Source organism: Pseudomonas sp. LS_2 (assembly GCF_042709235.1).
Taxonomy (GTDB): Bacteria; Pseudomonadota; Gammaproteobacteria; order Pseudomonadales; family Pseudomonadaceae; genus Aquipseudomonas.
The window spans coordinates 115,344-171,618 of the sequence record NZ_JAVAYC010000002.1 but is presented as its reverse complement, the minus strand read 5'-3'; the positions used below and the strand labels follow the sequence as shown (position 1 = coordinate 171,618).

56 protein-coding genes (2 of these 56 only partly in view) are annotated in these 56,275 nt (G+C 64.6%); 15 read left to right on the top strand and 41 right to left on the bottom strand.

Going from position 1 to position 56,275, the window contains the following annotated elements:
* On the top strand, positions 1-117 hold the end of the coding sequence (locus RAC97_RS02565; protein ID WP_375098156.1) for an energy transducer TonB. 507 nt of this gene lie to the left of the window's left edge; only the last 117 of its 624 coding nucleotides appear in the window; its start codon lies off the left edge, out of view; its stop codon occupies positions 115-117.
* Here RAC97_RS02565 and RAC97_RS02560 read toward each other — a convergent pair.
* The 7 genes from RAC97_RS02560 to ppc form a co-directional block, all read right to left on the bottom strand.
* A complete protein-coding gene (locus tag RAC97_RS02560) occupies positions 114-800 on the bottom strand; it encodes an extensin family protein (RefSeq protein ID WP_375098155.1) in 687 nt (228 codons plus the stop codon). The genes RAC97_RS02565 and RAC97_RS02560 overlap by 4 nt on opposite strands.
* 6 nt (positions 801-806) lie before the next feature.
* A complete protein-coding gene (locus RAC97_RS02555) occupies positions 807-1,637 on the bottom strand; it encodes an oxaloacetate decarboxylase (RefSeq protein ID WP_375098337.1) in 831 nt (276 codons plus the stop codon).
* A 28-nt stretch (positions 1,638-1,665) separates the two neighbouring features.
* The gene (locus RAC97_RS02550) at positions 1,666-2,535 is read right to left on the bottom strand and encodes a DUF72 domain-containing protein (protein WP_375098154.1); all 870 of its coding nucleotides are present in this window, start codon (positions 2,533-2,535) and stop codon (positions 1,666-1,668) included.
* Between the two features lie 3 nt (positions 2,536-2,538).
* Positions 2,539-2,826 carry a hypothetical protein gene (locus tag RAC97_RS02545; protein WP_375098153.1) on the bottom strand — a complete coding sequence of 96 codons (288 nt, stop codon included), beginning with the start codon at positions 2,824-2,826 and terminating at the stop codon, positions 2,539-2,541.
* 175 nt (positions 2,827-3,001) lie between these two features.
* On the bottom strand, positions 3,002-3,673 hold the full coding sequence (gene tsaB / locus RAC97_RS02540; protein ID WP_375098152.1) for a tRNA (adenosine(37)-N6)-threonylcarbamoyltransferase complex dimerization subunit type 1 TsaB: 672 nt from the start codon (positions 3,671-3,673) through the stop codon (positions 3,002-3,004).
* A gap of 87 nt (positions 3,674-3,760) precedes the next feature.
* On the bottom strand, positions 3,761-4,411 hold the full coding sequence (gene adk / locus RAC97_RS02535; protein WP_375098151.1) for an adenylate kinase: 651 nt from the start codon (positions 4,409-4,411) through the stop codon (positions 3,761-3,763).
* Between the two features lie 259 nt (positions 4,412-4,670).
* Positions 4,671-7,298 (bottom strand): phosphoenolpyruvate carboxylase, encoded by a 2,628-nt coding sequence (ppc, locus tag RAC97_RS02530; RefSeq protein WP_375098150.1) that lies wholly within the window; start codon positions 7,296-7,298, stop codon positions 4,671-4,673.
* 157 nt (positions 7,299-7,455) lie between these two features.
* Here ppc and RAC97_RS02525 point away from each other — a divergent pair, with 157 nt between their 5' ends.
* The 3 genes from RAC97_RS02525 to RAC97_RS02515 all read left to right on the top strand — a co-directional run bounded on the left by RAC97_RS02525 (position 7,456) and on the right by RAC97_RS02515 (position 9,301).
* Complete coding sequence (locus tag RAC97_RS02525; protein ID WP_375098149.1) at positions 7,456-7,800, top strand: pilin assembly protein; 345 nt, start codon at positions 7,456-7,458, stop codon at positions 7,798-7,800.
* Between the two features lie 247 nt (positions 7,801-8,047).
* Positions 8,048-8,461 (top strand): DUF4398 domain-containing protein, encoded by a 414-nt coding sequence (locus RAC97_RS02520; protein WP_375098148.1) that lies wholly within the window; start codon positions 8,048-8,050, stop codon positions 8,459-8,461.
* A gap of 51 nt (positions 8,462-8,512) precedes the next feature.
* Entirely contained in the window at positions 8,513-9,301 is a 789-nt protein-coding gene (locus tag RAC97_RS02515; protein WP_375098147.1) for an OmpA family protein, read from the top strand.
* 143 nt (positions 9,302-9,444) lie between these two features.
* On the opposite strand, the gene RAC97_RS02510 is transcribed toward RAC97_RS02515, so the two are convergent.
* The 15 genes from RAC97_RS02510 to RAC97_RS02440 all read right to left on the bottom strand — a co-directional run bounded on the left by RAC97_RS02510 (position 9,445) and on the right by RAC97_RS02440 (position 25,748).
* Positions 9,445-9,771, bottom strand: a complete 327-nt coding sequence (locus RAC97_RS02510; RefSeq protein WP_375098146.1) for a hypothetical protein — start codon at positions 9,769-9,771, stop codon at positions 9,445-9,447.
* Positions 9,768-10,682 (bottom strand): alpha/beta hydrolase, encoded by a 915-nt coding sequence (locus RAC97_RS02505; RefSeq protein ID WP_375098145.1) that lies wholly within the window; start codon positions 10,680-10,682, stop codon positions 9,768-9,770. The genes RAC97_RS02510 and RAC97_RS02505 overlap by 4 nt, the downstream gene beginning before the upstream one ends.
* Positions 10,654-11,931 (bottom strand): flavohemoglobin expression-modulating QEGLA motif protein, encoded by a 1,278-nt coding sequence (locus RAC97_RS02500; RefSeq protein ID WP_375098144.1) that lies wholly within the window; start codon positions 11,929-11,931, stop codon positions 10,654-10,656. The genes RAC97_RS02505 and RAC97_RS02500 overlap by 29 nt, the downstream gene beginning before the upstream one ends.
* 149 nt (positions 11,932-12,080) lie before the next feature.
* Positions 12,081-12,629, bottom strand: coding sequence for a hypothetical protein (locus RAC97_RS02495; protein ID WP_375098143.1), 549 nt, complete (start codon positions 12,627-12,629; stop codon positions 12,081-12,083).
* A gap of 29 nt (positions 12,630-12,658) precedes the next feature.
* Entirely contained in the window at positions 12,659-13,375 is a 717-nt protein-coding gene (locus RAC97_RS02490; RefSeq protein ID WP_375098142.1) for a TetR/AcrR family transcriptional regulator, read from the bottom strand.
* Positions 13,376-13,571: 196 nt separating this feature from the next.
* Positions 13,572-15,074 carry a lysine--tRNA ligase gene (gene lysS, locus RAC97_RS02485; RefSeq protein WP_375098141.1) on the bottom strand — a complete coding sequence of 501 codons (1,503 nt, stop codon included), beginning with the start codon at positions 15,072-15,074 and terminating at the stop codon, positions 13,572-13,574.
* Between the two features lie 93 nt (positions 15,075-15,167).
* Positions 15,168-16,263 (bottom strand): peptide chain release factor 2 gene (gene prfB / locus RAC97_RS02480; protein ID WP_375098140.1). Its coding sequence is split into 2 segments (ribosomal slippage): positions 15,168-16,190 and positions 16,192-16,263, totalling 1,095 coding nucleotides; the frame shifts between segments, so codons are not numbered across the junction.
* Positions 16,264-16,461: 198 nt separating this feature from the next.
* On the bottom strand, positions 16,462-17,466 hold the full coding sequence (locus tag RAC97_RS02475; RefSeq protein ID WP_375098139.1) for a diguanylate cyclase: 1,005 nt from the start codon (positions 17,464-17,466) through the stop codon (positions 16,462-16,464).
* A 51-nt stretch (positions 17,467-17,517) separates the two neighbouring features.
* On the bottom strand, positions 17,518-18,528 hold the full coding sequence (locus tag RAC97_RS02470; protein ID WP_375098138.1) for a chemotaxis response regulator protein-glutamate methylesterase: 1,011 nt from the start codon (positions 18,526-18,528) through the stop codon (positions 17,518-17,520).
* Positions 18,525-20,807 carry a hybrid sensor histidine kinase/response regulator gene (locus tag RAC97_RS02465; RefSeq protein ID WP_375098137.1) on the bottom strand — a complete coding sequence of 761 codons (2,283 nt, stop codon included), beginning with the start codon at positions 20,805-20,807 and terminating at the stop codon, positions 18,525-18,527. The genes RAC97_RS02470 and RAC97_RS02465 overlap by 4 nt, the downstream gene beginning before the upstream one ends.
* Positions 20,804-21,469 carry a chemotaxis protein CheW gene (locus tag RAC97_RS02460; RefSeq protein WP_375098136.1) on the bottom strand — a complete coding sequence of 222 codons (666 nt, stop codon included), beginning with the start codon at positions 21,467-21,469 and terminating at the stop codon, positions 20,804-20,806. Before RAC97_RS02460 ends, RAC97_RS02465 begins: the two co-directional genes overlap by 4 nt.
* Entirely contained in the window at positions 21,466-22,719 is a 1,254-nt protein-coding gene (locus RAC97_RS02455; protein WP_375098135.1) for a CheR family methyltransferase, read from the bottom strand. The genes RAC97_RS02460 and RAC97_RS02455 overlap by 4 nt, the downstream gene beginning before the upstream one ends.
* Positions 22,716-23,237 carry a chemotaxis protein CheW gene (locus RAC97_RS02450; RefSeq protein ID WP_375098134.1) on the bottom strand — a complete coding sequence of 174 codons (522 nt, stop codon included), beginning with the start codon at positions 23,235-23,237 and terminating at the stop codon, positions 22,716-22,718. Before RAC97_RS02450 ends, RAC97_RS02455 begins: the two co-directional genes overlap by 4 nt.
* A 5-nt stretch (positions 23,238-23,242) precedes the next feature.
* Entirely contained in the window at positions 23,243-24,865 is a 1,623-nt protein-coding gene (locus RAC97_RS02445; protein WP_375098133.1) for a methyl-accepting chemotaxis protein, read from the bottom strand.
* 157 nt (positions 24,866-25,022) lie between these two features.
* The gene (locus tag RAC97_RS02440) at positions 25,023-25,748 is read right to left on the bottom strand and encodes a tellurite resistance TerB family protein (protein WP_375098132.1); all 726 of its coding nucleotides are present in this window, start codon (positions 25,746-25,748) and stop codon (positions 25,023-25,025) included.
* A 190-nt stretch (positions 25,749-25,938) separates the two neighbouring features.
* Between RAC97_RS02440 and RAC97_RS02435 the strand changes: the two genes are divergently transcribed.
* Both RAC97_RS02435 and RAC97_RS02430 read left to right on the top strand, forming a co-directional pair.
* Entirely contained in the window at positions 25,939-26,193 is a 255-nt protein-coding gene (locus RAC97_RS02435; RefSeq protein WP_375098131.1) for a type II toxin-antitoxin system HicA family toxin, read from the top strand.
* Positions 26,190-26,522 carry a type II toxin-antitoxin system HicB family antitoxin gene (locus RAC97_RS02430; RefSeq protein ID WP_375098130.1) on the top strand — a complete coding sequence of 111 codons (333 nt, stop codon included), beginning with the start codon at positions 26,190-26,192 and terminating at the stop codon, positions 26,520-26,522. Before RAC97_RS02435 ends, RAC97_RS02430 begins: the two co-directional genes overlap by 4 nt.
* A gap of 47 nt (positions 26,523-26,569) precedes the next feature.
* On the opposite strand, the gene RAC97_RS02425 is transcribed toward RAC97_RS02430, so the two are convergent.
* From RAC97_RS02425 to RAC97_RS02415, 3 genes are all read right to left on the bottom strand, one after another.
* Positions 26,570-27,676: an NADH:flavin oxidoreductase/NADH oxidase gene (locus RAC97_RS02425; protein WP_375098129.1), complete on the bottom strand. Its 1,107-nt coding sequence runs from the start codon at positions 27,674-27,676 to the stop codon at positions 26,570-26,572.
* Positions 27,677-27,849: 173 nt separating this feature from the next.
* Complete coding sequence (recJ, locus tag RAC97_RS02420; RefSeq protein WP_375098128.1) at positions 27,850-29,559, bottom strand: single-stranded-DNA-specific exonuclease RecJ; 1,710 nt, start codon at positions 29,557-29,559, stop codon at positions 27,850-27,852.
* Between the two features lie 9 nt (positions 29,560-29,568).
* A complete protein-coding gene (locus RAC97_RS02415) occupies positions 29,569-30,111 on the bottom strand; it encodes a YaeQ family protein (protein WP_375098127.1) in 543 nt (180 codons plus the stop codon).
* Between the two features lie 152 nt (positions 30,112-30,263).
* Here RAC97_RS02415 and RAC97_RS02410 point away from each other — a divergent pair, with 152 nt between their 5' ends.
* Complete coding sequence (locus tag RAC97_RS02410; protein ID WP_375098126.1) at positions 30,264-31,463, top strand: CaiB/BaiF CoA transferase family protein; 1,200 nt, start codon at positions 30,264-30,266, stop codon at positions 31,461-31,463.
* A gap of 14 nt (positions 31,464-31,477) precedes the next feature.
* Complete coding sequence (locus RAC97_RS02405) at positions 31,478-32,359, top strand: TIGR02285 family protein (RefSeq protein WP_375098125.1); 882 nt, start codon at positions 31,478-31,480, stop codon at positions 32,357-32,359.
* A 130-nt stretch (positions 32,360-32,489) separates the two neighbouring features.
* Here the strand turns inward: RAC97_RS02405 and RAC97_RS02400 are convergent, their stop codons facing one another.
* The 12 genes from RAC97_RS02400 to ffh form a co-directional block, all read right to left on the bottom strand.
* The gene (locus tag RAC97_RS02400) at positions 32,490-32,771 is read right to left on the bottom strand and encodes a DUF3509 domain-containing protein (RefSeq protein WP_375098124.1); all 282 of its coding nucleotides are present in this window, start codon (positions 32,769-32,771) and stop codon (positions 32,490-32,492) included.
* Between the two features lie 73 nt (positions 32,772-32,844).
* Positions 32,845-33,282: a response regulator gene (locus RAC97_RS02395; RefSeq protein WP_375098123.1), complete on the bottom strand. Its 438-nt coding sequence runs from the start codon at positions 33,280-33,282 to the stop codon at positions 32,845-32,847.
* 171 nt (positions 33,283-33,453) lie between these two features.
* Positions 33,454-34,863, bottom strand: a complete 1,410-nt coding sequence (gene thrC / locus RAC97_RS02390; protein ID WP_375098122.1) for a threonine synthase — start codon at positions 34,861-34,863, stop codon at positions 33,454-33,456.
* Positions 34,864-34,915: 52 nt separating this feature from the next.
* Positions 34,916-36,220 carry a homoserine dehydrogenase gene (locus RAC97_RS02385; protein ID WP_375098121.1) on the bottom strand — a complete coding sequence of 435 codons (1,305 nt, stop codon included), beginning with the start codon at positions 36,218-36,220 and terminating at the stop codon, positions 34,916-34,918.
* Positions 36,221-36,300: 80 nt separating this feature from the next.
* A complete protein-coding gene (locus RAC97_RS02380) occupies positions 36,301-37,050 on the bottom strand; it encodes a DsbC family protein (RefSeq protein ID WP_375098120.1) in 750 nt (249 codons plus the stop codon).
* A 153-nt stretch (positions 37,051-37,203) separates the two neighbouring features.
* Entirely contained in the window at positions 37,204-38,100 is an 897-nt protein-coding gene (gene xerD / locus RAC97_RS02375) for a site-specific tyrosine recombinase XerD (RefSeq protein ID WP_375098119.1), read from the bottom strand.
* Positions 38,101-38,258: 158 nt separating this feature from the next.
* Entirely contained in the window at positions 38,259-38,666 is a 408-nt protein-coding gene (locus tag RAC97_RS02370; RefSeq protein ID WP_375098118.1) for an acyl-CoA thioesterase, read from the bottom strand.
* Between the two features lie 101 nt (positions 38,667-38,767).
* Complete coding sequence (gene rplS, locus RAC97_RS02365; RefSeq protein ID WP_011535315.1) at positions 38,768-39,118, bottom strand: 50S ribosomal protein L19; 351 nt, start codon at positions 39,116-39,118, stop codon at positions 38,768-38,770.
* A gap of 43 nt (positions 39,119-39,161) precedes the next feature.
* A complete protein-coding gene (trmD, locus tag RAC97_RS02360; RefSeq protein WP_375098117.1) occupies positions 39,162-39,914 on the bottom strand; it encodes a tRNA (guanosine(37)-N1)-methyltransferase TrmD in 753 nt (250 codons plus the stop codon).
* 3 nt (positions 39,915-39,917) lie between these two features.
* Positions 39,918-40,454: a ribosome maturation factor RimM gene (rimM, locus tag RAC97_RS02355; protein ID WP_375098116.1), complete on the bottom strand. Its 537-nt coding sequence runs from the start codon at positions 40,452-40,454 to the stop codon at positions 39,918-39,920.
* A gap of 5 nt (positions 40,455-40,459) precedes the next feature.
* Complete coding sequence (gene rpsP, locus RAC97_RS02350) at positions 40,460-40,711, bottom strand: 30S ribosomal protein S16 (protein ID WP_003252142.1); 252 nt, start codon at positions 40,709-40,711, stop codon at positions 40,460-40,462.
* 235 nt (positions 40,712-40,946) lie between these two features.
* The gene (gene ffh / locus RAC97_RS02345) at positions 40,947-42,323 is read right to left on the bottom strand and encodes a signal recognition particle protein (protein ID WP_375098115.1); all 1,377 of its coding nucleotides are present in this window, start codon (positions 42,321-42,323) and stop codon (positions 40,947-40,949) included.
* Between the two features lie 208 nt (positions 42,324-42,531).
* Between ffh and RAC97_RS02340 the strand changes: the two genes are divergently transcribed.
* The 3 genes from RAC97_RS02340 (at position 42,532) to RAC97_RS02330 (ending at position 46,221) form a co-directional block, all read left to right on the top strand.
* Positions 42,532-43,341 (top strand): inner membrane protein YpjD, encoded by an 810-nt coding sequence (locus RAC97_RS02340; RefSeq protein ID WP_375098114.1) that lies wholly within the window; start codon positions 42,532-42,534, stop codon positions 43,339-43,341.
* Between the two features lie 9 nt (positions 43,342-43,350).
* Positions 43,351-44,568, top strand: a complete 1,218-nt coding sequence (locus RAC97_RS02335) for a transporter associated domain-containing protein (RefSeq protein WP_375098113.1) — start codon at positions 43,351-43,353, stop codon at positions 44,566-44,568.
* 348 nt (positions 44,569-44,916) lie between these two features.
* A complete protein-coding gene (locus tag RAC97_RS02330; RefSeq protein ID WP_375098112.1) occupies positions 44,917-46,221 on the top strand; it encodes an MFS transporter in 1,305 nt (434 codons plus the stop codon).
* Between the two features lie 98 nt (positions 46,222-46,319).
* Here RAC97_RS02330 and purT read toward each other — a convergent pair whose 3' ends face one another.
* The 4 genes from purT to RAC97_RS02310 all read right to left on the bottom strand — a co-directional run bounded on the left by purT (position 46,320) and on the right by RAC97_RS02310 (position 49,004).
* The gene (purT, locus tag RAC97_RS02325; RefSeq protein ID WP_375098111.1) at positions 46,320-47,501 is read right to left on the bottom strand and encodes a formate-dependent phosphoribosylglycinamide formyltransferase; all 1,182 of its coding nucleotides are present in this window, start codon (positions 47,499-47,501) and stop codon (positions 46,320-46,322) included.
* A 143-nt stretch (positions 47,502-47,644) separates the two neighbouring features.
* Positions 47,645-47,842, bottom strand: a complete 198-nt coding sequence (locus tag RAC97_RS02320) for a DUF1289 domain-containing protein (RefSeq protein WP_375098110.1) — start codon at positions 47,840-47,842, stop codon at positions 47,645-47,647.
* On the bottom strand, positions 47,835-48,359 hold the full coding sequence (locus RAC97_RS02315; protein ID WP_375098109.1) for a gamma carbonic anhydrase family protein: 525 nt from the start codon (positions 48,357-48,359) through the stop codon (positions 47,835-47,837). The genes RAC97_RS02320 and RAC97_RS02315 overlap by 8 nt, the downstream gene beginning before the upstream one ends.
* 45 nt (positions 48,360-48,404) lie before the next feature.
* Positions 48,405-49,004 carry a CoA pyrophosphatase gene (locus RAC97_RS02310; protein WP_375098107.1) on the bottom strand — a complete coding sequence of 200 codons (600 nt, stop codon included), beginning with the start codon at positions 49,002-49,004 and terminating at the stop codon, positions 48,405-48,407.
* Between the two features lie 139 nt (positions 49,005-49,143).
* On the opposite strand from RAC97_RS02310, the gene RAC97_RS02305 reads away from it, so the two are divergent.
* From RAC97_RS02305 to RAC97_RS02290, 4 genes are all read left to right on the top strand, one after another.
* Entirely contained in the window at positions 49,144-49,698 is a 555-nt protein-coding gene (locus tag RAC97_RS02305) for an NUDIX hydrolase (protein WP_375098106.1), read from the top strand.
* 19 nt (positions 49,699-49,717) lie between these two features.
* A complete protein-coding gene (locus tag RAC97_RS02300; RefSeq protein WP_375098105.1) occupies positions 49,718-50,275 on the top strand; it encodes a murein L,D-transpeptidase family protein in 558 nt (185 codons plus the stop codon).
* Between the two features lie 158 nt (positions 50,276-50,433).
* Entirely contained in the window at positions 50,434-52,125 is a 1,692-nt protein-coding gene (locus tag RAC97_RS02295) for a ShlB/FhaC/HecB family hemolysin secretion/activation protein (RefSeq protein WP_375098104.1), read from the top strand.
* Between the two features lie 25 nt (positions 52,126-52,150).
* Positions 52,151-56,275 carry the 5' portion of a hemagglutinin repeat-containing protein gene (locus RAC97_RS02290; RefSeq protein WP_375098103.1) on the top strand. Its footprint extends 408 nt past the window's final position, so the window shows 4,125 of its 4,533 coding nt (coding positions 1-4,125); the start codon lies at positions 52,151-52,153; its stop codon lies beyond the right edge, outside the window.

Below are 56,275 nucleotides of genomic sequence, written 5' to 3'. Positions count from 1 at the left end.
GACAAGGCGCCGGAACCCTTCGACGAGGCCACCCTGGCCAAGCAGCAGAACGACCTGGAATTCGACATGCACTGGGCACGCCCGGTGGTGCTGAACAACGTGCGCGTGCACGCCTAACGGCAGACCTGCCAGCGCCCCATATCCAGATGGAAGTGATTGTGGTGGGCAGCGTTGTAGTCCGGCCCCAGCACCGTACTGAAGCTGTCACAAGCCGCCTGCCGGACCTGCCTTAGGAACACCGCCTTCTGCCCTTCGCCCTGCCAGTCGCGCGCCAGCACGATGCGTTCGCCGTTGGCCAGGCGAAACCCGCTGATATCCAGCGCGTTGGCAGTAGCGTGCTGACTGAGCCGACCCTCCTTGCGGCTGTAGACATTGCGACAGGCGAAGCTGCCCAGGTGCTCGACCTGCGCGACCGGTTGGCCGAACACCTGCTGCGCCGCCGGTTGCAGGCCGTGCTTCTCGAACAGGGCATAGGCCACCGCAAGCGGGCAGGTGGCCAGGAAGCTGCTGGACAGCCGCGTCTGCCCACCCTCGATACGCCACACATTCCGTAGCGGGCACTGCGCACTTGCCGGGCTGTCGGCCTGTTGCCGATAGCGCAGCGTCGAGGTTTCGAGTGCCTGGCGGCATAAATGGGGGTTATCACGCAAACGCGAGAGCTTGAAGGGCGTAAGTACATTGGGGGGCTGCTGTACGTCCAGCACCGCCCAAGGGTTCCACGCAGGCGCCGGACGCCAGCCCACGTACCAGGCCGCGCCTGCCGCGAGCAGCAGGCATGCCAGCAGCAACAGGCTACGCATGCGGCATCAGCGACGGAACAGGTCGTTGAGCTCGGCGAACGGCAGGGCCTGTTCGCCATAGCTGAAGGTGCCCTGCTCGCGAATCTCCAGCGCGGCCCGCCGGAGTGCACCCAGGGCCGCCCGTGCCAGCGACGAGCCTACGCTGATACGGCGTACGCCCAGGTCCTGCAACTGGTTCACACCCAAAGGCACACCTGCCATCCCCATCAGCACGTTGACCGGCTTGGGGGCCAGTGCCTGCACCACGGCGCGAACCTCATCGACACTGCGCAGCCCTGGCGCGTACAGCACATCCGCGCCAGCCTCGGCGTAGGCCTGCAAACGCTGGATGGTGGCGTCCAGGTCCAGCCGACCGTTGAGCAGGTTTTCGGCCCGTGCACATACCGTGAAGGGAAACGGCAAGCTCCGCGCCGCCTGCACTGCCGCACGCACACGCTCCACGGACAGTCCGAAATCGTAGATGGGACTGTCGGCGCGGCCACTGGCATCTTCGATAGAGCCCCCCACCAGGCCCACTTCGGCACCGCGCAGGATGGCTTGCGCACAGTCTTCAGGCCGATCGCCGAAACCGTTTTCCAGGTCTGCAGCGACTGGCAGCGGCGTGGCATCGACGATGGTCCGGGCGTTGTCGAGGGTCTCGTCCAAGGTCAGCGCCCCCTCGGCATCTGGCCGCCCCAGGCTGAACGCCAGCCCGGCACTGGTGGTGGCCAGCGCCTCGAAGCCCAGGCTGGCCAGCAACCGCGCAGAGCCGGCATCCCACGGGTTGGCGATGACGAACGCGCCATCACGCTCATGCAGCGCCTTGAAGGCTTCGGCTCGCAGGGTTTGCACATCCATGGTCACAACCTCCGGCAGGTAGGTGTCGTCAGAGTAGGCCCAGTTGTTCGACCTCAGGTGCACGCGGCAATTCCACCAGCGGCGCCAGGCCGGGCAGGCGCTCGCTCAGGCGCTGGTGAAAACGCTGGGCAAGGGCGGCGGCGCGGTAGTTGTCTGCCGTGTGCAGGAAGATGTACGGCTGGCGCCCCTCCTCGATCCAGTCGGCGATCTTGTCCACCCAGGGGGTGAGGAAGGGTTCGTTGGCTTCAAGCTCGGGATGGCCGATGAAACGCACCTGCGGATGCAGGCTGAACGCAGCGGGACGTGGCGGCACCCGCGGTTTCTTGGCCTGGGCGTGCAGCACGCCTGGGTCGCGTGAGGTGCAACTGAACAAGGCACGTGGGTCCAGGCAGATGCGCTCTACACCTCGGCCATGCAGCAAGCGGTTGAGCAGGCGCTCCTCCTCGCCCTTGGCGAAGAAGGCATCGTTGCGCACCTCGACCGCCACGGGCACGTTGATCTGATCGAGAAAATGGGCCAGCTCGGCCAAGCGCGCAGGGCCGAACGTGGCGGGCAACTGCAACCAGTAGGGTGACACCCGCTCGCCCAGCGGCGCGAGCAGGCGCGTGAAGTCCAGCGCCGAGTCCAGTTGCTCGCGCAAATCGCCAGCGTGGCTGACGTCACCCGGAAACTTGGCAGTGAAGCGGAAATACGTCGGCATCAGCTGCGCCCAGCGTTCGACCGTGCTGGGCGCGGGGCGTGCGTAGAAGGTGGTGTTGCCCTCCACGGCATTGAACACCTGGCTGTACAAGCCCAGGAAATCAGCGGTGCGGGCATCGGCGGGGTAAAGGTAGTCGCGCCAGGCGTTTTCGCTCCAGGACGGACAACCGAGGAAATAAGGCAGTGGTGATGGGGTCATCCATCAAATGTACAGGTCGAGCCCCAGTACTTCCATGTCCCATTCGGTGAAGGTGGCAGTGGACAGGTAGCTGGCCAGTGCGGTGGCGGTGCGCCGGTCGCGGGCACGGGGGAAGATCATGTCCTGCTGGCGTGCGGGAAGGCCGCCGCCGCGACGGTTTACCTTGGCCTGGATAGGCTCGGCTTCATCCTCGACCACTTCGGCATCGTCGATGACCTCGTCACGCACCTGCGCCTTGCGCGGCGTGCGCTTGACCGGGTAGGACTGCGAGGAGAAACCGTCGATACGCATGATGGATGAGCTCAGGAGTAATGATGGCAATTTAGCAGCATCAGGATTCCATCACCAATGCTCGACTGATAACTGGACCACAGTTCCCGCAAAAGGTTTTATCGTGAACGGCAATAGCCGACGAACTGCACGTTTTAGCTAGTAGTTTAGTGATTTTTCGCCCCTACATCGGGCTTCAAGGACGCGCCTTGGGCGTGGCGACATTGTCGCGCAGGTACACAGGCTGGGCCAGCTCGGCAGCCACGGCCTCGCCACGTGCCCAGGAGAACCTGGCAAGGCTCAACACATCCAGGGCGTTGGGCAACGCCGCTGCATCGCAGGCATCCACCTTCGCCGCCAGGCGCTCGGCATAGCCCCAGCCGGTGCCGGCCCCGAACCACTGGCCGCCTTCAGGCAGCACCACGCGCTCAGGCGCCACCACGACCTCCTGGCCAACCAGGCGCATTTCACCCGCGTTTGCCTGGTAGCACCCCCAGTACACCTCATCCATGCGCGCATCGACAGCGGCAGCCACCTGTTGTACGCCATGCTGGCGCAGCGCACCTTGGGCCAGTGCGGCCAGGTTGGACACCGGCACCACTGGGCGTTCGAGGGCGAACGCCAGGCCCTGCACCACACCGATGGCGATGCGCACGCCCGTAAAAGCGCCCGGGCCGCGGCCAAAGGCGATGGCATCCAGAGCGTTCAGGGGCACACCGGAATCGCCCAGCAGTTGCTTGATCATCGGCAGCAGCTTTTGCGCGTGCAGGCGTGGAATCACCTCGTAGTGGCTGGTCACCTTGCCATCATGCAGCAGGGCGACGGAACAGGCTTCGGTGGCGGTATCCAGGGCCAGCAGGGTGGTCATCGAACAGGTATCCAGGCAAAAGGAGAAAGAGCGGCAGTATAAACGACAACGGCCCGCAAGCGGGCCGTCGTGCTACACAAGGGTGGATCAGCTCAGGGCTGCCAGGACCTTGGCGGTGATGGCTTCGACCGAGCCGACGCCTTCGATGTGGCTGTACTTGGGCTTGCCGTTCTGCACGGCGGACAGCTTCTGGTAGAAGTCGACCAGAGGCTTGGTCTGGCTGTGGTAGACCGACAGGCGGTGACGCACGGTTTCTTCCTTGTCGTCGTCGCGCTGGATCAGCTCTTCGCCAGTGACATCGTCCTTGCCTTCCACTTTCGGCGGGTTGTACTGAATGTGGTAGGTGCGGCCCGAGGCCAGGTGGACGCGGCGGCCAGCCATGCGGCCAACGATCTCTTCGTCGTCCACGGCGATCTCCACCACGTTGTCGATCTCGACACCGGCGGCGACCATGGCTTCGGCTTGCGGGATGGTGCGCGGGAAACCGTCGAACAGGCAGCCGTTGGCGCAGTCGGGTTGAGCGATACGCTCCTTGACCAGGCCAATGATGAGGTCGTCGGAAACCAGCTGGCCGGCATCCATGACTTTCTTCAGTTCCAGGCCCAGCGGGGTACCAGCCTTGACCGCCGCACGCAGCATGTCACCGGTGGAGATCTGTGGAATGCCGAACTTCTCGGTGATGAACTTTGCCTGAGTACCTTTACCGGCCCCGGGAGCTCCCAGCAGAATTACGCGCATCTCGTGCTCCTCATAATTTTTTTATGCAAATCAGTGGATTCGGCGCACAGGGCCAAGTCCGGAAAATCGGTTCAGACCGAAAAATCGGTCAAAAGGCTGCTCAAGATACACAGCGCCCGGCAGCCAGACAAGCGTTCGAAACCGGCGGTAAAGCACTGTTCCCGAACGCTGACCGTGCAGGTTGCGCCCAGCGCAACCCAGCCCACCGCCGAACCTGGCCAGCCCCCGGGCAACACCCCGACCCTGGCGCCCTGCCCCCTCAGCCGGTGTTGCGCAAACCAGCGGCGATGCCCGCCACGGTCACCAGCAGGGCCTGCTGCAATGGGCTATCCAGAGCGGCTTCGCGGCTGCGCGAGCGGGCCAGCAACTCGGCCTGCAAGCGGTGCAGCGGGTCCAGGTAGGTGTTGCGCAAGCGAATGAATTCCAGGGTTTCAGGACTGTGCGCCAGTAGCACCGGTTGTCCCGTCAGGCCCAGCACCACCTGGCATGACTGCGACAATAGGTCGCGCAGCTGCGCACCCAGTGGCAGCAGTGGCGGTTGCACTAGACGTTCGTCGTAGGCCTTGGCAATTTCGCCGTCAGCCTTGGCCAGGACCATCTCCAGCATGTCGATGCGGGTGCGGAAGAACGGCCATTGTTCGCGCATCTGCCCCAGCAACTCGCCCTGGCCACGGGCCAGGGCATTGCCCAGCGCCGTCTCCCAGCCCAGCCAGGCGGGCAGCATCAGGCGGGTCTGGGTCCACCCGAAGATCCACGGAATCGCCCGTAGGCTCTCGATACCGCCGGCGCGACGCTTGGCCGGGCGACTGCCCAGTGGCAGGCGGCCAAGTTCCTGCTCAGGGGTGGACTCACGGAAGTACTCGACGAAATCCGGGTGCTCGCGCACCACGCCGCGGTAGGCCTTCAGGCCATCGGCGGCCAGCTGGTCCATGAGTTCGCGCCAAGCCGGTTGCGGTGGCGGCGGCGGCAACAGGGTCGCCTCCAGCACGGCGGCCAGATAAAGGTTGAGGTTCTGTTCGGCGATGCCTGGCAAGCCGAACTTGAAGCGAATCATCTCGCCCTGCTCGGTGGTGCGGAACCTGCCGGCCACCGAGCCCGGCGGCTGCGACAGGATCGCCGCATGCGCCGGGCCACCACCACGCCCCACGGTGCCACCACGACCATGGAACAGCAGCAACTCGACCTGGTGCTCAGTGCAGATACGCACCAGGTTCTCCTGCGCGCGGTACTGCGCCCACGCCGCTGCCGTGGTGCCTGCATCCTTGGCCGAGTCGGAATAGCCGATCATCACTTCCTGCGGCCCATGCAGGCTGGCGCGGTAGCCTGGCAGACCCAGCAGGCGCTCCATCACCGGGCCTGCGTTGTCCAGGTCGGCGAGAGTCTCGAACAGCGGCACGACGCGCATCGGCCGAGTGAGGCCGGCTTCCTTGAGCAGCAACTGCACTGCCAGCACGTCGGACGCGGCGCCGGCCATGGAGATCACGTAGGAGCCCAGCGAGGCACCCGGCGCTGCAACGATCTCACGGCAAGTGGCAAGCACCTCGGCGGTGTCGGCCTGGGGCTTGAAATGCCCGGGCAACAGCGGACGGCGATTCTTCAGTTCAGCTTGCAGGAAGCTAATGCGCTGTTCCTCATCCCAGTCGGCGTAGCGACCAAGGCCCAGGTAGTCGGTGATTTCCGACAGCGCATCGCGGTGCCGGGCTGCGTCCTGGCGCACGTCCAGTCGGACCAGGAACAGGCCAAAGGTCACCGCCCGGCGCAAGGTGTCGAGCAGCGGGCCATCGGCGATCACGCCCATCCCGCATTCGTGCAGCGACTGGTAGCAAAGCTCCAGCGGCTCGATCAGCTCGCGGTTGTCCACCAGCACCTCGGCGCTGGCAGGCTGGGTACTCGCCAGCGAGGCATGGGCCCAGGCGCGGGTAGCACGCAGCCGCTCACGTACCTGCTTGAGCAGGGCGCGGTAGGGCTCGGCGCTGTCGCCCACTTTTGCGCGCACAGCAGCGCTGGCCTGCTGCATCGACAGCTCCGCCGCCAGGTAGTCGATATCGCGCAGGAACAGGTCGGCGGCCATCCAGCGTGCCAGCAGCAGCACTTCGCGGGTCACTGCGGCGGTGACGTTGGGGTTGCCGTCGCGGTCGCCGCCCATCCACGAGGCGAAGCGCACGGGCGCGGCCTCCAGCGGCAGGTGCAGGCCGGTGGCCTCGGACAAGGCCTGGTCGACCTTGCGCAGGTGGCTGGGAATGGCGTGCCAGAGAGAATGCTCGATCACTGCGAAGCCCCATTTGGCTTCGTCCACCGGGGTTGGCCGGGTGCGGCGGATTTCCTCGGTGTGCCAGGCCTCGGCGATCAGTCGGCGCAGCCGTTCGCGTATCTGCTGGCGCTCGGCCGGGGTGAGGTCGCGGTGGTCCTGGGCCGCCAGTTGCGCGGCAATGGCGTCGTATTTCTGGATCAACGTGCGCCGCGCCACCTCGGTGGGGTGCGCGGTGAGCACCAACTGGATGTCCAGCCGCGCCAACTGTCGGGCCAGCGCATCAGCCTTGTGCCCGGCTTGCTTGAGACGTGCGAGCAGTTCAGGCAGCGCGCGGTCCTCGAACGGGGCGGGCTGCCCGGCATCGCGGCGGTGAATGAGCTGGTACTGCTCGGCGATGTTGGCCAGGTTGAGGAACTGGTTGAAGGCCCGCGCCACCGGCAGCAGGTCGTCTTCGGCGAGGTCCGCCAGGGTGGTGCTGAGTTGCTCGGCCGCTCCTTGGCGGTCGGCCTTGGCACTGTGTCGAATGTCCTCGATCTTCTGCAGGAACGCCTCGCCGTGCTGCTGGCGAATGGTTTCACCCAGCAGTTCACCCAGCAGGTGGACATCTTCACGCAAGCGCACATCGATATCGGTCATTGCCTCTCCCTTATGGCGCGGACCACCCGCGCAGCCGCCCAGGTAACGCACCAAGAGTGCCTACAGGCAGGCCCGCAAGGCAAGCTGGGATCGGCGGATGCAACTAAAGTGAATTGAGGCCATCCCACTTTCATGTCCTGGCATCGAAGAGGTCACCATGAAAATCCGCGAGCTCGCCCAGCATTGGGAACAGAACGCCTCAGGGGCGCTGAGCAACACCGGCCACGTCCTGCACCTGGAACTGGAAGCCGAAGCACGCCTGGCCGCGCTGGTGGAGATGTTCCCCAGGCGCACGCCCGAGGAACTGCTGGGCGAGCTGGTGGGCGCCGCGCTCGAGGAGCTGGAGGCCAGCTTTCCCTACGTCAAGGGCCAGCAGGTGATCGCTACCGACGAGGAAGGCGACCCGTTGTACGAGGACATCGGCGCGACGCCACGCTTCCTGGCCCTCTCCCGCCGCCATCTGCATGCCTTGAGCAACGCCAAGGGCAAGCGCGAAAACTGACTGCAGTGCCCCGTCGATGTCCCACGGCGAGGCAGTATTTGTAAAAAATGGCTGACCAATCGTTCACAAATCTTCACATGTCGCCGGCGAGTTTTTTCTGAACTATCGCGAAACCGTCCAAGTCACAGCCAATAGCCATCACGCAAAAACCCTGCACTCATGGCCTTTGGCGCAACGGCTTAAGCCGTGGGGTTGCCAGGGATTTAGCGATGGACTGCTACGGACACAGTAATTCAGGAGAAATCCAATGGAGTTGACCACCATGAAGACCCGCATCTCGAAACCCTCATCCTCTCACCTGCGCGGGCTCAAGCTGGCCGCCTTGGCTCTGGGCAGCAGCCTGGTACTGGCTGGCTGCGCTGGCAACCCGCCCACGGAGCAGTACGCCGTTACCCAATCGGCCGTGAATTCCGCTGTCAGCGCGGGAGGCACCGAGTTTGCCGCCGTGGAAATGAAAGCAGCCCAGGACAAGTTCAAGCAGGCGGAAATCGCCATGCATGACAAGAACTACGAAGAAGCCAAGCGCCTGGCCCAACAGGCCGAATGGGACGCTCGTCTGGCCGAACGCAAGGCTCAGGCAGCCAAGGCCCAGAAGGCCGTGCAGGATGCCCAGCAAGGTATCCAGGACGTGCGTGAAGAAGGCCTGCGCAGCGCCCAATAAGGCCCTGTCACGCCCTCTATCGCCTTCGTTATCGATCAAAGGATGAACACTATGCGCAACTACGTAATGATTCCCGCCCTGCTGGCCCTGAGCGTCGGCCTCACCGCTTGCTCCCACGACCCGAACCCGAACCTCGAGGCGGCCCGCACCAACTTCTCGTCGCTGCAAAGCGACCCGCAGGCGAGCAAGATCGCGGCCCTTGAGACCAAGGACGCACAGGACTGGTTGAACAAGGCCGACAAAGCCTATATGGATCGCGAAGACACCAAGCAGGTCGACCAACTGGCCTACCTGACCAACCAGCGTGTCGAAGTGGCCAAGCAGACCATCGCCCTGCGCACTGCCGAGAACGAGATCAAGAATGCCGCCGCCCAGCGCGCCCAGGCCAAGCTTGACGCTCGCGATGCGCAAATCAAGAAACTGCAGGACAGCCTGAACGCCAAGCAGACCGACCGCGGCACCCTGGTGACCTTTGGTGACGTGCTGTTCGACTTCAACAAGGCCGAGCTCAAGAGCAGCGCCTACCCGAACGTGACCAAGCTGGCGCAGTTCCTCCAGGAGAACCCGGAGCGCAAGGTGATCGTCGAGGGCTACACCGACAGCGTAGGTTCGGCCAGCTACAACCAGTCTCTGTCCGAGCGCCGCGCCGGTGCGGTGCGCATGGCGCTGGTACGTGCAGGCGTAGACCCAGCGCGCATCGTTGCCCAGGGTTACGGCAAAGAGTTCCCGGTAGCGGACAACTCCAGCAACTCGGGCCGTGCGCAGAACCGTCGCGTGGAGGTGACCATCTCCAACGACAACCAGCCGGTGGCACCGCGTTCGGTGAGCCAGGTGCAGTAAGGCCTACAGGCTGAACGAAGAACCCCGCCTTGATGGCGGGGTTTTTCATGGGCACGGGATTTGGCCCAAGCGTGCGCATGCGTTCAGTCAGCACCGCCCTTTGTAGGCGCGGCGCTGACCCACCACGGCAGTACACCCTAGGGTCATCGCTCCTGCTGCGGCGTCTCCTGCCCCATACAGCGGATGGCACGCTTGCGGTTGTCCACCAGCACGCCGGTCAGGCCTTTTTGCTGGATATCGAACAGCACCAGCACGCCATCGATGCACTGCGCCACCTGTGGTGCAGGCTCCAGCGATACCTTGTAGTCCTCGCCGGGGATGGTCTTGAGCATGGTGTAGTCCTGCAGCAACAGGGCGTCCTGGGGCTTGGCGAAATGCAGGTAGCCGTAGTACCACAGCACGCCCACCGTCACGAAGATGCTGCCGATGCCGGTCAGGATCAGCGGGATGGCGTTACGTTCTTCACTCATTGCGCATTCTTCTCTTCAGGATAGTTCGGCACCTCGCCCAGGCGGCGCAGGCCATTGAAATGGTTGGGGTCGTCGAGGAAGCGCAACATCACCTGGCGCCAGGTGGCATCGGCGAAGGTCTGCACATGCCCGCCGCGGGTCAGTTGCAGCACCCGTGGCGGTGGTGCGTGCTGGTACAGGCGGATGCCGTTGTCCATTGGCACCAGGTTGTCGTCGATGCTGTGGAAGAACAGCTTGGGCGGGCTGCTCAGGCGTTCGATCGAGTGGATCGGGCTGTCGCCGTCGGGCACCAGCCAGGACAGCGGCACTTGCAGGGGCCAGGTCAGCCACGAAGTGCTCAGGGCGAAGCGGCCAACCTCGCGGTAGCTGGCCGGCACGCCATCGAACACCAGGGCGCTGAAGCGCTGGCGCTGCTCGGGGTGGGCCGCCAGGTAATGAATGGCCATCGCCCCACCCAGGCTCTGGCCCAGCAGCACCTGGGGCTTGCCGCGCACCTCCGGGGCCTGGTCGAGCCATTGCATGGCCGCCTCGATGTCCTGGTAAACCGCCGGCAACGTCGGTTTGCCCTGGGACAAACCATAGCCGCGATAGTCGACCATCAGAACCTGGTAACCGGCCTCGGGCAGCCAGTAACTCGCGCCCAGATGCCAGGCCAGGTTGCCGCCGTTGCCATGCAGATGCAGCACGGTCCCCTTGACCGCGCCCCCCTCCTTGGCCGGTAGCCACCAGCCATGCAGGCGCGTGCCGTCGCGGGCGGTCAGGGTCAGGTCGCGGTAGGCCAGCTTGGCTTTCTCGGGGGTGAAGGGCTGGCCTGGCTCCGGATAGAACAACAGGCTGCTGCATCCGCCCAGGAGCAACAGCCCGAGGGCCAGGGCAAGGGCTTTAGAGAATATTCGCGTAGTCGGCTTCAATACGGTCCAGGCTCAGGTGATTGAGGAAGTTGGAGAAGCACATCCAGGCCGACAACGCGTTGAGGTCGCGGAATTGCTCGGGCAGGTACTTGGGCGGCGCCACCAAGCCCTCTTCGACCAGTTGGCGCAGGGTGCGCATGTCCTCGAGGGTGGTCTTGCCGCAGAACAGCAACGGAATCTGTTCAAGCTTGCCCTTCTTCACAGCCAACTGAATGTAGTTGTAAACCATGATGAAACCCTTGAGGTAGGACAAGTCCTTGGTAAACGGCAGCCCATTGGGCACCGAGCCGCGGAATACCCGGCTGGCATTGCCATAGCTTTCCGCCATCTCGAAGCCCTGGCCGCGGAAGAACTCGTAGACCTGAATGAAATCTGCCCCCTCCTCGACCATGTGGATGGCGCGGGTACGGTTGGTCAGCTTGCGCAGGCGGCTGGGGTAGGAGGCGAAGGCGATCACCTCCATGAGAATGGCCAGGCCTTCCTGGGTCACCGTCGACGACGGCGGGCCCTTGGCCAGGAAGGTGCAGATCGGCTGGTTCTGGCCATTGAGCGTGGTACCGACGTGCACCAGCCCTTCATGCACTTCGAGTGCGCGTACGTCGCGGCTGTTGAACATGGCGTCGGCGCGCACCTTGATGTAGTCGGCACCGGCGGCAGCATCGGCGACGATGCCATCGGACTCGAACACGCGGATGGTTTCCTCGGCCTCGCCGAATACCTTGTTCAGGCGGCGCTGGAGAATCTCCACGGCCTCCTTGGCGGTGAGGTTCTTGGCTTCGTCCTTGAGGTCACCGCGTCCATCGATGTTGTTCAGGTAGTCCGAGAGCATCAGGCCAAGGTCGGCCAAGGTCGGGTCGCCCGCGTGGAAGGCATCGGAAGCGGCGCCGTAGAGCTCCTGGGAGATCAGGCCGAAATCCTCGGTGCCGCGTGCTTCGAGCATGCGCACCACCATGCGGTATTCCTTGCACATGCGCCGCATGATCTGTCCAACCGGATTGAACTGGCCGAGCTGGCGGGTGATGTCGCGCTCGATGTTCTGGAACTCGGCCTTCACCGCGGCGGAGTCGAACGACAGCGGCCGGCCTTGGTAATAGGCACGGTCCACGGCGGGTGGCTCCTTGCCCTTGGACTTGAGGAAGCCCTGGCGGATGCTGTCGTCCCATTTCACCGCATCGAGTACGCGGATGGGGGTTTGCGCGGCGACGATGCGGTCGGACAGTGCGCGTATGGTCTGCTGGTATTCGTCCACCGGGGCTCCTTGACTGGACCTGAATGACTTGCGGTGTCTGTACCGGCCTATTCGCAGGCAAGCCCGCTCCTACAGGTTCGGCGCCGTTCTCAGGTACAGCGCTGAGCCTGTGGCAGCGGGCTTGCCTGGAAAGCAGCCGACGCGGTTGATCATTTACCCGCGCGCTGGAAGCGCGCCACCTCGACGAACAGGTCGGAGTTGGCCGGGTCGTCCAGGTAGGCCAGGACCCGCTCGGCAGGGCTGTCGATCAACACCCCAGGGCCGTTGTCCTCGGCCACCTCGGTGCTGCGACCGCTCAGTTCCTTGCTGTCCACCGCCTGCTGTACTTGCTCGACGTCCAGGTTGTAGACCACCAGTTCCTTGCCCTCGACCACCTCGAAGCCGCCGATCAGGAATTTCCCGCCCAGGCGCTTGGGCACTCCGGCCGAGAGGTACCAGCGGTTGCCATGCCGGGCGACGGTAAAGGTGTATTCCTCGGGCGCCTTGCCCTGGGTTCGCGCCACGGCCTTGTAGGTATTGCCGCCCGCGCGACTGATCGCCAGTTTCAAGGGCTGGCCCCAGGCGTCCTTGCTGGTCCACTGGCCCAGCAGCGCCTTGGGTGCCTGCTGGTTGCCGGCCAGCGGCTCGTCGAAGGTCACCAGGCAGCCGCCGAGCGACAGCAACGACAAGGTCAACAACAGCACACGCCAGGCTTTCATCAGGTTCTCCTTGAAAATTCGGTCGCGCCTCACTCCGCGGCCAGCACCAAGTGCAGGTACCGGGTAAGAATAGCGAGCATCTGCCCATCGGCCTGTGTATTCGCCTCTTTGAGCAGCCCTTGATATTCCATCTGCTCGATGATGGCCGTCAACACCAGGGCGTCCTGCTCCGGCTGGCGCGAGCCAACCACATGCAGCATCTGCCGCGCACCATGCAGCAGGATCTGCTCATGGGCCCGCACCAGCCCGGCCAGGCGCGGGCAGAGCAGCGCCTCCTGGCGGAAGGCCTGCTCGGCCATCAGGAAGTCGCGGCGGTTGTGCAACTGGCGCATGACATAGTCGGCGGTCATGCGCGCCACCTCGTCCGCCAGCCGCGCCCGCGACTGCGGGCTGCCGTCGCCTTGGGCCAGAAGCTGGCGCAGCACGCCCTCGGTGGTGGTCCACAGCTTGGCCATGTACGCGGCGCTGCGCTCGACGTACTGGGCGAAGGTGTCGGCGAGCAGGTCTTCGATGTCCTTGAAATAGTAAGTGGTCGCCGACAGCGGCACACCCGCTTCGGCAGCCACCGCGCGGTGACGCACGCCACGTACGCCATCACGCACGACGATGCGCATGGCAGCGTCGAGGATCTGCTGGCGCCGCTGCTCGCTGCCCTGGCGGCTGGTCTTGCGGCCTTGGTACTGCACGTTCTCGGCAACGGCGTTGGCCACGCCGGCGGCGCCTTGCTGGGCGTTTGCGGGGTTCACGGAAGGCACCTCATAGTTCAAGTGGTCTACAGCCTGTATGGCCCATTCGCGGGTAAACCCGCTCCCACAGGTACGGCGTCGCCCTGAAGGGCAGCGATGAGCTTGTGGGAGCGGGTTTACCCGCGAACAGAGTGCGACTGGCACTCTACACCCGGGCAAGAAAAAGCCGCCTCGAAAGGCGGCTTGTTCAAATGACTCAGGCCTGTGGGCGCATGTGCGGGAACAGGATTACATCGCGGATCGACGGCGAGTTGGTCAGCAGCATCACCAGGCGGTCGATACCGATGCCTTCACCGGCAGTCGGCGGCATGCCGTACTCCAGGGCGCGAACGAAGTCGGCGTCGTAGTGCATGGCTTCGTCGTCACCGGCGTCCTTCTCGGCCACCTGGGCCAGGAAGCGCTCGGCCTGGTCTTCGGCATCGTTGAGCTCGGAGTAGGCGTTGGCGATTTCGCGACCACCGATGAACAACTCGAAGCGGTCGGTGACCGCCGGGTTGTCGTCGTTGCGGCGCGCCAGCGGCGACACTTCGAACGGGTACTCGGTAATGAAGTGCGGCTGCTCCAGCTTGTGCTCGACCAGCTCCTCGAAAATCATCACCTGCAACTTGCCCAGGCCTTCGTGGCCCAGCACCTTGGCACCGGCCTTCTTGGCGATGTCGCGGGCGCGGTCGACGTCCTGCAGGTCGGCAGCGGTCAGCTCGGGGTTGTACTTGAGGATCGAGTCGAACACCGACAGGCGCGCGAACGGCTCGCCGAAGTGGAACACCTTGTCGCCATACGGCACGTCGGTGCTGCCCAATACCAGCTGCGCCAGCTCGCGGAACAGTTCCTCGGTGAGGTCCATGTTGTCGCGGTAGTCGGCGTAGGCCTGGTAGAACTCGAGCATGGTGAACTCGGGGTTGTGCCGGGTCGAGACGCCTTCGTTACGGAAGTTGCGGTTGATCTCGAATACCTTTTCAAACCCGCCGACCACCAGCCGCTTGAGGTACAGCTCCGGCGCGATACGCAGGAACATGGCCATGTCCAGGGCGTTGTGGTGGGTTTCGAACGGCTTGGCCGCAGCGCCGCCAGGGATGGTCTGCAGCATCGGCGTCTCGACTTCGAGGAAGTCGCGCTCGCTGAGGAACTTGCGAATGTGCGAGATCACCTGGGAACGCACACGGAAGGTGTGGCGGGTCTCCTCGTTGACCATCAGGTCGACGTAGCGCTGGCGGTAACGCTGCTCGGTGTCGGTCAGGCCGTGGTGCTTGTCGGGCAGCGGGCGCAGCGACTTGGTCAGCAGGCGCACGCGGGTCATCTCGACATACAGGTCGCCCTTGCCGGAGCGGGCCAGGGTGCCTTCGGCGCTGATGATGTCGCCCAGGTCCCAGGTCTTTACCGCCTCAAGGGTCTCTTGCGCCAGGGTCTTGCGGTTGACATAGACCTGGATGCGCCCGGTCATGTCCTGGATGACCATGAACGAGCCGCGATTGAGCATGATGCGACCGGCGACCTTGACCGGAATCGCTGCAGCTTCCAGCTCTTCCTTGGTCTTGTCCGCGTACTGTTTCTGCAGGTCGTTGCAGTAGCTGTCGCGGCGGAAGTCGTTGGGGAAGGCGTTGCCCTTGGCACGCTCGGCGGCAAGTTTTTCCTTGCGCAGGGCGATCAGGGCGTTTTCTTCCTGTTGCAGGTCTTGCGGTTGGGTGTTGAGGTCGCTCATGTCGTCAGTGTTTCCATCAGGTGTTCGTTGCCCCTGTCGGGCAGGGCACGCGATACCGGCTGGCGGCCAGGTATCGCGGCGGTGGTGTACGGGTTACAGCCCCTGCTTGAGGCTCGCTTCCAGGTACTGGTCGAGGTCGCCGTCCAGCACCTTCTGGCAGTCGCTGCGCTCGACGCCGGTACGCAGGTCCTTGATACGCGAGTCGTCGAGCACGTAGGAACGGATCTGGTGGCCCCAGCCGATGTCCGACTTGCTGTCTTCCAGCGCCTGGGAAGCGGCGTTGCGCTTCTGCATTTCCAGTTCGTACAACTTGGCCCGCAGCATCTTCATGGCGGTGTCCTTGTTGGCGTGCTGGGAGCGCTCGTTCTGGCAGGCGACCACGGTATTGGTCGGCACGTGGGTGATACGCACCGCCGAGTCCGTGGTGTTGACGTGCTGGCCACCCGCGCCGGAGGAGCGGTAGGTGTCGATGCGCAGGTCGGACGGGTTGATCTCGATCTCGACCTTGTCGTCGATTTCCGGGGAGACGAACACTGCCGAGAACGACGTGTGGCGACGGGCGCCGGAGTCGAACGGGCTCTTGCGCACCAGGCGGTGCACGCCGATCTCGGTGCGCAACCAGCCGAAGGCGTACTCGCCCTTGATGTGCACGGTGGCGCCTTTGATACCGGCGACTTCACCTTCGGACAGCTCGATGATGGTGGCGTCGAAACCGCGCTTGTCGGCCCAGCGCAGGTACATGCGCAGCAGGATGTTGGCCCAGTCCTGGGCCTCGGTGCCGCCGGAGCCGGCCTGGATGTCCAGGTAGGCGTTGTTCATGTCCATCTCGCCGCTGAACATGCGACGGAACTCAAGCTCGGCCAGGCGCTCTTCGAGGCCTTGCAGCTCGGTCACTACGTCTTCCACGGCGCCTTCGTCGTTTTCCTCGACGGCCATGTCGAGCAGGTCCTGGCAGTCGGCCAGGCCACCGGACATCTTGTCCAGCGTCTCGACCACCTGCGCCAGCATGGCGCGCTCACGGCCAAGGCCCTGGGCGTACTCGGGTTTGTTCCAGACGGCCGGGTCTTCCAGCTCGCGGTTGACTTCGATCAGGCGGTCAGCTTTTTGATCGTAGTCAAAGATACCCCCGAATGGACTGGGAACGCTCGGTGAGGTCCTTGATGGTGTTCAGGATCGGTTGGATTTCCATGGCGGGCAGCTCTCGTGCGAATTCGGTGAAAAGCCCGCGAGTATAGCGCAGTCTCGCGCTCGACGGCAGGGCCGTCGAGCAGGGGTTGCAGGGGTAGGTTTGCGTCGCTCTTTTCGCGGGCAACCCGCCCCTACAGCGGCAGCTTCGAGCCTGCAGGAGCCTGCCTGCACGCGACAAAGGCGACGCGCTACCCGAGCCTCAGGCCACCCCGACCTGGTTGCGTCCACTGTGCTTGGCCTGGTAGAGACCTTTGTCCGCCGCCGAGATCAACTGGCGGCTGTGGCTGCCGACTGCGGGGGTCTGGGTCGCCAGGCCGATACTGACGGTCAGGCGAGAATCGTCCTGCGGCGCGGTGTGCGGGATATTCAGCGCCAGCACTGCCTGGCGCAACTTCTCGGCGATCAACCGCGCGCCGCCCGGCGAGGTGTTGGGCAGCACCAGGGCGAATTCCTCGCCACCGTAGCGTGCCGGAAGATCGCTGGGGCGCGAGCACGAGCCGCGGATGGCCTCGGCCACCTGGCGCAGGGCCTCGTCACCGGCCAAATGGCCGAAGCCATCGTTGTAGGCCTTGAAATAGTCGACATCGATCATCAGCAGCGACAATTGCTGCTGCTCGCGCATGGCGCGGCGCCACTCGAGCTCCAGGTACTCGTCGAAATGGCGACGGTTGGACAGCCCGGTGAGGCCGTCGGAGTTCATCAGCCGCTGCAGCATCAGGTTGGTGTCCAGCAACTGTTGCTGGCTCACGCGCAAGGCGCGGTAGGCCTCGTCGCGTTGCAGCAGGGTCTGGTAGGAGCGCGAGTGGTAGCGGATGCGCGCCACCAGCTCGATGGTGTCCGGCAGCTTGACCAGGTAGTCGTTGGCCCCGGCGGCGAAGGCGGCGCTCTTGACCAACGGGTCTTCCTTGGTCGACAGCACGATGATCGGGATGTCCTGGGTGGCCGGGTTGTTGCGGTACTCGCGCACCAGTGTCAGGCCATCCAGCCCAGGCATGATCAGATCCTGGAGGATCACCGTGGGTTTGATGCGCATGGCCTGGGCTACCGCCTGGTGCGGGTCGGCGCAGAAGTGGAAGTCGATGTTTTCCTCATGGGCCAGCCCACGCCGTACCGCCTCGCCGATCATCGCCTGGTCGTCGACCAGGAGGACCATCGCCGCGCCTTCGTTGATGGTCGTTATACCTTCGCTCGGTAACTCATTCATTGCTGTTCACCCGGTCACTGCCGGCACGGCGGCGTGACTCAATACATAACGTCATTTCGAAAATATCTCCACCAATCGTCCGGCAATCCTGTCCAGCGACCGGATCTCGGTGGCCGCATCGATCGCCGCGGCCGCCTTGGGCATGCCATACACGGCACTGCTCTGCTGGTCCTGGGCGATGGTAAGAAAACCGCGTTGACGCATCTGCTTGAGGCCCTGGGCACCGTCGCGCCCCATGCCGGTGAGCAGTACGCCCACGGCATCGCCACCCCAGAAACGCGCCACGCTTTCGAAGAACACGTCGATAGAGGGTCGGTAGATCTCGTTGACCGGCTCCGCGGTATAGGCCAGCTGGCCGCCCTGGAGCAAGCGAATATGATGGTTGGTACCCGCCAGCAGTACCTGCCCCGGCTGCGGCGGCTCGCCTTCGTGGGCCAGGCGCACCGGCAAGCCGGAAACACCACTTAGCCACTCGGCCATGCCGGCGGCGAATACCTGGTCGACATGCTGCACCAGCACGATGGCTGCCGGAAACTGCCGGGGCAGCCCCTTGAGCAGCACCTCCAGCGCCGCCGGCCCACCTGCCGATGAGCCGATCGCCACCAGGCCACGTCGCTGCACGTCGCCGCGCAGGGGCGCGGCGACCGTTCGTGGTGCGCTGGCCCGCTGGCCGATCAGCCAGCCGATATTGAGGATCTTGCGCAGCAGCGGCGCCGCTGCCTCGCGGGCATCCCCGGCGCCCAGGGCCGGGGTGTCCACCACGTCCAGGGCGCCATGGCCCATGGCCTCGAACACCCGATGCACGTTCTGCTTGCGGTCTACCGTGACGATGACGATGGCGCAAGGCGTCTCGGCCATGATCCGCCGGGTCGCCTCCACGCCATCCATCACCGGCATGATCAAGTCCATCAGGATAAGGTCCGGGGTCTGCTCGGCGCACTGGCGCACCGCTTCGGCGCCATTGTCGGCAACCCAGATCACTTCGTGCGCAGGCTCGAATGCCAGCGCACGGCGCAAGGCCTCGACGGCCATGGGCATATCGTTGACGATGGCGATCTTCATCCTTGTGCCCCCCCGATCAACTCGACCACGGCTTCCAGCAGCGCATCGTCATGGAAGCTCGCCTTGGCCAAATAATAGTCGGCGCCAGCGTCCAGTCCACGCCGGCGATCTTCCTCGCGGTCCTTGTACGACACCACCATCACCGGCAACGATTGCAAGCGGTGGTCGCGGCGCACCAGGGTCACCAACTCGATGCCATCCATGCGCGGCATGTCGATGTCGGTGATCAGCAGGTCGAAGTCTTCGCTGCGCAAGGCGTTCCAGCCATCCATGCCATCGACCGCCACCGCCACGTCATAGCCGCGGTTGCCCAGCAACTTGCGTTGCAGCTCGCGCACGGTGAGCGAGTCGTCGACCACCAGCACGCGCTTGCGGGCAATGCCCTGGCCGGCCTTGGCACCGCGCTCGATGCGCTCCAGGCGGCCGGTGCTGAGCAGCTTGTCCACCGAACGCAGCAGGTCTTCGACATCGATGATCAGCACCACCGAGCCGTCGTCGAGCAAAGCACCGGAGGAAATGTCCTGGACCTTGCCCAGGCGCGCATCGAGGGGCATCACCACCAGCACCCGCTCGCCGATCAGCCGCTCCACCGCCACGCCATAAAGCTGCTCGCGCTCGCGGATCACCACCACCCGCAAACTGCCTTCGTCGCCCTGCCCGGCAGGCCGGTTGAGCAACTGACTGGCCGCGACCAGGCCGATGTGTCGGCCCTCGTGCCAGAAATGCTGGCGCCCCTCGAGCTGCACGATCGCTTCGGCCGGTACTTCGAGCGTGCGCTCGATATGCGCCAAGGGGAACGCGTAGGCTTCGCCACCGACTTCCACCACCAGGCTACGCACCACCGACAGGGTCAAAGGCACTTCCAAATGGAAACGGCAGCCCTGGCCCGCCACCTGGGTCAGCTCGATCGACCCGCGCAGCTCACGGACCATATGCTGCACCGCATCCAGGCCGACACCGCGCCCGGACACCTCGGTCACCTGCTGGCGCAGGCTGAAGCCTGGTAGGAACAGGAAGGTCAGCAGCTCCGCCTCGCTCATCTGCGCCACGGTCTCGGCCGGCGACAGCCCGCGCTCGACAATACTGCGGCGCAGGCGCTCCAGGTCGATACCGGCACCGTCATCGGACAGTTCCAGCACCAGCAGGCCGGCCTGGTGAGAAGCGCGTAGACGCAATGTGCCATCAGCCGGCTTGCCCGCCAGCAGGCGCCGCTCGGGCAACTCGATGCCATGGTCGACGGCATTGCGCAGCAGGTGGGTCAAAGGCGCCTCGAGCTTTTCCAGCACGTCGCGGTCGACCTGGGTCTTCTCGCCTTCGATCACCAGGCTCACCTGTTTCCCCAATGAACGCCCCAGATCGCGCACCATGCGACTTTGCCCGGTAAGCACATCGGCGAACGGGCGCATGCGACAGGCCAGCGCGGTGTCGTAGAGCAGTTGCGCACGCTGGCTGGCCTGCCAGCCGAACTCATCGAGGTCGGCGGCTTGCTGCTGGAGAATCTGCTGGGTTTCGGCCAGCAGCCGCTGGGTCTGAGCCAGGGCCTCGAGTACCTCGGGGCTCTGGCCGCTGCCTTCGAGCTGGGTCTTGAGGCCGTCGAGCGCGCGCATGCCCTGGCCATGCATGCGCTTGAGGCGTTGCAAAGTGGCCAGGTAGGGCTTGAGCCGTTGGGTCTCGACCAGCGACTTGCTCGACAGGTCGAGCAGGCTGTTCAGGCGATCGGCAGTGACCCGCAATACCCGCTCGCCCCCTTCCCCGCCGCGTTTGCCGCTTTTGCGCGACGGTGCAGGCTCGGGCTCGACTTCAGGCTCGGTGACGGGTGGCAGGGGCGTCGTTACAGGAGGTGGTGGCGTAGCGGGCACGCTAGCCTTAGGCGTTGCCACGGGCGGCGCCGAGGGGTCGAGCAAGGCGGCCATCTGCACCAGGAACGCAGGTACCGCCGCTTCCCCTGCCGGGTCACCGGGCGTTGCGATGCGCATCAAGAGGTCGGTGCCCTGCAACAACGCATCGATATGCTCCGGACGCAGCAACAGGCGGCGCTCCTGGGCGGCAACCAGGCAATCTTCCATGACGTGGGCCACGCTGACCCCAGCGTCGATACCGACAATTCGCGCAGCGCCCTTGAGCGAGTGCGCAGCACGCATGCAGGCTTCCAGCTGGTCGGCCTGGGTCGGGTCACGTTCCAGCGCCAGCAGGCCTGCGCTCAACACCTGGGTCTGCGCCTCGGCCTCCAGGCTGAACAGCTCGAGCAACGATGCGTCGCGCATTTGCTCTGGGGTCATGACAGGCTCCGCTTCACGGCAGACAGTAGATGTTCAGGGTCGAGCACACGCACGCTGCGGCCTCGCCACTGCAAGGCGGCCAAGGTGAAGGGGGCGGCTTCACCGGTGTTTTCCAGGCGCGCCGGATCGAGCCGGTGGATGCCGTCCACCTCGTCCACCGGCATCACCACCGGCCCGCCTTGCGCGGCGAGAATCAACATGCGCGGCATCACCCGCCCGGTACGCGCCTGGACAGGTTCGCCAGCCATGCCCAGCAGGTCGCCAAGAGAGAGGCAAGGCACCAAGGCGCCGCGCACATTGGCCACACCTTGCAGCACGCGCGAGCGCTGGTGCGGCAGCGAATGCACGGCCTGCAACGGGGCGATCTCGGCCAGGCAGGCCGTGGCCAGGGCCAGCCATTCCTCGCCGAGGCGAAACAGCAGCATCGAGCGTCCTCTGGCATCCTGCTCCGGCGCGGCCGGCTCGTCGCGCTCGTCCTGCACCAGGGCATAGCGATCCAGCAGGCGCGTCGCGGCTGCGGCGTAGACCTCGCAGTTGCGGCAATGGATATGCTGTTCGAGCAAGGGGCAGGTCTTGTCGCCATGCACGCCGATACGGTTCCAGCAATCGTCGATGGTGTCATCGTGCTGGGCAATCAATTGCATCGGGTTTGCGCCACTCATCGTTCAGACTCCCTGCCGACCCGCACTGCCCGCGCCTGCAAGCGACGAGCCCCTGCCTCGTCGCCCTGGGACGCCAGCAGCGCGGCCAGTTGCACCAGGGTTTCACCGTGCTGGGGCTCCAGGTAGAGGGCCTTGCGGTAATGGCTGAGCGCTGCCTGGGCATCGCCTGCGGTGTCGCTGAGCAACCCCAGCCAGTAGTACACCTGCGCCTTGGGCTCGAATTGGCGCAGGTAGCGCTCGCAGCTGGCCCGCGCCTGGTCGCTGGCACCGGCATTGGCCTGCTCGGCGATGGTCGCCAGCAAGGCATCGGCACTTTCACGTTCTACGGATGGCTTCGCGACGACTGGTCGCGGGGCAGCACTGCGGGGCATGGCCGACACCGGCCGCGGCGCCGGGGCAAGCTGCGGCGTGATGCGCGGTGCAGGCACAGCCGCGCTAGGCGCTGGGCTGGCCTGCGGGCTGTGGCGCACATAGGCGAACGACTGGGCGATGCCCAATGGCCGCATGCCCAGGCGCGCCAGCAGGCTGCCTTCGGCAGGGCCTATGAACAGTACACCTTGGGCGTGGGTCAGGTGCTTGAGCATCTCGAACACCCGCTGCTGGGTGGGCACATCGAAATAGATCAGCAGGTTGCGACAGAACACGAAGTCGTACCAGCCATCCTGGCGGCGCAGGGCCGGGTCGAGCACGTTGCCGACCTGCAGATGCACCTGCGCGCGCACTCGGCTGTCCAGCCGATGGCAATCGCCTTCCTCACTGAAATGCCGCTCGCGGAACGCCAGGTCGCTGCCACGGAACGAGTTGCGTCCATACAGCGCCTGCGCGCCACGGGCCACGGAGTTGGGGCTGATGTCCATGCCGTCGACGCGGAACGAGCCAGGCGCCATGCCACTGTCGAGCAACGCCATGGCGATCGAATAGGGTTCCTCGCCGGTCGAGCACGGCAGGCTGAGGATACGCAGCGGGCGTGTGCCGGCCAGCTCGGCCAGGCGCTTGTGGGCCAGCCCCACCAAGGCGGTGAATGACTCCGGGTAGCGGAAGAACCAGGTCTCGGGGACCACCACCGCCTCGATCAGCGCCTGCTGCTCATCGTGGGATTGCTGCAGGCGCAGCCAATAGTCGCCCAGGTCTTGCGCGCCCAGGGCAGTGCAGCGTTGACGCAAGGCGCGCTCGATCATCGGCGCGCCGACCGAGTCGACATCCAGGCCGATGCGCTCTTGCAAGAACCGGTAGAAGCGCTGCTCGCTCATGCTGGCACCTGCCCATGCTCTTCAGGAAACAACAGGCTGCGCACGGCATCGCTCAGCAGGTCGTCCACCTGGATACGCTGCACCAGCCCCTGCGCGTCCTGGCGCACAGGGCCCAGGTAGCGGGCCTCGGCGTTGTCCAGGCCATAGGGTTGGAACTCCTGGGGGGCGCAGCGCAGGGTGTTGGTCGCCTGTTCGAGGATCAGGCCCAGTTGAAGGTCTGGCCGCTGCGGGTCGCCGCGATAGTGCACCAGTACCAGCCGGGTACTGGTGCGTTGCGCAGCCGTGGCGCCGAAGCTCAGCGCCGACACGTCGATCACCGGCACCAGCGCACCACGGTGCCCCAGCACCCCAGCCACCCAGGCGGGTGCCTGGGCGATGGGCTTGAGCCTGCGCAGTGCCAGCACCTCGATCACCTCGCGCACATCCAGCGCAAAGCGCTGCCCGCCGATGTGGAACAGCAGGTAGAGCACGCCTTGCGCCTCGCCCAGGCACTGACCACGCAGTTGCAGGTCGCTCATCGGTGTCAGACTTTGAACCGCGAAACCCCGCCACGCAGGCCGGCGGCCACCTGGCTGAGCTCATCGATGGCGAAGCTGGCCTGGCGCAGCGACTCGACCGTCTGGGTGCTGGCATCGCTGAGCTGGGCCAGGGCCTGGTTGATCTGCTCGGCGCCGGTGGCCTGGGCCTGCATGCCTTCGTTGACCATCAGCACGCGCGGCGCCAGGGCCTGCACCTGGTGAATGATCTGGCTGAGCTGCTCGCCCACCTGCTGCACTTCGAACATGCCCCGGCGCACTTCCTCGGAGAACTTGTCCATGCCCATGACCCCGGCCGACACCGCAGACTGGATCTCGCGCACCATCTGCTCGATATCGTAGGTGGCCACGGCGGTCTGGTCGGCCAGGCGGCGCACTTCAGTGGCCACCACGGCAAAGCCGCGACCATATTCGCCGGCCTTTTCCGCCTCGATGGCGGCGTTGAGCGAGAGCAGGTTGGTCTGGTCGGCGACCTTGACGATGGTCACCACCACCTGGTTGATGTTGCCAGCCTTCTCGTTGAGGATACCCAGCTTGGCGTTGACCAGGTCGGCGGCACCCATCACCTGGTGCATGGTTTCTTCCATGCGCGCCAAGCCCTGCTGGCCGGAGCCGGCCAGGCTCGAGGCCTGGTCGGCGGCGCTGGTCACTTCGGTCATGGTACGCACCAGGTCGCGAGAGGTCGCCGCGATCTCCCGCGAGGTGGCGCCGATTTCGGTGGTGGTAGCGGCGGTTTCGGTGGCGGTCGCCTGTTGCTGCTTGGAGGTGGCGGCGATCTCGGTGACCGAGGTGGTCACCTGCACGGACGAGCGCTGGGCCTGGGACACCAGGTTGGCCAGGGCTTCGCCCATTTCGTTGAAGCCGCTTTCGATGGCGCCGAACTCGTCCTTGCGGTCCAGGCTCAGGCGCGCACTGAGGTCGCCCGAGCGCAGTTTGTTCAGCGCATTGACGACGCGTTGCACGGGCGCGGTGATCGCCCGCATGAGCAACAGCCCACATACGCCGGCAGCGATGATCGCCAGCAGCAGCGAGACGATCATGCTGCCCTTGGCCGTGGCCACCGCAGCGACGATGTCGCGCGAAGCGGAGTTGGCCACTTCGGTATTGCGGTCGATCAGCGTGTTGAGGTGCTTGCGACCGGCCATCCAGGCCGGGTTGAGCACCTCATTGATGAGACGCTCGGCCTCGGCGTAGTTCTGGGCGCGATAGGCATCGAGCACTTGCTCGACCAGCTTGAGGTAATCAGCCTCCATGCGCACGAACACATCGAACGCGGCTTGGTCCTGCGGATCCTGGATGGTGCCCTGGTAGTTGGCCATCTGCGCCTTGAGCCGTTCATTGAAGCTCTTGAACAGCTCGGCATCGGCAGAAGTGAACTCGCGATGGTCGGAAAGCCCTACCAGTTGCTGGCTGGCCACGTAGCTGTCGACCCACGCACTGCGGATCATCGAGCTGTAGTAGATCCCGGGAATGCTGTCTTTCCCCACCGCTTCCTCGCTCGCCTCGATCGATACCAGGCGCGAGTAGGCAGCGACGATCATCAACAGCATGATGGCGATGATCACGGCGAAACTTGCCAGGATCCGTTGGCGCAACGTCCAGTTCTTCACAATCAGCCCTCGGAAATTCACTACAAGTAGGAAAAATCGCCGAAGTATAGCGTAGGTGCCCTGCAGGATCGTGGCTGAATTGGGGGGAATTTGGACATCCATGAAAGATGGAGCGGCCAATGCCGCCCCATCGGCTGGGAAGGGTTACGCCAGACGCTTACGCCTGGGCCGCGAGCCGCACCTGGTTCTCCAGTTCCTGGCGCAGCGCAGGGTCCAGGCGCAACTGGCGGGACAGCTCATCGAGGTAGGCGCGCTCCATGAAGTTCTCCTGGTCGACCATCATCACACTGGCCAGGTACATCTCGGCGGCCATCTCCGGCGTCTGTGCGGCACGGGCGACCTCGGCCGGGTCCAGCGGCTTGTTCAGCTCGGCGTGCAACCAGCCTTGCAACTCACGGTCGCTGTCCAGGCGCACGAACTCGCCTTCAATCAATTCGCGCTCACGTTCGTCGATATGACCATCGGACTTGGCTGCCGCCACCAGCGCCCGCAGCACTGCCTGGCTGTGCTGTTCGGCCTGGGCCGGTGGCAGGCGGTCGAGGGTCTGCGGCTCTTGCCCGCCGCCCACGCCCTGGCGTGCCTGCCAGTTGCCATAGGCTTTGTAGGCAAGCACGCCGAGCGCCGCCAGGCCGCCATAGGTCAAGACCTTGCCGCCATACTTGCGGGCGCTCTTGTTGCCCAGCAACAACCCCATCGCCCCTGCGGCCAACGCACCGCCACCGGCGCCCGACAGCAGGCCTCCGAGGCCGGAACCCCCAGCCTTGCCCCCGCCAAGCAGGTCGCCAAGGCCTGATGCCTTGCCCGAGCCGCCCTTACCCTGCTGCTTTTGCAGCATTTCCTGGCCGGAGCGGAGCAATTGATCGAGCAGACCACGGGTGTTCATCTGGGATACCTCCAAAGGGGGAAACAAAAATCCAGATTAGGCCCGCTGGCTGAATTCTCGCTTAACGTATTTGCTTCCGGATGTTGCTTCATTGCCATCTTTGATTATTGGATGCATCCCGCAAACGAAAACGACGCTTCCTACGCGAGCACACTTGTTGGCAGTACAACCGGTATCATATTTTGATACCATGAATACCTATCAACGATCGACCTTGCTGGCGCTTTTCAAGAAGCCACCACCCAAGACCCTGGAGTGGGCTCGCCTGGAGTCACTGCTGATAGCGATCGGCTGCAAAGTGGTTGAAGGTAGAGGGTCGCGGGTTCGTTTCGAACTCAATGGCACGGTGGCAACATTCCACCGCCCCCACCCAGACCGACACGCCAAGCCTTATCAGTTGCGCGATGCTCGCCAATTCCTCGAGCTGGCCGGAGTAAAACCGTGAATGTCATGACCTACCGAGGCTACGCCGCCCGTATCGAATACAGCGACGAAGACCAACTGCTGATCGGCCATGTGGCTGGCATCCGAGATGTCATCGGCTTTCATGGCGAGTCGATCCGCGAACTGCGCGAGGCCTTCGAGGAGGCCGTGGATGATTATCTGGAAGCCTGCGAGCGTTTGGGGCGCGCGCCGCAAAAAGCCTACTCGGGCAAACTCAGCCTGCGCCTCGAACCCGGCCTGCACGCCAATGTGGCCGCCAAGGCAGAGTTGGCGCACAAAAGCATCAATCAATGGGTTAGCGATCTACTCAGCCAAGCCACTTCACGCTGAGCACCGATCGCCCGTGCCATCCACAGTGGTGCCACGGGCATTGGCGCTCAGTCACGCAGATCCGACTCGCGTATCGGATTGGCCCGACTGGTCGCGCGCTGGTATTGCGCCGGCCAGGTGGCCTTGTTGCCGCCCAAGTCGTCGTCGGCGTGCAGTGGCCAGTAAGGGTCGCGCAGCAACTCGCGGGCGAGGAAGATGAGGTCGGCCTGGCCGGTGCGCAGGATGTGCTCGGCCTGGGCCGGTTCGGTAATCATGCCCACGGTGCCGGTGGCGATCTCCGACTCCTTGCGTACCCGCTCGGCGAAGCGGGTCTGGTAGCCCGGGCCAGTGGGGATTTCCGCGTGCATCGACGTGCCGCCGGACGATACATCGATCAGGTCAACGCCCAGGCCTTTGAGGCGCCGCGCCAGTTCCACGGTCTCGTCGGGGTTCCAGCCGTCCTCGACCCAGTCGGTGGCCGACACCCGCACGATCAGCGGCAGCTCGTCCGGCCACACCTCACGCACCGCTTGGGTCACTTCCAGGGTCAGGCGAATACGGTTGTCGAAGCTGCTGCCATAGCGATCGCGTCGCTGGTTGCTCAAGGGCGAGAGGAACTGGTGCAGCAAATAGCCGTGGGCGGCATGCACCTCGACCACCTTGAAACCTGCCTTCAGCGCTCGCCCCGCCGCATCGGCAAAGGCCTGGACGATACCGGCGATATCCTGCTCGCTCAACTCGCTGGGCACGCAGTGCTCAGGGTCGAAGGCGATCTTCGACGGCCCCACCGGCTGCCATCCACCCTCCTCGACCTTCACGCTGCCATGCTTGCCCAGCCACGGGCGATAGGTGCTGGCCTTGCGCCCAGCGTGGGCCAGCTGGATGCCGGGCACGGCGCCCTGGGCAGTAATGAAACGGGTGATGCGTTGCAGCGGCGCGATCTGCGCATCGTTCCACAGGCCGAGGTCTTCGGCGGTGATGCGCCCGTCCGGGGTAACCGCGGTGGCTTCGGTGATGACCAGCCCGGCACCACCGACGGCGCGGCTGCCCAGGTGCACCAGGTGCCAGTCGTTGGCCAGGCCATCGACGCTGGAATACTGGCACATGGGGGAAACGGCGATGCGGTTGGGCAGGGTCAGCTGACGCAGGGTGTAAGGCTCAAGCAGCAGGCTCATGGCGGGACCTCCCAGGGACTCCAATGGTCATCCGGCCCGGGCACTCATGCGCGATCCTGGCCCGGTACCGGTCTCATGAGACTAGACCAGATTACCCGGGGAAAAGGTTCATCCGGGCCAGGGATTCGCTGCAAACGCCGCAGCAATGAGGCCGCCACTGGCAGTACCGCCCGTCAGCGCGGCTCCATATGGGCGATCATCAGCTGCACGCTTTCATTGCCGCGGAATTCGTTGACATCCAGCTTGTAGGCCAGCTCCACCCAACGCACGGTCGGGTTCGGCCACGCTTCGCGATCGACGCTGAAAGCGATGCCATCGAGCCTGACCGACCCGCACTCGCTCTTGAGCACCACCTTCAGGTGGCGCTCGCCGACCACCCGCTGCTCCACCAACTGGAACACACCATGGAACAGCGGCTCGGGGAAATGCTGGCCCCATGGCCCGGCGTGGCGCAGGGCGCGCGCCAGGTCCAGGTGGAACTCTTCCACCGCAAGGGTGCCATCGGACAGCAGGCGCCCGGTCAGGTCGTCCTCGCGCAGTTGGCGGCGCACCTCTTTATCGAAGGCTTCGGCGAATGCAGGGAAGTGCTCTGCGGGCAACGACAGGCCGGCGGCCATCGCGTGCCCGCCGAACTTGCTGATCAACTGCGGGTGGCGCGCGGCGACGGCATCCAGCGCATCGCGAATATGAAAGCCCGGCACCGAACGCGCCGAGCCCTTGAGCATGCCCTCGCCGGCATCGGCAAAGGCGATGGTCGGGCGGTGGTAACGCTCTTTCAGGCGCGAGGCGAGAATACCGATAACGCCCTGATGCCAATCGGCCTCGAACAAGCACAGGCCATAAGGCATCGACTCCACCGGCAGGTCCTTGAGCTGGGCCAGCGCCTCGCGCTGCATGCCTTGCTCGATGGATTTGCGGTCCTGGTTAAGGCCATCGAGCTGCTCGGCCATCTCCAGCGCCAACGCCGGGTCTTCGCACAGCAGGCATTCGATGCCCAGGCTCATGTCGTCCAGGCGACCGGCGGCATTGAGCCGCGGGCCGAGGATAAAGCCCAGGTCAGTGGAGGTAATGCGCCGGTGATCGCGCCGGGCGACTTCAAGAATGGCCTTCAGGCCCGGACGCGCGCGCCCGGCCCGAATGCGTTCGAGCCCCTGGTGCACGAGGATGCGGTTGTTGGCATCCAGCGGTACCACGTCGGCCACGCTGCCCAACGCCACCAGGTCGAGCAGCTCGCCGATGTTCGGCTGTGGCTGGTGTTCGTAGCGTCCCAGGCTGCGCAGACGCGCGCGCAAGGCCATCAAGACGTAGAAGATCACCCCCACACCGGCCAGCGACTTGCTGGGGAAGTCGCAGCCCGGCTGGTTCGGGTTGACGATGGCATCGGCATTCGGCAACTGCGGGCCGGGCAAATGGTGGTCGGTGACCAGCACCTTGAGCCCCGCGGCCTTGGCGGCGGCCACGCCCTCGACGCTGGAGATGCCGTTGTCCACGGTCACCAGCAGTTGCGGCTGTCGCTGCAAGGCCACCTCGACGATTTCCGGGGTCAGGCCATAGCCGTACTCGAAGCGGTTAGGTACCAGGTAGTCGACATGGGCCGCGCCCAGCAGGCGCAGGCCCAGCAGTCCGACGGTACTGGCGGTGGCGCCATCGGCATCGAAGTCGCCGACGATGAGAATACGCAGGCGCAGGTCCAAGGCTTCGACCAGCAGGTCGACCGCTGCCTCGATGCCCTTGAGCTGCTGGTACGGCAGCAGCCGCGCCAGGCTTTTGTCCAGTTCGGCTTCACTCTGCACGCCACGGGCGGCGTACAGGCGCGTCAGCAGGGGCGGCAGGTTGCCAAGGAACGGCAGGGTCGATGGCAGGGGACGAGGTTCGATACGCATGTGGGCAGATCAGCCCCGCTCGCCGAGCAGCCACTCCAGCTGCACTTCATGCTGGCCACGGTCGTCGGTGACGAACACCGTACCTTCGCTGATCATTACATCCCACTTGATGGTGCGCGGCATGTCGGTGGCCAGTACCTCCAGCACCTCTTGCGGCACGGCGGCGATGCTCAGGTTCTTCAGGCCCTTGACCGCATCCACCACCTTGTTCTGCCACACCCGCAGGCTGCCATAGGCCAGCAGGCTGGTGCGCTCGGTGCGCCGCGAACACCAGGTCAGGCGCTCGGCGTCCGGCTGGCCGACTTCGATCCAGTGCAGGATGCGGTCATCCAGGCTCTTTTCCCACAGTGCGGCTTCGTCGACATCCGACAGGCCGCGACCGAACGCCAGGTTTTCGTTGTACCAGAGGGCGTAGGCCAGCAGGCGCACGGCCATGCGCTCCTCGGTTTCCGAAGGGTGACGTGCGATGGTCTGCCTGACGCTTTCGTACACGCCCCGGTCGAGGTCGGTCAGGTTCAGTTCGAATTTGTAGGTAGTGGACGGCTGGGCCATGGCGGATGGGCTTCATCGAAAAAAGTCGCCCAGTCTAACCGATCCTGTGGGAGCGGGCTGCCTTGCAATAGGCCTTGAAGGGCCGCGACAGTATCTGCCACCCACCAGCTGTGATAAAACCAACGCCTGTCACCCGCTGCCACGGATACGCCATGCCCCTCCCCAGCAAACCCCTCGCCGGCCTGAAAGTCATCGAACTCGGCACCCTCATTGCCGGCCCGTTCGCCTCGCGCATCTGCGCCGAGTTCGGCGCCGAGGTGATCAAGGTCGAGTCGCCCGATGGCGGCGACCCTCTGCGCAAATGGCGCAAGCTGTACGAGGGCACTTCGCTGTGGTGGTTCGTCCAGGCGCGTAACAAGCAGTCGCTGACCCTGAACCTCAAGCACCCGGAAGGCATCGAGATCCTCAAGCGCCTGCTGGCCGAGGCCGACATCCTGATCGAGAACTTCCGCCCAGGCGTGCTGGAAAAACTCGGGCTGGGCTGGGACGTCCTGCACGCGCTCAACCCGCGCCTGGTCATGGTGCGCCTGTCGGGTTTCGGCCAGACCGGGCCGATGAAGGACCAGCCGGGGTTCGGCGCGGTGGGCGAGTCGATGGGCGGGCTACGCTACATCACAGGTTTCGAGGACCGACCACCGGTGCGCACCGGTATTTCCATCGGCGACTCCATCGCCGCCCTGTGGGGGGTGATCGGCGCACTGATGGCCCTGCGTCACCGCGAGGTCAACGGCGGCCAGGGGCAGGTGGTGGACGTGGCGCTGTACGAGGCGATCTTCGCCATGATGGAAAGCATGGTGCCGGAGTTCGACGTATTCGGGTTCATTCGCGAACGTACCGGCAACATCATGCCCGGCATAACCCCCTCCTCCATCCATACCAGTGCCGATGGCAAACACGTGCAGATCGGCGCCAATGGCGACGCCATCTTCAAACGCTTCATGCAGGCCATTGGTCGGGACGACCTGGCCAATGACCCGGCACTGTCCACCAACGATGGCCGCGACCTGCGCCGCGACGAGTTGTACGGGGTGATCGACCGCTGGGCCAACGGCCTGCCGCTGGAGCAGGTGATGCGGGTGCTCAACGACGCACAGGTGCCTGCCAGCCGCATCTACTCTGCCGAGGATATGTTCAACGACCCGCAGTTCCTGGCCCGGGAAATGTTCCTTCAGGCCCGCCTGCCGGACGGCAAGGCGTTTCGTATGCCAGGCATCGTGCCCAAACTGTCGGATACCCCAGGCTCCACCGAGTGGGTCGGTCCGGCGCTGGGCGAACACACCGCATCGCTGCTGTCCCAGCTCGGCTACGACGAGGCTGCCGTCGCCCGCCTGCGCGAGCAGGGTGCGGTCTGAGCCGGCTTTCGGCAATGCGCGCTCTGGGCCTGGTCCTGCTGAGCCTGGTGCCGTTGTTCGCAGCACAACCGCTCAAGGCCCGCGAGCGCCTGCAATGGCTGGTGCGCGACCTGCCACCGTTCACCATCCAGGAGGGTGAGCGCAAAGGCCAGGGAGTGATCGACCAGCTGTTGCCGCGACTGATCGAGCAAATGCCTGAGTACGACCACAGCATCGTGCGGGTCAACCGCGCCCGCGGTATGCAGATGCTCCAGGAACGTCAGTTCACCTGCGACCCGACCTTGCTCTGGACCCCAGAACGCGCGCGGTTCGTGCAGTACTCCAAACCGACGCTGGGCGTGCTGAGCAGTGGCGTGGTGGTGCGCAAGCGTGACCAGGCGCTGCTCGCACCCTACCTGGACGGGCAGCAGCTCGACCTCAGGCGCCTGCTGGAGGAAACCCAGCTCAAGCTGGGCATCGTCGCCGAGCGCAGCTACAGCGTGCAGGTCGATGACATGCTGCGCCAGTTGCCCGAGCGCTCGCTCAGCCGCCACTACGGCAACGAAGCGACCGGCAACCTGTTGCAGATGCAACAACTGGGGCGCGTGCAACTGGTGCTTGGCTACTGGCCGGAAATCCGTTACCTGGCCCAGCAACAAGGTGGCAAACCAGAGGACTACCAGTTCCTCCCGATCAAGGGCACCAATCGCTACCAGCTGTTCTACATCGCCTGCGCGGACAGCACATTAGGGCGCGAAGCCATCGCCCGCATCGATCGCCTGCTGGCGCAACTGCGCAAGGAACTGCTGCCAGGGCTCTACGCCGACTGGCTGGACCCGGAGCAGCGCACCGACTACCTCAAGGACACCCAGCGCTTCTTCGAAGAGCAGCCCTCGCCCGCCAACCCGACGCCCTAAAAAAGAAACCCCGGATGCTGGGGAGCGCAATCCGGGGTCAACTGAAAGCCCTAGGGGGGGCTTTAGCGGCAGCCATTCGGTACCGGAGCAAAGCACCGAACCGCTGCCCTTACCGTGTCTGACGGGTCGATCAGGCAAAGGTTCCATGAAATTCTCGAGGCTGTGCCGCGGCAGCGATCACACAGGGCTGCAAGCGCCCTTCGGCGATCTGCAGGTCACGGTGCAAGCCGTCGACCAAGTCGACCAGCAAGCGCTGTTCCTGGAGCTGTCGCTCCCGTACCGAACGCTTCAGTACTTCGCTGCCTTGGGGGTCAATCAGTGTAAGCAGGCGGTTGCCGTCGGCATCCGCGTCGTCGAGTTGGACCTGGTAAGGCGCCAGGGCGTCGTTGAGCAATGAGCAGATTCTTTCCATCCGGCGTTCTCGCTTGGTCGGGGAGGTATTGGAACTGACCCTCGAGCGCCGCACAAAGTTCGCCGCGCCCGGTTCATCGAGCATGCGCGGGGGACATGACAGTTTCGATACCTCGTGACGACCGAGCATCGCCAGGGCGCTCCAGGCACTTGAGCGCGACTTGCAAGGCCGCCACAGGCAATGGCCAAGGCACCTGCGCCAACACCCAGGCGCCCAGGCGGCGGGCTTCGCGGGACAGGTCCGGGGTTTCACTGCCAGGGGCCCCTACGAACAACAAGGCACGCGCCAGCGACTGGCCCTGCATGAACTTCAACAATGCCATGCCACACAGGGTCGGCATCTCATGGTCGAGCACCAGCAGGTCTACAGGCTCTGCCAGCAAGCTGGCCTTGGCCTGCGCCAGGCCCCGGACGATACGCACGTTGAACACCCCCAAGGCATTGAATGCCTGGTGCATGGGAATGTGGTGCGAGGGGCTGTCCTGGACGATTAGGACGTTTAACCGATGCATGAGCCGCTCCTGATGGCCGACTACCCTGGTGGGTGGCCGGCTACTCTAGGCAGTCGCTCAATTGCGCGGATATAGGAAAAGACTGAAAGAAGCAAAGGAAGCTTCCGGGAGGGCTTGCCAGAACCCTGTGGGTCCGCCTTCGACGCGAAGGCGGACTCACAGGCAGAGCAGTTACAGCGGCTTGCCGCGGTTGCCATGCTGGCTGACGAAGGCCTGCACCACCTTCAGGTCGTTCGCCAGCACCGTGCAACGCTCTTCACGGCTGAACAGGTCGCTCAAGTGCGCTGGCAACTCCAAGGCCTTGGCAACGCCCGCCTTTTCCACCGCTTCCGGGAACTTGACCGGGTGCGCGGTACCCAGCACCACCATCGGCGTATCCAGGCTGCGACGGCACTCACGGGCCGCTTTCACGCCAATGGCGGTGTGCGGGTCGAGCACCTCACCGGTGGTCTTGAACACCTCGGCGATGGTCTCGCAGGTCTGCTCATCGCTGACCGCCAGCGAGTCGAATAGCTTGCGCGCCTCGGTCCAGCGGTCCTGCTCGACGCTGAAGCCGCCACCCTGCTTGAAACTGTCCATCAGCTGGGCGATTGCGGCGCCGTTGCGCCCGTGCAGGTCGAACAGCAGGCGCTCGAAGTTGGAGGACACCATGATGTCCATCGACGGCGACAAGGTCGGGTGCAGGGCATCCTTGACGTACTGGTTGCCACTCATGAAGCGGTGCAGGATGTCGTTGCGGTTGGTCGCGACCACCAGCTGGCTGATCGGCAGGCCCATGTTGCGCGCGAGGTAGCCTGCGAAGATGTCGCCGAAGTTACCGGTCGGCACCGAGAAGGCCACCGAACGGGCCGGACCGCCCAGCTGCAAGGCTGCGTGGAAGTAGTAGACGATCTGGGCCATGATCCGCGCCCAGTTGATCGAGTTCACCGCCACCAGGCGGGTGCCCTTGAGGAACGACTGGTCGGCGAAGCTGGCCTTGACCATTTCCTGGCAGTCGTCGAAGTTGCCTTCGATGGCGATGTTATGGATGTTGTCGCCAAGGATGGTGGTCATCTGCCGACGCTGCACCTCCGACACGCGCTGGTGCGGGTGCAGGATGAAGATATCGACGTTGTCGCAACGACGGCAGCCTTCGATGGCTGCGGAGCCTGTGTCACCGCTGGTGGCACCGACGATCACCACGCGCTCGCCGCGCTTGAGCAGCACGTGGTCGAGCAGGCGGCCAAGCAGTTGCAGGGCAAAGTCCTTGAAGGCGAGGGTCGGGCCGTGGAACAGCTCCATGACCCACTCGTTGCCGTTCAGCTGACGCAGCGGCGCAACAGCGGCATGGGCGAACTCGCCGTAGGTTTCCTCGAGGATCTTCTTGAAGTCGGCATCGGCGATGCTGCCCTGAACGAACGGGCGCATCACCCGGAAGGCCAGCTCGTGGTACGGCAGGCCGGCCCAGGAGGCGATTTCTTCCTGGGTGAAGCGTGGCAGGTTTTCCGGGACGTACAAGCCGCCATCGGTGGCAAGGCCTGCCAGCAGGACATCTTCGAAGTTCAGGGCCGGAGCCTGGCCGCGGGTACTGATATAGCGCATGGTGCAAACCTTCGGTTCTGGGTGCGGACCACCACGGTGGCCCGCCACTGAATTAATTGAGCTGTTCGACGCGAACGCGCACGACCTTGCCGACCACATCCTGCAGGGACTCGAGGGCGACGATGGCGTCGTTGATGCGCTTCTCGACCACACGGTGGGTCAGCAGGATCATCGGCACCAGGCCGTCTTGCTCCTCGGCTTCCTTCTGCATGATCGACTCGATGTTGATACCGCGCTCCGACAGGATGCTCGCCACCTGGGCCAGCACACCTGGATGATCCTTGGCCTGGATGCGCAGGTAGTAGGCACTTTCGCACGCTTCGATCGGCAGGATCGGGTGGGCCGACAGCGAGTCAGGCTGGAAGGCCAGGTGCGGTACGCGGTTTTCCGGGTCCGAGGTCATGGCACGCACGACGTCCACCAGGTCGGCGACCACCGACGAGGCGGTCGGCTCCATGCCGGCGCCGGCCCCGTAGTACAGGGTCGAACCGGCCGCGTCGCCGTTGACCATGACCGCGTTCATCACGCCATTGACGTTGGCGATCAGGCGGTCGCTGGGGATCAGCGTCGGGTGCACGCGAAGCTCGATACCATCGGCGGTGCGGCGAGCCACGCCCAGGTGCTTGATACGGTAGCCCAGGGCCTCGGCATAGTTCACGTCGGCAGTAGTCAGCTGGGTGATGCCTTCGGTGTAGGCCTTGTCGAACTGCAGCGGAATACCAAAGGCGATGGACGCCAGGATGGTCAACTTGTGTGCCGCATCGATGCCTTCGACGTCGAAGGTCGGGTCGGCCTCGGCATAGCCCAGGGCCTGGGCCTCGGCCAGCACGTCGGGGAAGGTGCGGCCCTTGTCGCGCATTTCGGTGAGGATGAAGTTGCCGGTGCCGTTGATGATCCCGGCCAGCCAGTTGATGCGGTTGGCCGACAGACCTTCGCGGATGGCCTTGATCACCGGGATGCCACCGGCCACGGCCGCTTCGAAGGCGACGATAACGCCCTTCTCGCGTGCTTTGGCAAAGATTTCGTTGCCGTGCACGGCAATCAGCGCCTTGTTCGCGGTGACCACGTGCTTGCCGTTCTCGATGGCCTTGAGCACCAGGTCACGGGCGATGGTGTAGCCGCCAATCAGTTCGATGACGATATCGATTTCAGGGTTGGTCGCAACGTCGAACACATCAGCGGTAATGGGGGTACCGGTAATCTGGCAGTTCGGGTTCTGCGAGCGCATGGCGATCTGTGCCACTTCAATACCGCGCCCGGCACGGCGGGCGATCTCCTCGGCGTTGCGCTGAAGTACATTGAAGGTTCCGCCACCGACGGTCCCCAACCCACAGATGCCTACTTTGACCGGTTTCACTGTGAACTCCCCATTGAACGGCCGACGCGTGCGAAGGCCGTGAAAACTGCCGCCTCCCCATGAAGACGGCATCTATTGAATTACTTGTCGCCAGCCAAGGCCAGCTTGGCCACCTGCGGTGCCGGCTGGTAGCCCGGAATCACCTTGCCATTCTCCAGGACGATCGCCGGCGTGCCATTTACCCCGATCGATTGGCCCAGCTGGAATTGCTTGCCGACCGGGTTGGCGCACTTGGCGGCCTTGATTTCCTTGCCGTCGACCATCTTGTCCATCGCCGCGCGGCGGTCGCTGGAGCACCACACCGCCTGCAACTGCTCATCGCCTGGCGAGCCGAGGCCCTGGCGCGGGAAGGCGACGTAGCGCACTTCGATACCGCGCTTGTTGAGCTCGGGGATCTCGGCGTGCAGCTTGTGGCAGTACGGGCAAGTGGTGTCGGTAAACACGGTGATGTGCGATTTGGTTTCGCCCTTGGCCGGGTAGACCACCATCTCGGCGGCAGGAATGCCGTTGATCAGCTTGGCCACGCCCTGGCGCTCGGTCTTCTCGGTCAGGTTGACCGGCTTGCCATCCTGCATCTGGTACAGGTAGCCCTGCATGAAGAACTGCCCGTCGGCGCTGGCATACAGCACCCGACCACCTTGCAGCTTCACCTCGTACAGGCCGCCGACCGGGCTGCTGGCGACGCTTTCGACCGGCGTTTCCGGCTCGAGCGTTTGCAGGGTCTTGCGAATCGCCTGCTCGGCGCCGGCACTGGCATCGGTGGCAGCTGCAACGGCAAAGGTACTGGCCAGCGCCAGGGCGGCGGCGGCGAAAATCTGGGTCACGCGCATGGGGTACTCCTGAAGGCGGACGGGGCCGGGGGACGCTGCCTGCGGAAAAAACGCGGCAACCGGGCGGCCCTTGGTGCAAACCGCCCAAGCCTACCACATCAGGCTGGTGCTGAATGAGTCCTCAGGCGCCGCCTGGCGGAACATGAAAATCATTCATCCACGCGGGTGGTGCTGGGCGTGCAGCTGTTGCAGACGCGCCTTGGCCACATGGGTGTAGATCTGGGTGGTGGACAGGTCGCTGTGCCCTAGCAGCATCTGCACCACGCGCAGGTCGGCGCCGTGGTTGAGCAGGTGGGTGGCGAAGGCATGGCGCAGCGTGTGGGGCGACAGCGGCTTGTCGATGCCTGCGACGCGCGCGTGGTGCTTGATGCGATGCCAGAAGGTCTGGCGGGTCATCTGCTCGCCGCGCTGGCTGGGGAACAACACGTCGCTGGGGCGCGCACCCAGCAGTTCGGCGCGCCCGTCACGCAGGTAGCGCTCGACCCACACCACCGCCTCCTCGCCCATCGGCACCAGACGTTCCTTGCTGCCCTTGCCCATCACCCGCAGCACGCCCTGACGCAGGTTGACCTGGTCGAGCGTCAGGCTCACCAGCTCGGTCACCCGCAGGCCGCAAGCGTAAAGGACTTCGAGCATGGCGCGGTCGCGCTGGCCAATGGCCTCGCCCAGGTCCGGCGCCTTGAGCAGGGCTTCGACGTCGGCTTCCGACAGGGATTTGGGCAACGGCCTACCCAACTGCGGCATGTCTACCTGCAAGGTCGGGTCGACGGCCACCAGGCGTTCGCGCAGCAGGTAGCGGAAGAAACCGCGTACGCCGGAGAGGAAGCGCGCCGTTGACCGCGGCTTGTAGCCCTGCTCGAGGCGCCAGGCCAGGTGGTCGAGGATCAGCTCGCGACCAGCGTCGGGCAGGGCCACGCCGAACTCTTGCAGCCAGCCGTTGAACAAGGCCAGGTCGCTGCGGTAGGAGGCACGGGTATTGTCGGACAGGCCTTTCTCCAGCCACAGGGCATCGAGGAATTGGTCGATCAGGGGGTGGTCTAGGGCGGGCATTGGACTGGCGCTGGGGTGGTATTGGAAGTGCTGGCAGTGTTTCACAGTGGGTGATGGGTTGTCTGTACGCGGGCTCTTCGCGGGCAAGCCTGCTTCTACAGTGAATGACGTACCTGTAGGAGCGGGCTTGCCCGCGAAGAGGCCTGCACAGGCACGCCTCAGACCTGCGGTAACACCGGCACCGGGCGCTTGTCCTCGTCGATGGCGACAAAGCTGAACACCCCGTGAATCGCCTGCTCGCGCCCATCGACGTACATGTTCTCGACGAACACATCCACCTGCACCTGCAAGCTGGTATTACCCACCTTGATCACGGTGCCCACCAGCTCGACGATCGAACCTGCGGTGATCGGGTGCTTGAAGTCGATCCGGTCGGTAGACACTGTCACCAGCGGCAGGCGGCAGAAACGCGTTGCCGCGATGAAGGACACTTCGTCCATCCACGCCAGGGCCGTACCGCCGAACAGCGTGTTGTGGTGATTGGTGGTGTTGGGGAAGACAGCCTTGGTCACGCGGGTCACCGACAACTCGGTGCGGCGCTGGATTTCCTGGTCTCGGGTAGTCATATGCAGGTCACATCGCAAGGGCAGGTTTCAGAATGCAAAAAAGCAGCCCGAAGGCTGCTTTTTCTCTCGCAGGGCGGCCAGGGCCACCGGTCAAACTGCACTCAGGACAGTTTTTCCTTGATGCGAGCGGCTTTGCCGGACAGGTCGCGCAGGTAGTACAGCTTGGCTTTACGCACGTCACCACGACGTTTCACGGCCAGGCTGTCGATCTGTGGGCTGTAGGTCTGGAAGGTACGCTCTACGCCAACGCCGCTGGAGATCTTGCGCACGGTGAAGGCGCTGTTCAGACCGCGGTTACGCTTGGCGATAACGACGCCTTCGAACGCCTGCAGACGCGAGCGGTCGCCTTCCTTCACTTTGACCTGGACGACAACGGTGTCGCCGGGTGCGAAGGTCGGGATCTCTTTGCTCATCTGCTCGGCTTCGAGCTGCTGGATGATCTTGTTGGTCATGCTGTGCTCCTAAGATGGATAACGCGATCCACCATCGATACGTTTAACTATCGTCCCGCTCGCGGAGATATTCCTCGAGCAGCTTCTTCTCTTCTCCAGAAAGCGAGCGACTTTCCAGAAGATCGGCGCGTCGTTCGAAGGTCCTACCAAGGGACTGCTTCATCCGCCAACGCCGGATATGTGCATGGTTGCCACTTAGCAACACGTCGGGTACACGCTGATCCGCATACACCTCAGGTCGGGTGTAGTGCGGGCAATCCAGCAGACCATCGGTGAAGGAATCTTCCTGCGCCGAGTCCACATGCCCTAAAGCTCCGGGCAGCAGCCGCGTAACCGCATCGATCAGTACCATGGCCGGCAGCTCGCCACCGGAAAGCACATAGTCACCAATCGACCACTCTTCATCGACATGAGCTTCGATAAAACGCTCGTCGATGCCTTCATAACGGCCAGCGATCAGGATCAACGATTCCTGTTCGGCCAGGCCTTTTACCGCCTGCTGAGTCAGCTTGCGGCCTTGTGGCGAGAGGTAGATCACCTTCGCCGCTGCTCCAGTCGCTTGCCTGGCACTGGCCAAGGCATCTTCCAGAGGCTTGATTTTCATCACCATGCCCGGACCACCGCCGAAAGGCCGATCATCCACCGTGTGGTGGCGATCCGTGGTGTAGTCCCGCGGGTTCCAGCAGGTCACTTGCAGCAACCCCTGTTTCACCGCGCGGCTGGTAATGCCGTACTCCGTGATGGCCGAGAACATCTCGGGGAACAACGTGATGACTTCTACGCGAAGGTTACCCATCGTTTAGAAATCCGCGTCCCATTCGACTCGCATCACGCCCGCTTCCAAGTCGACTGCCAGCACGCATTGCGCCGTGTAGGGCAATAAGCGCTCGCGATCGTCAAGGCTGCCTGCGCAAGGCTTGACCACCATTACATCGTTGGCGCCGGTCTCCAACAGGTGATCGATCGTGCCGAACAGTTGTTCGTCCTGATTGATGACCTTCAAGCCCACCAACTGGTACCAGTAGTACTCGTCGGCTGCCAGGTTGGGCAAAAGGCTCCGCGGGATGCAGATCTCAAAACCGCTCAGAAGACGGGCTTCATCGCGATCGTCGAGGCCTTTCAATTTCACGACCAGGCCCTTCTGGGAGCCACGACCGTTGACCAGCTCGACCTGTTTTACCGTGCCTTCGTGCCTGAGCGTCCAACGCGGGTAATCCAACAGGTTTTCAATCGGATCGGTAAAGGAATACACCTTCACCTCGCCGCGAACGCCGTGAACCGAAAAAATCTTGCCAACGACGATGAGGTCGTCAGCCTTTTCTGGCGTCGCGTTCATACTGCTCAGGCTGCGGCCTTGGCAGCTTCCTTCAGCAGCTGAGCAACACGCTCAGACGGCTGCGCGCCCTGGCTCAGCCAGTAGGTGACGCGTTCCTGGTTGACCGACAGCTTAACCTCGGCGCCAGCGGCGATCGGGTTGAAGAAGCCAACGCGCTCAACGAAACGGCCATCACGGGCGTTACGCGAGTTGGTCACGGTCAGGTGGTAGAAAGGGCGCTTTTTAGAGCCGCCACGGGCAAGACGGATGGTTACCATGTGAACATCGTTCCTATAGTCGGTGCTGCAAATCTGAATGCCAAATAGGCACAGGGTGCCCAAAAGGCCGCATATTCTCGGGGAATACACGGACATTTGCAAATGGCTTTTTCAGCAAGGTCTTGCCTCGCTGTACAGACTTGCGGTTCAAGCCGCTGATTCGCGGCGATTTTCCCGCCGAGGCGGGGTCTGACGAGTGGCCAGGCATCTCTGCCAGGCCACTCACCGGGTTCGCTTACAGCTTGGGCATGCCGCCACCGGGCAGCATCCCGCCAAGGCCGCGCATCATCTTCGACATGCCGCCCTTGGTGGAGAACTTCTTCATCATCTTCTGCATTTGCTTGTGCTGCTTGATCAACCGCCCGATGTCCTGCACCTGGGTGCCCGAACCCATCGCGATACGGCGCTTGCGCGAACCACTGATCAGCTCGGGGTCGCGTCGCTCGGCCGGCGTCATGGAGTTGATGATCGCCTCCATCTGCTTGAACTGCTTCTCGGCAGCACCCTGGGCGTTGCCCATCTGCGACAGGTTCACGCCGCCGATGCTCGGCAGCTTGTCCATCAGGCCGCCCAGGCCGCCCATGTTCTTCATCTGCTGCAGTTGGTCGCGGAAGTCTTCGAGGTCGAAGCCCTTGCCCTTCTTGAGCTTCTTGGCGAGCTTGTCGGCCTTGGCCTTGTCGATGGTCTGCTCGGCCTGCTCGATCAGGCTCAGCACATCGCCCATGCCGAGGATGCGCGACGCGATGCGGTCTGGGTGGAACGGCTCCAGCGCCTCGCTCTTCTCACCCATGCCGATGAACTTGATCGGCTTGCCGGTGATGGCGCGTACCGACAGAGCGGCACCGCCACGGGCGTCACCGTCGACCTTGGTCAGTACCACGCCGGTCAGCGGCAGGGCATCACCGAAGGCTTTGGCGGTGTTGGCGGCGTCCTGGCCGGTCATGGCATCGACCACGAACAGCGTCTCGACCGGCTTGACCGAGGCGTGCAGGGCCTTGATCTCATCCATCATGTCGGCGTCGACGTGCAGGCGGCCGGCGGTGTCGACGATCACCACGTCGATGAACTTGAGCTTGGCCTCGCGAATGGCCGCCTCGGCGATGGCCACCGGCTTCTGGCTGATATCGGACGGGAAGAAGGTCACGCCGATGTCATTGGCCAGGGTTTCCAGCTGCTTGATCGCCGCCGGGCGGTAGACGTCGGCGGACACCACCATCACGCTCTTCTTCTTGCGCTCTTTAAGGAAACGCGCCAGCTTGCCGGCGGTGGTGGTCTTGCCCGCACCCTGCAAACCGGCCATCAGCACCACGGCCGGCGGCGCGACGTTCAGGGCGAGGTCTTCGTTGGCGGCCCCCATCAGGCTTTCCAGCTCGGCCTGGACGATCTTCACGAACGCCTGGCCCGGCGTCAGGCTGCGCGACACCTCGGTGCCGACCGCACGTTCCTTGACACTGTTGACGAAATCCTTGACCACCGGCAGGGCGACATCGGCCTCGAGCAGGGCCATGCGCACTTCGCGCAGCGTGTCCTTGATGTTGTCTTCGGTCAGCTTGGCCTTGCCGGTGACATGGCGCAGCGTCTGTGACAGGCGGTCGGTCAGGTTTTCGAACATGGTGATCCTTTCAAGGCCCAGTGAAGCCGAGGTTGTTCAGGCGCCCCGGGGAACGGACAGGTTCGCCGGGCACAGCAAGCCGGGCATTATAACGGAGTGGGACGGCGGCGCACACCTTGTGCGCCGGCCGGCACGATTTCGCAGTCTTCCTTGCCCACCGCGTTCTATGCCACACTCACTCCCTTTAAGGGCTCGCCTGACTGGACCTATGCTCTCCTCACCCAGCCTCATCCCCAACCTGCTCGCGGCCATGCTTTATATTGCCGCCACCGCCTTCCAGGGCGCGCGCCTGGCGCAAGGCGTAAAAGCCGATAAACGGCTGCTCGGCCTGCTGGGCGTCATTGCCGTACTAGGTCAGTCGACCGCCTTGTTCTTCCAGTTGCTTACGCCGATGGGCCTGAGCCTCGACTTCTTCAGCGCCGCCAGCCTGATCGCTGCGGCGGTGATCGCCCTGACCTTGCTCGCCTGCCTGAGCATTCCGGTGGAAAACCTGCTGGTGCTGCTGTTCCCGCTCGGTGCAGTGACAGCGCTGCTGTCGCAGTTCGCGCCCGCCGGCACGGTGCCCTTGATCAACGAGGAACCGGGAATCCTTGCGCATATCCTGCTGTCGATCCTGGCCTACGGGGTCTTTACCATCGCGGTGTTCCAGGCCCTGCTGCTGCTGTTGCAGGACCACCAGCTCAAGCACAAGCACCCCTCCGGCCTGATTCGCAACTTCCCTCCCCTGCAGACCATGGAAAGCCTGCTGTTCGGCTTCCTCTGGGCCGGCTGGGTGCTGCTGTCGCTGTCGCTGCTGTCCGGCTGGTTGTTCCTGGAAAACCTGTTCGCCCAGCACCTGGTGCACAAGACCTCCCTGGCCTGCCTGGCCTGGGTGGTCTTCAGCGTGCTGCTGTGGGGCCGCACCCGACTGGGCTGGCGTGGCCACAAGGCGATCCGCTGGACCCTCGCTGGTTTCTGCCTGCTGATGCTGGCCTACTTCGGCAGCAAGCTGGTCCGCGAATTCATCCTGCATATCTGACGGACGACCATGGATACGCCGCCGTACGCCCCCCTGCTCGGCACCCTGGTACTGGCGCTGCTCTGGTCGTTGCTGTTCAGTGCCGTCGATGCCGCCCGCCAGCAACTCAACGGGCACAACAACGGCCACAGCCGCCCCACCGAGCCCGACACCCCTTCCCTGCCGGCCCAGGCCCTGGTGCTCTGCGCCAGCCTCGGCAAATGGCTGGTGCTGGGGTTGGCCTGCCTGCTCGGTCAGCGCCACAGTGGCGAACAGGGTTTCTGGCTGGCCGGGCTGGCAGCCGTCCTGACGCTGCTGGTGCTCACCGAATACCTGCCCCGTCGCCTGGCACGGCGCAACCCGCAGGCCCTTGTGAGCCTCGGTGGCAGCCTGCTGAAGCTGCCGTTGATGGCCCTGCAACCGCTGGCCTACCTGCTGGACGGCATTGCCAAGCTGGTCCTGCGGCCATTCCGTGGCCAGCCCTACGCGGTACCGTTGCACCCGCAGCAAGCGCTCGACGAGGATGAAGACAACGACCGTGCGCCCCAGGGCAATGGCCTGTTCCAGGGCCTCCAGGCACTGGACAAGGTCACCGTCAACGACATCCTGGTCCCGCGCAACGAGGTAGATGGCGTCAACCTGGACGAGCCGATCGAACGCATCATCGAGCAGTTGATCGTCAGCCGTCATACCCGCCTGCCGGTGTATCACAACGACATCAACCAGGTCGAAGCGGTGCTCAACACCAAGCTCATCAGCCACCTGCTGCCACGCGCCGAACTGACCCTCGAGCAACTGCAAGCGGCCTGCTACGAGCCGTACTTCGTCCCCGAAAGCACACCCCTGCAACTGCAACTGCTGAACTTCCACAAGCAGCAGCGGCGCCTGGGCGTGGTGGTCGACGAATATGGCGAGGTGCAGGGCATCGTCACCCTGGAAGACATCCTCGAAGAAATCGTTGGCGAGTTCGAAGACGAGCACAGCCTGGACAATCCGCACATCCACCCGCAGCCCGACGGCCGCTTCGTAATCGACGGCCCCGCCTCGCTGCGCGAGCTGAACCGCAGCCTGGGCTGGCACCTGCCTTGCGACGGCGGCCCGAAGACCCTCAACGGCCTGGTTACCGAAGCACTGGAAAGCATTCCGGAAAGTGCGGTATGCCTGAAAATCGGCCGTTACCGCATGGAAATTCTCGAAACCGAGGACAATCGCGCCAGCAAGGTGCTGGTGTGGTCCATTAGCCGCTAGTGGGGTGGGTTGCACATACGACCCATAATTCGCGAGTGATTTTTGCGCTCGGCGTGGCAACGCAGCCTGCGTGCAAAAAGCGCCGCGAATTATGGTCGTATTTGTGAAACACCACGCTATATACTCGCCAAGCTTACCCAGCCCCGCCGTCCCGCCTGCTACCCGCACCCGGCGCCCCACGGCCAGTCCGTCCCACTGATACGCTTCGCGGCACTGCGTCACACCCCGACCAGCCCGCGCTCCCCGCCCCCATCCTCCATGGGCTATCGTCAGTCGGACGACCAACAACAATATGCCCCGGCCCGCGCTTCAACGAGCCTGGGGCGAACGACTGTCAGGGACCTACGCATGACCACCAGCAGTACCTACGCCGACGACACTCCGTCCACCCCCACCAACTCGCCTACCCGGGTAGCCACCGCAAGCTTCATCGGCACCGCCATCGAGTTCTACGACTTCTACGTCTACGCCACCGCCGCCGCGCTGGTGATCGGCCCGGTGTTCTTCCCCTCCGGCTCCGGCACCGCGCAGATGCTCGCGGCCTTCCTCACCTTCGGTATCGCCTTCCTCGCCCGGCCCCTGGGCTCGGCATTGTTCGGCCATTTCGGCGACCGCATCGGGCGCAAGTCCACCCTGGTGGCCTCGTTGCTGCTGATGGGTGTGTCTACCACGCTGATCGGTGTGCTGCCGGGCTATGACAGCATCGGCGTCTGGGCGCCGATCATCCTCTGCGTGCTGCGCTTCGGCCAGGGCCTGGGGCTGGGTGGCGAATGGGGTGGCGCAGCCTTGCTGGCCACCGAAAATGCCCCGAAGGGCAAACGTGCCTGGTTCGGCATGTTCCCGCAGTTGGGCCCATCGATCGGTTTCCTGGCGGCCAACGGCCTGTTCCTGACCCTGGCCCTGGTGCTCAGCGACGAGCAGTTCCGCGAGTGGGGCTGGCGCATTCCGTTCCTGCTCAGCGCCGCCCTGGTGCTGGTTGGCCTGTATGTGCGCCTGAAGCTCGAAGAAAGCCCGGTGTTCGCCAAGGCCGTGGCACGCAAAGAGCGGGTGAAGATGCCGGTGGTGGAGCTGTTTCGCCAATATTGGGTGCCGACCCTGCTGGGCGCTGGTGCCATGGTGGTGTGCTACGCGCTGTTCTATATCTCGACGGTGTTTTCGCTGAGCTATGGCGTGTCGACCCTGGGCTACAGCCGCGAAAGCTTCCTCGGCATGCTGTGCTTCGCGGTGGTCTTCATGGCCCTGGCTACACCGCTGTCGGCCTGGTTGAGCGACCGCTACGGGCGCAAGCCGGTACTGATCGTCGGCGGCCTGCTGGCAGTGGCATCGGGCTTTACCATGGAGCCGCTGCTGACCTCGGGCTCGACCACGGGCGTGGCGTTGTTCCTGGCGATCGAGCTGTTCCTGATGGGCATCACCTTCGCCCCCATGGGCGCGCTGCTGCCTGAGCTGTTTCCGACCCACGTGCGCTACACCGGGGCCTCGGCGGCCTACAACCTGGGCGGTATTGTCGGCGCCTCGGCGGCACCGTTCTTTGCCCAGAAGCTGGTGAGCATGGGTGGTTTGAGCTGGGTGGGGGGCTATGTATCGGCGGCGGCGGTGCTTAGCCTGATTGCCGTGCTGTGCCTGAAGGAAACGCGCGACACTTCGCTGTAGCGGATAGAGGCCGACGTAATACAGCGGCGGCCTAGCGCAGAACCTGTGGGAGCGGGTTTACCCGCTCCCACAGGGGGCCGTCACGGCCCCTTAATGCATCAGAACTCAACCTTCACCGCTTGCGAAGCGCGGGTCGCCTTGGCCCGTGCGGCCTCGATCGACTCGTCACGCGCCAGGCATACGCCCATGCGGCGCTGGCCGGCGATTTCCGGCTTGCCGAACAGGCGAATGGCGGTGTCCGGCTCGCTCAGGGCTGCCCCCAGGTTGGCAAAGGCGGTCTGCTGCGAGTTGCCTTGCGGCAGGATCACCGCCGACGCCGACGGGCCGAACTGGCGCACCACCGGGATCGGCAGGCCGAGAATGGCGCGGGCGTGCAGGGCGAATTGCGACAGGTCCTGGGAAATCAGGGTCACTAGGCCAGTGTCGTGGGGGCGCGGCGAGACTTCGCTGAACCACACCTGGTCGCCCTTGACGAACAGCTCGACGCCGAACAGGCCGCGACCGCCCAACGCATCGGTGACCGCCTGGGCCACGCGCTGCGACTCGGCCAGGGCCTTCTCGCTCATGGCCTGGGGCTGCCACGACTCCTGGTAGTCGCCCTTCTCCTGACGGTGGCCGACGGGCTGCAGGAACGTGGTGCCGCCCACATGTCGCACGGTCAGCAGGGTGATTTCATATTCGAAGTCGATGAAGCCTTCGATGATCACCCGCCCCTTGCCCGCACGGCCGCCCTCCTGGGCGTAGGCCCAGGCCTTCTGCAGGTCGTCGGCGCTGCGCAGCAGGCTCTGGCCCTTGCCCGAGGAGCTCATCACCGGCTTGACCACGCACGGGTAGCCCAGGTCGGCGACGGCCTTGGAATAGTCTTCGAAGGTATCGGCGAAGTGGTACGGCGAGGTGGGCAAGTCCAGCTCTTCGGCGGCCAGGCGGCGAATGCCTTCGCGGTTCATGGTCAGCTGGGTGGCACGGGCCGTTGGCACCACGTTGAAGCCTTCGTTCTCCAGCTCAACCAGGGTGGCGGTGGCGATGGCTTCGATTTCCGGCACGATGTAGTGCGGCTTCTCGGCCTCGATCACCGCGCGCAGGGCCACGCCGTCGAGCATGTTGATGACATGGCTGCGGTGCGCGACCTGCATGGCCGGGGCGTTGGCGTAGCGGTCCACGGCAATCACCTCGACACCCAGGCGCTGCAGCTCGATCACCACTTCCTTGCCCAGCTCGCCGCAGCCGCACAGCAATACACGGGTCGCGGTGGGCGACAATGGGGTTCCGATACGGGTCATTTCAGGTCCTCGAAGGCGCTGCCGAAAAAAAGAGCGATATTCTACACCGACCAGCAGGGCAGCGCTGCTCCCTGTAGGCGCGGGCTTGCCCGCGAACCGGGGCAGAGGTGGTGACCGCATCGCAGGCAGGCCGCTGCCAGGGTCTACAGCTGGATGACCAACCCTGCCGACCGCGCCCGCTCATGGCACTGCTGCAACACCCGGCGGCGCTGCGGGTTGTCCATGCGCGCCCAGTGGGTGATCTCCTGAACGGTGCGCTGGCAACCGATGCACACGTCCTGCTCGTCCAGCGCACATACGTTGACGCAAGGCGAGGCCACCGGGCGCTCCTGGTCACTCATCATCGGCCACCAGGTCACGCGCATAGCGCTGGGCGTTGTGCACATAGTGCGCGGCACTGGCTTCGAGCATGCGCTTCTGCGCGTCGGTCAGCTCGCGCACCACCTTGCCCGGCGACCCCATTACCAATGAGCCGTCGGGAATTTCCTTGCCTTCGGCGATCAGCGCATTGGCGCCGATGATGCAATGCTTGCCGATGCGCGCGCCGTTGAGGATCACCGCATTGATGCCCACCAGGCTGTAGTCGCCCACCGTGCAGCCATGCAGCATGGCGTTGTGGCCGACAGTCACACCTTTGCCAAGGGTCAGCGGCACGCCCATGTCGGTGTGCATCACCGTGCCGTCCTGCACGTTGCTGTCCTCGCCGATGTCGATCAGCTCGTTGTCGCCGCGCAGCACCGCGCCGAACCACACGCTGGCACGCGCCTGCAGGCGCACCTTGCCGATCAGCGTGGCGTTGGGCGCGGCCCAACTGGTGGGGTGGGCTTCGACGCGCAGGTCGCCCAGGCGGTATTTCATATGTCGCTCCTCACGGTTGAACGCAGGCGGCGGGGTTGGCCCCACTCAGATCTGGATGAAACGCTCGGGGGGCTGGTGCAGGCTGATGCCAGCGTCGTACAGCAAGTTGACCAGCTCGACGATCATGATCGCCGACAGCCCCCAGATCTTGTATTCGCCGTAGCGGTAGCTGGGCACGTACCAACTGCGGCCCTGGTAGTCGATACGGTGGGTATGGTCGCGCGGGTCCTGGCGGAAGAAGGCCAGCGGCACGGTGAATACCGCGGCGATTTCGGCATCGTTGGCGTGGTACTCGACGTAGTCGGGAATCAACCCGACGAATGGCGTCACCTTCAGGCCGTGCAGGGAAATCAGCGGGCTGAGCGGACCGAGCACCTCGACCAGCCCTGGCGGCAGGCCGATCTCTTCCTCGGCCTCGCGCAGCGCGGTGAACACCAGGTCCGGGTCTTCCGGGTCGCGGCGCCCGCCGGGAAAGGCCACTTCGCCACCATGGGTGGAAAGCCCCTTGGCACGCAGGGTCAGCACCAGTTCCGGCTCTTCGCTACGGGTAATGGGCAGCAGCACCGCGGCCTCCGGGAAACGGTGATCCGTCTCCAGCGACGCGGGGGTATGGTTGCTCATTCGGCGAAGAAGCTCGTCCAGCATTACGCACTCTCGATTCCAGGGGCTGATTCCAAGGGCTGCCATGCATGATGCACCAAAGCCGCGGGGCACCCAAGCCCTGGGCGCTTGCGGGCAAGGCGCCGGCCGCGCCAAGATAGCCGGGTCCATAAGGAAGAAAAGCATGAAATTCTGCAGCGCGTGCGGCCAACCGGTCATCCAGCGGGTTCCCGAGGGCGACAGCCGCCCACGATACGTTTGCGATCACTGCCAGACCATCCATTACCAGAACCCCAACATCGTCGCAGGGGTGCTGCCCACCTGGGGCACCCAAGTGCTGCTGTGCCGCCGGGCCATCGAGCCACGCCGTGGCTTCTGGACGCTGCCGGCCGGATTCATGGAGAACGGCGAGACGATGGACCAGGCCGCTCGTCGCGAAACGGTCGAGGAAGCCTGCGCACGGCTAGGGCCGCTGAGCCTGTACCAGCTGTTCGACATCCCGCACATCAACCATGTGCACGTGTTCTTCCGGGCCGAGCTTGCCGACCTGGACTTCGCCGTTGGCGTCGAGAGCCTGGAGGTGCGGCTGTTCGAGGAGCACGAGATACCGTGGGAGCAACTGGCGTTCCGCACCATCACTCGCACACTAGAATGCTATTATCGCGACCGCATCGGACAGCAGTACCCCGTAGGCCATGAATACCTGCCGCCGATGAACGTCTCGTCGTCCACCTCCTAGTTTCAGGGATACGGTTTTCATGCGTTGGTTGCTCGCTCTCCTCTGCCTTGGCGTCGCCTCGCTGTCCCAGGCGGCCTTTACCGAGACCATCATCCGCAACCCGCAGCCGGGCAAGCCGGAGCGCTCCTCATCCGTCACCACCGCCACCCAGCCGCTGATCGACAAGGTGCTGGTGATCAAGTCCGAGCGCCGTCTGCAACTGATCAGCCGGGGCGAGCCGCTGAAAACCTACCGCATCTCGCTGGGCAAGCAGCCCAAGGGGCACAAAGAGCGCGAGGGCGACATGAAGACCCCCGAAGGCTTCTACTGGCTCGACTGGCGCAAGACCAGCGACCGCTACAACCTGTCCATGCACATCTCCTACCCGAACATCAGCGACGCCGCCACGGCACGCCGTGAGGGGCGCAACCCCGGCAGCATGATCATGATCCACGGCACGCCGATCGACGAGGAATACCCGGAGTGGTACTTCCACACCCTGGACTGGACCGAAGGCTGCATCGCCATGCGCAACAGCGACATGCGCGAGGTCTGGAGCATGGTCAAGGACGGTACGCTGATCGAGATCCGTCCGTAGGGTCCTACTTTCTGCGCAACGCACGAGAATTCCCCTACACAATTCAGAAAATTCCCTGACCCGAGTCCGGGCACTGGACCGCATCCAAGCAGCGCCCCACATTCCTAGAATCCACCGAGTCGAGTACCTCAACCGTACAAGCTTCGTGGATTCTTCCCATGCGGATACCGCTTTTCCCTACCGCCCGAACGAGCACGGTCGGCTTGCTTGCCGCCCTGTTATCGCCCTGCGCCGCCACCGCCAGCGACCCCGGCAGTACCCAACTGCGTGACCAGCAACGCCAGCTGAACCACCTTGAGCAGCAGCAACGCCTGGAACGCTGGCAACAGCGCGCACAACCGGCCTCAGTCGCCCCCACCACACAAACCGCCCCCCGCGAAGCGCCCTGCTGGGCCCTCCCCGGCGTGCGCCTCACCGGTAACCGACTGCTCGCCACCTCCGTGCTCGAGCAGGCGCTGCAGCCCCTGTTGCGTTCCTGCATGAGCAAAAACGACATCAACGCGCTGCTCAAGGCCATCACCGAGCACTACGTGCATGCCGGCTACCCGATGAGCCGCCCCTACCTGGCCCGCACGCCCGAGCCAGGCGAGCCGCTGTCCATCGTCATCGTCGAGGGCTTCGTCGAGTCCATCGAGCTGCAGGACGACCTGCCGCTCTCGCTGCACGGCGCCTTCCCCGGCCTGCTCGGCCAGCCGCTGTATCTGCCCGACTTCGACCAGGGGCTCGACCAGCTCAACCGCCTGCGCACCTTCGACCTGGGCCTTGACCTGCTGCCTGGCGAAGCGCCGGGCGGCACGCGGGTGGTACTCCGCTCGCAACGCCCAGCGCCATCACGCTGGCATCTGGAAAGCCGCCTGGACAACCGTGGCAGTGACCTTACGGGCCGTCACCGCCTGAACCTCGGTTTGGGACTGGACAGCCCCCTGGGCCTGAACGACGACCTGCGGCTGTCGCTGATGACTCCGGTGTTCCACGCCCCCGGCCAAATGCTCGGTACCAGCCTCTCTTACGGCCTGCCCTACGGGCCCTGGAGCTTCAACCTCAACGCCAGCCACGCCACCTACCAATCGCCTTTGCCCGGAGGTCGCCATACCAACAGTGGCAGCGCCCATCTCGTCGGTCTGAACGTTGAGCGCCTGCTCTGGCGCAACGCACAGGGCCGCCTGGGCAGCAGCCTGCAGTTGGCGCACAAGCGCCTGGACAACTACATCGACGATCAGCGGCTTTTCCAACAGAGCGCGACACTCACCACCCTGGAAGCCGGCGCCAACCTGCTGTGGCTCGGCGATGGCCTGTGGATGGGCTATATCGGCCTGTCGCAAGGCCTCGGCTGGTTCAGTGCCGACCGCGAACCTCTCGCCCGTTTCGCCCCGCAGCCGCGCTTTCGCAAGTACCGCGCCAGCCTCACGCACCTGCGCAGCGGCCCACCGCAGCGGCCTTGGCATTGGGCCAGCGAGTTGAACCTGCAATACAGCCCTCACCTGCTGCCGGCCATCGAACAGATGTTGCTGACCGAGGACCAGGCCGTGCGCGGCTTTCGCCAGCAACTGCTGAGCGGGGCCAGCGGCGCGGTATGGCGCAACACCTTCAGCCACGCCCTGGGGCTACCCATGCCCGTGGAGATCCGCCCGCACCTGGGCCTGGACCTCGGCTGGGGTCGCTACAGCGAACTGCGCGCCTCCGGCCACCGCACGCCACATCGCCTGGCGGGCGCAGCACTGGGCGTCGAGCTAAGCCGCCCCGACACCCGATTGCGCCTGGACTACCAACGCCCCTTGCATGACAGCGAGCAGCCGCGCAAGGCCCTGGAGCGTGGTTTCTGGGTGCTGGATTGGACTCTGACCCTGTGATTCACCCAACAAAAGAGAAAACAACGTGAATACAAACCCATCGATACGTCCCGACACCCTGCGCTGGGCAGTGTTTCTCGCCATCCTGGGCGCCTCTCCACCGTTGCTGGCCAATGCAGGCCTCCAGCCGACACCCGGCCCCGGAGGCACGCCGCTGATCAGCGACAGCCACGGCATCCCGGTGATTGGCATCGTGCCGCCCAACGCCGCCGGGCTCTCCCACAACCAGTACCTCGACTACAACGTAGGCCAGGCCGGCGTGGTGCTGAACAACTCGCTGCAAGCCGGCCAGTCGCAACTGGCCGGAGCACTGGCCGCCAACCCGCAGTTCCAGGGCCATGCGGCCTCGACCATCCTCAATGAAGTGGTCAGCCGCAACGCTTCGCGAATCGAAGGCCCCCAGGAAATCTTCGGCCGCCCTGCCGACTACATCCTCGCCAACCCCAACGGCATCACCCTCAACGGTGGCAGCTTCATCAACACCACACGGGCCGGCTTCGTCGTCGGTACACCGCAGATCCAGGAGCAGCAATTGCGTTTTCTCGACACCCTCAATGCCGACGGCAGCCTGACAGTACTGGGCAATGGCCAGAGCAACTCGTCCGGGGCGCTGGAGCTGATCGCCCCACGCATTGACAGCCAAGGCCCACTGCGCGCCAAGGACGACCTGAACATCACGGCCGGGAATAACCTGCTCGACGCCACCAGCGGGGAAGTCCTGCAACATCTGCCAGGCACGCCGTCGAGCATCGATGCCAAGCTGTTCGGCGCCATGCATGCCGGACGTATTCGCATCATCAGCACCGCCGAAGGGGCCGGTGTGCGCGTAGGGGCGGTAGAGCTCAGCGGCCGTGATGGCGTCGCCATTACCTCGGCGGGCGACCTGCACATCAGCGGCAACCCCGGCAAAGTCGCCGATCTGCACAGTGCCCAGGGGGACCTGGTCCTCACCGCTGCCGAAGACCTGGATGTCAGCGCCACCCATGGCAAAGGCCGGAAGGTCGAGCTCAAGGCCGGTAAAAAGCTGACCCTGGACGCCGAGGAGCGGGAAAACATCGAACGCGACCAGGAAAAATGGAACAAGAAGTGGCTGTTCGTCACCACCGAAACCTACGACCGCCAGCGCACCAACACCGAGCGCACCCTGGAGAGCACGCGCCTGCAGGCTGATGACCGGCTCGTCCTGAAATCGGGCGGCGACATGAAGCTTGTGGCCAGCCAGTTGCAAGCCGGCGCGGAACTGAGCCTGGACAGCGCCCAGCGCCTGGATATCGAAGCAGGAATCGAAAGCCGGCGCACCGAGGAACAGGTGCGCCACCGCAAGCACCTGTGGCGCGGCACCCGCGACACCGAGCACTACCAGGAAACCGCCAAACCCAGCGAACTGAGCGGCGCCACCGTGGTTGCCAAGGCCGGTGACACCCTCAAGGTGCAGGGTAGCCAGGTGACTGCACAAGGCGACATGAGCTTGACTGGCAAGCAGCTCGAAATCACCACCACGACCCAGCAGCAAACCCGCACCAGCAAGGACTACAGCGGCGACCTGGTATCGGGTGCTTTCTTCGGTGAGAACAAGGATACCGACCTGAAGGACACGTCCATGGTCGGCAGCACCGTTAGCGCCGGTGGCAAGCTGGAAGTGTTCGCCGAGCAGGTCGCGGTCAAGGGCAGCCAGGTCATGGCCAAGGACGACGCGGTGATCTACAGCGACAAGGGCGCCCTGACGGTCGAGGCCGACCACAGCCAGTCCACTTCGACCGAACGCAACCGCAACAGCAAGGTGTTCGGCCTGTTCGCCAACGAGCGCGAGCATACCGCCGACCAGCAGCAAGTACTGGTCAGCGATGTGGCCTCCAGCGGCAACCTGCGCCTGGCCAGTGCCGAGGAGCTGCGCATCCAGGGTGCCAAGGTCGAGGCCGGCAAGCAGTTGCAGGTCCAAGCCAAAGGCGACCTGCGCATCGACAGCGCCCAGGTCCGCAACGACAGCGACACCACCACGCACCAACGGGGCCTGAGCACCAGTGCCAAGCAGACCCAGCAGGCCCAGGACGGCAAGCCGGAGTCCAAGCAGTACACGGTCAGCGTCGGCTACCAAGTGGCCAATACCCAGGAGAAAATGAGCGAAACCACCCAGGTCGCCAGCGTGCTCAAGGGCGCCTCGGTCGACCTGGACAGCGCTGCCCATCTGCAGGTCAATGGCTCGCACGTCGAGGCCACGGCAGGCCGCCTCGACGTCAAGGCACCACAGCTCACCCTGGGCGCTACCCGCGACGAACAACAGACGCACAGCGTGAGTCGCCAGAGCGGCGGCGGCCTGGCATTGACCGGCGGCATCGACAGGCTCGGTAGCGCTTTCGAAGGCCATGATCGCCTCGCCCAAGTGGCCGAGCGCGACAGCAAGGTACAGGGCAGCACCCTCACAGCCAGCGGCGACCTGAGTATCGACACTCGCGCACTGGTGACCGAGGCCGCCAAGGTCAAGGCCGGCGAGCAGCTGGTAGTCAACGCCGAAACCATCGAGAACCGAGCCGTGCAGAATATCCACGAGCGCGAGCAGCAGAACCGCGACTGGCAGGCCAGCCTGGGCGCCAGCGTGGAGTACCGCGACCTGACCCGACCGATCGAGCGCCTGGTGCTCGGCGAAGAGGCGGCGCGCTTCCAGCAGGCCTCGCCCGAGGACGCCATGGCGCCACCGAGCATCGGTGCGGAAATGACCGTCGACCACCTCAAGCGCCTGGAAAACCAGCGCCGCGGGTTCGCCCAGGTCAGTGAGTTGTCCGGCGGTTCGGTGCTGGTCAAGGCCAACCGGATCCAGGACGAAGGCACCGCGTGGCGTGCAGGGACGGGCACCGTGCGTATCGCAGCCGACCAACACCACATGAACGCTGCACGAAACCAACAGCACGAGCAGGTGCAGCGCCTGGCCTTCGGTGGCGATGCGCGGGTCGATACCAGCACCGGCAGCGATGTGAATGCACGCCTGTCGGGCAAGGGGGGCTCGCTCGATCGCCAGGTCACCAGCGACACCGCCCGCGTCGGCAGCCTCTACGGCCAGCAGGGCATCCAGGTGCAACTGGGCAGCGACGGCGTCTATGAGGGCACGCGCATCGATTCGGGCGTCGGCGATGTCTCGATACACAGCGCAGGCAAGCTGACCCTGGCGCAGGCTTCCGAGCACACCACCAGGCAGTCGCGGCAGCTGGATGGCAACGCCTGGGCCAAGGGCGGCAACCGCCCCACCGGCACCGGCCTCGATACCCGCGGTTACCTGGACCACGAGCAGCAGCAAGCCAGTAGCAGCACCGCCCAGGTAGCCCAGGTCGACGCCAAGGGCAGCGTCACCCTGGGCGCGGCCCACGACCTGCTGCTCGAAGGCACCCGCATCGGCAGCCGCGACGCGCCGGTCGCCGGCGTGCAACTCGACAGCGGCGGGCTGCTTCAGGTCAAGGCTGCCCGCGACACCTCCGAGGCAAGTGGCGGCAAGCTCGGCGGCGGCCTGGAGCTGGGTGTCCAGCAAGGCACGAGCCAGGGCGGCGCGCTGGGTGGGCACTTCACCCATGGCAAGCAACAGGAGCGCGACAGCAAGGCGAGCGACGCCAACATTGCCACCCGCGGCACACTGCGCATGAACAGCACCGGCCGCCAGGACGTTGCCTTGCACCTGGAAGGCGTGCAGGCCTCGGCCCAGCGCATCGAGCTCAACGCCAGCCACGGTGGCATGCGTATCGAGGCAGCCGACGACCTGGCATACCGTGACAACCTCGACATCACTGCCGGCGCCGGCTTCAACCTCAAGGTCGGTGAAACCCCGGAAGCGGGCACCCGTGGCCTGCATGGGCGGCTGCAGGTCGGCCTCGACAAGCGCAACGACCAGACCTGGAACGCCAGCACCCTGCGCGCCGACCATATCGACCTGCAAAGCCGTGGCGATACCCGCATCGAGGGCGCAGGCCTGGAGGCCGGGCACATCACCGGCACCGTCGGTGGCGACCTGCTGCTGGCCAGCCGCAAGGACCGCGTCGACCACCTGAGCGTCAACGCCGATGGCCGCCTGAGCCAGGAGAAGAATCCCCAAGGCTATGCCAATGCAGTCGACGCCCTGGCCGGGCCTGCCAAGGGTGAACTGAGCGACAAGGTAAGTGCCGTTGCC

Bases quoted from the DNA above. Each gene is read 5' to 3' on its own strand.
- RAC97_RS02560 (WP_375098155.1), bottom strand. From the start codon at position 800: ATGCGTAGCCTGTTGCTGCTGGCATGCCTGCTGCTCGCGGCAGGCGCG.
- RAC97_RS02555 (WP_375098337.1), bottom strand. From the start codon at position 1,637: ATGGATGTGCAAACCCTGCGAGCCGAAGCCTTCAAGGCGCTGCATGAG.
- RAC97_RS02550 (WP_375098154.1), bottom strand. From the start codon at position 2,535: ATGACCCCATCACCACTGCCTTATTTCCTCGGTTGTCCGTCCTGGAGC.
- RAC97_RS02545 (WP_375098153.1), bottom strand. From the start codon at position 2,826: ATGCGTATCGACGGTTTCTCCTCGCAGTCCTACCCGGTCAAGCGCACG.
- tsaB (WP_375098152.1), bottom strand. From the start codon at position 3,673: ATGACCACCCTGCTGGCCCTGGATACCGCCACCGAAGCCTGTTCCGTC.
- adk (WP_375098151.1), bottom strand. From the start codon at position 4,411: ATGCGCGTAATTCTGCTGGGAGCTCCCGGGGCCGGTAAAGGTACTCAG.
- ppc (WP_375098150.1), bottom strand. From the start codon at position 7,298: ATGACCGATATCGATGTGCGCTTGCGTGAAGATGTCCACCTGCTGGGT.
- RAC97_RS02525 (WP_375098149.1), top strand. From the start codon at position 7,456: ATGAAAATCCGCGAGCTCGCCCAGCATTGGGAACAGAACGCCTCAGGG.
- RAC97_RS02520 (WP_375098148.1), top strand. From the start codon at position 8,048: ATGGAGTTGACCACCATGAAGACCCGCATCTCGAAACCCTCATCCTCT.
- RAC97_RS02515 (WP_375098147.1), top strand. From the start codon at position 8,513: ATGCGCAACTACGTAATGATTCCCGCCCTGCTGGCCCTGAGCGTCGGC.
- RAC97_RS02510 (WP_375098146.1), bottom strand. From the start codon at position 9,771: ATGAGTGAAGAACGTAACGCCATCCCGCTGATCCTGACCGGCATCGGC.
- RAC97_RS02495 (WP_375098143.1), bottom strand. From the start codon at position 12,629: ATGAAAGCCTGGCGTGTGCTGTTGTTGACCTTGTCGTTGCTGTCGCTC.
- lysS (WP_375098141.1), bottom strand. From the start codon at position 15,074: ATGAGCGACCTCAACACCCAACCGCAAGACCTGCAACAGGAAGAAAAC.
- RAC97_RS02475 (WP_375098139.1), bottom strand. From the start codon at position 17,466: ATGAATGAGTTACCGAGCGAAGGTATAACGACCATCAACGAAGGCGCG.
- RAC97_RS02470 (WP_375098138.1), bottom strand. From the start codon at position 18,528: ATGAAGATCGCCATCGTCAACGATATGCCCATGGCCGTCGAGGCCTTG.
- RAC97_RS02465 (WP_375098137.1), bottom strand. From the start codon at position 20,807: ATGACCCCAGAGCAAATGCGCGACGCATCGTTGCTCGAGCTGTTCAGC.
- RAC97_RS02460 (WP_375098136.1), bottom strand. From the start codon at position 21,469: ATGAGTGGCGCAAACCCGATGCAATTGATTGCCCAGCACGATGACACC.
- RAC97_RS02455 (WP_375098135.1), bottom strand. From the start codon at position 22,719: ATGAGCGAGCAGCGCTTCTACCGGTTCTTGCAAGAGCGCATCGGCCTG.
- RAC97_RS02450 (WP_375098134.1), bottom strand. From the start codon at position 23,237: ATGAGCGACCTGCAACTGCGTGGTCAGTGCCTGGGCGAGGCGCAAGGC.
- RAC97_RS02440 (WP_375098132.1), bottom strand. From the start codon at position 25,748: ATGAACACCCGTGGTCTGCTCGATCAATTGCTCCGCTCCGGCCAGGAA.
- RAC97_RS02435 (WP_375098131.1), top strand. From the start codon at position 25,939: ATGAATACCTATCAACGATCGACCTTGCTGGCGCTTTTCAAGAAGCCA.
- RAC97_RS02425 (WP_375098129.1), bottom strand. From the start codon at position 27,676: ATGAGCCTGCTGCTTGAGCCTTACACCCTGCGTCAGCTGACCCTGCCC.
- recJ (WP_375098128.1), bottom strand. From the start codon at position 29,559: ATGCGTATCGAACCTCGTCCCCTGCCATCGACCCTGCCGTTCCTTGGC.
- RAC97_RS02415 (WP_375098127.1), bottom strand. From the start codon at position 30,111: ATGGCCCAGCCGTCCACTACCTACAAATTCGAACTGAACCTGACCGAC.
- RAC97_RS02410 (WP_375098126.1), top strand. From the start codon at position 30,264: ATGCCCCTCCCCAGCAAACCCCTCGCCGGCCTGAAAGTCATCGAACTC.
- RAC97_RS02405 (WP_375098125.1), top strand. From the start codon at position 31,478: ATGCGCGCTCTGGGCCTGGTCCTGCTGAGCCTGGTGCCGTTGTTCGCA.
- RAC97_RS02400 (WP_375098124.1), bottom strand. From the start codon at position 32,771: ATGGAAAGAATCTGCTCATTGCTCAACGACGCCCTGGCGCCTTACCAG.
- RAC97_RS02395 (WP_375098123.1), bottom strand. From the start codon at position 33,282: ATGCATCGGTTAAACGTCCTAATCGTCCAGGACAGCCCCTCGCACCAC.
- thrC (WP_375098122.1), bottom strand. From the start codon at position 34,863: ATGCGCTATATCAGTACCCGCGGCCAGGCTCCGGCCCTGAACTTCGAA.
- RAC97_RS02380 (WP_375098120.1), bottom strand. From the start codon at position 37,050: ATGCGCGTGACCCAGATTTTCGCCGCCGCCGCCCTGGCGCTGGCCAGT.
- xerD (WP_375098119.1), bottom strand. From the start codon at position 38,100: ATGCCCGCCCTAGACCACCCCCTGATCGACCAATTCCTCGATGCCCTG.
- RAC97_RS02370 (WP_375098118.1), bottom strand. From the start codon at position 38,666: ATGACTACCCGAGACCAGGAAATCCAGCGCCGCACCGAGTTGTCGGTG.
- rplS (WP_011535315.1), bottom strand. From the start codon at position 39,118: ATGACCAACAAGATCATCCAGCAGCTCGAAGCCGAGCAGATGAGCAAA.
- trmD (WP_375098117.1), bottom strand. From the start codon at position 39,914: ATGGGTAACCTTCGCGTAGAAGTCATCACGTTGTTCCCCGAGATGTTC.
- rimM (WP_375098116.1), bottom strand. From the start codon at position 40,454: ATGAACGCGACGCCAGAAAAGGCTGACGACCTCATCGTCGTTGGCAAG.
- rpsP (WP_003252142.1), bottom strand. From the start codon at position 40,711: ATGGTAACCATCCGTCTTGCCCGTGGCGGCTCTAAAAAGCGCCCTTTC.
- ffh (WP_375098115.1), bottom strand. From the start codon at position 42,323: ATGTTCGAAAACCTGACCGACCGCCTGTCACAGACGCTGCGCCATGTC.
- RAC97_RS02340 (WP_375098114.1), top strand. From the start codon at position 42,532: ATGCTCTCCTCACCCAGCCTCATCCCCAACCTGCTCGCGGCCATGCTT.
- RAC97_RS02335 (WP_375098113.1), top strand. From the start codon at position 43,351: ATGGATACGCCGCCGTACGCCCCCCTGCTCGGCACCCTGGTACTGGCG.
- RAC97_RS02330 (WP_375098112.1), top strand. From the start codon at position 44,917: ATGACCACCAGCAGTACCTACGCCGACGACACTCCGTCCACCCCCACC.
- purT (WP_375098111.1), bottom strand. From the start codon at position 47,501: ATGACCCGTATCGGAACCCCATTGTCGCCCACCGCGACCCGTGTATTG.
- RAC97_RS02320 (WP_375098110.1), bottom strand. From the start codon at position 47,842: ATGAGTGACCAGGAGCGCCCGGTGGCCTCGCCTTGCGTCAACGTATGT.
- RAC97_RS02315 (WP_375098109.1), bottom strand. From the start codon at position 48,359: ATGAAATACCGCCTGGGCGACCTGCGCGTCGAAGCCCACCCCACCAGT.
- RAC97_RS02310 (WP_375098107.1), bottom strand. From the start codon at position 49,004: ATGCTGGACGAGCTTCTTCGCCGAATGAGCAACCATACCCCCGCGTCG.
- RAC97_RS02305 (WP_375098106.1), top strand. From the start codon at position 49,144: ATGAAATTCTGCAGCGCGTGCGGCCAACCGGTCATCCAGCGGGTTCCC.
- RAC97_RS02300 (WP_375098105.1), top strand. From the start codon at position 49,718: ATGCGTTGGTTGCTCGCTCTCCTCTGCCTTGGCGTCGCCTCGCTGTCC.
- RAC97_RS02295 (WP_375098104.1), top strand. From the start codon at position 50,434: ATGCGGATACCGCTTTTCCCTACCGCCCGAACGAGCACGGTCGGCTTG.